The 56,601-nt window shown below is 60.5% G+C and carries 57 protein-coding genes and 1 pseudogene (1 of these 58 only partly in view); 14 read left to right on the top strand and 44 right to left on the bottom strand.

The features are described 5' to 3' along the window. From flhA to HFO99_RS18745, 18 genes are all read right to left on the bottom strand, one after another. A protein-coding gene (flhA, locus tag HFO99_RS18830) for a flagellar biosynthesis protein FlhA (RefSeq protein ID WP_064249897.1) crosses the window boundary here: on the bottom strand, positions 1-2,022 show its 5' portion. The gene continues 66 nt to the left of window position 1, outside the view; only the first 2,022 of its 2,088 coding nucleotides appear in the window; its start codon is at positions 2,020-2,022; the stop codon falls past the left edge of the window. A 234-nt stretch (positions 2,023-2,256) separates the two neighbouring features. Then, positions 2,257-2,523 carry a flagellar biosynthesis protein FliQ gene (gene fliQ / locus HFO99_RS18825; RefSeq protein ID WP_017967052.1) on the bottom strand — a complete coding sequence of 89 codons (267 nt, stop codon included), beginning with the start codon at positions 2,521-2,523 and terminating at the stop codon, positions 2,257-2,259. 99 nt (positions 2,524-2,622) lie between these two features. Further along, positions 2,623-3,051, bottom strand: coding sequence for a flagellar hook assembly protein FlgD (gene flgD, locus HFO99_RS18820; protein ID WP_222251197.1), 429 nt, complete (start codon positions 3,049-3,051; stop codon positions 2,623-2,625). Then, positions 3,042-3,491, bottom strand: coding sequence for a flagellar biosynthesis repressor FlbT (gene flbT / locus HFO99_RS18815; protein ID WP_003556571.1), 450 nt, complete (start codon positions 3,489-3,491; stop codon positions 3,042-3,044). Before flbT ends, flgD begins: the two co-directional genes overlap by 10 nt. Then, the gene (gene flaF / locus HFO99_RS18810; protein WP_027666404.1) at positions 3,488-3,835 is read right to left on the bottom strand and encodes a flagellar biosynthesis regulator FlaF; all 348 of its coding nucleotides are present in this window, start codon (positions 3,833-3,835) and stop codon (positions 3,488-3,490) included. The genes flbT and flaF overlap by 4 nt, the downstream gene beginning before the upstream one ends. Positions 3,836-3,869: 34 nt before the next feature. Beyond that, positions 3,870-4,916, bottom strand: a complete 1,047-nt coding sequence (locus tag HFO99_RS18805; RefSeq protein ID WP_222362799.1) for a flagellar hook-associated family protein — start codon at positions 4,914-4,916, stop codon at positions 3,870-3,872. Between the two features lie 3 nt (positions 4,917-4,919). Next, on the bottom strand, positions 4,920-6,404 hold the full coding sequence (gene flgK, locus HFO99_RS18800) for a flagellar hook-associated protein FlgK (protein WP_222362798.1): 1,485 nt from the start codon (positions 6,402-6,404) through the stop codon (positions 4,920-4,922). A gap of 19 nt (positions 6,405-6,423) precedes the next feature. Beyond that, on the bottom strand, positions 6,424-7,731 hold the full coding sequence (locus HFO99_RS18795) for a flagellar hook protein FlgE (RefSeq protein ID WP_170262895.1): 1,308 nt from the start codon (positions 7,729-7,731) through the stop codon (positions 6,424-6,426). A 126-nt stretch (positions 7,732-7,857) separates the two neighbouring features. Then, on the bottom strand, positions 7,858-8,529 hold the full coding sequence (gene rem, locus HFO99_RS18790; RefSeq protein WP_017967046.1) for a transcriptional activator Rem: 672 nt from the start codon (positions 8,527-8,529) through the stop codon (positions 7,858-7,860). Positions 8,530-8,809: 280 nt separating this feature from the next. After that, complete coding sequence (locus tag HFO99_RS18785; protein ID WP_164576357.1) at positions 8,810-9,367, bottom strand: transglycosylase SLT domain-containing protein; 558 nt, start codon at positions 9,365-9,367, stop codon at positions 8,810-8,812. Further along, on the bottom strand, positions 9,315-10,742 hold the full coding sequence (locus tag HFO99_RS18780) for a flagellar hook-length control protein FliK (protein ID WP_222362796.1): 1,428 nt from the start codon (positions 10,740-10,742) through the stop codon (positions 9,315-9,317). Before HFO99_RS18780 ends, HFO99_RS18785 begins: the two co-directional genes overlap by 53 nt. Beyond that, entirely contained in the window at positions 10,739-12,034 is a 1,296-nt protein-coding gene (motC, locus tag HFO99_RS18775) for a chemotaxis protein MotC (protein ID WP_064249905.1), read from the bottom strand. The genes HFO99_RS18780 and motC overlap by 4 nt, the downstream gene beginning before the upstream one ends. Before the next feature lie 4 nt (positions 12,035-12,038). After that, positions 12,039-13,385 (bottom strand): MotB family protein, encoded by a 1,347-nt coding sequence (locus HFO99_RS18770; RefSeq protein ID WP_222362794.1) that lies wholly within the window; start codon positions 13,383-13,385, stop codon positions 12,039-12,041. Beyond that, the gene (locus tag HFO99_RS18765) at positions 13,382-14,011 is read right to left on the bottom strand and encodes a hypothetical protein (protein WP_222362792.1); all 630 of its coding nucleotides are present in this window, start codon (positions 14,009-14,011) and stop codon (positions 13,382-13,384) included. Before HFO99_RS18765 ends, HFO99_RS18770 begins: the two co-directional genes overlap by 4 nt. A gap of 201 nt (positions 14,012-14,212) precedes the next feature. Beyond that, entirely contained in the window at positions 14,213-15,175 is a 963-nt protein-coding gene (locus tag HFO99_RS18760; RefSeq protein WP_222362791.1) for a flagellin, read from the bottom strand. A 299-nt stretch (positions 15,176-15,474) separates the two neighbouring features. Then, on the bottom strand, positions 15,475-16,386 hold the full coding sequence (locus HFO99_RS18755) for a flagellin (protein ID WP_222251178.1): 912 nt from the start codon (positions 16,384-16,386) through the stop codon (positions 15,475-15,477). A gap of 247 nt (positions 16,387-16,633) precedes the next feature. Next, the gene (locus HFO99_RS18750; RefSeq protein WP_222299321.1) at positions 16,634-17,542 is read right to left on the bottom strand and encodes a flagellin; all 909 of its coding nucleotides are present in this window, start codon (positions 17,540-17,542) and stop codon (positions 16,634-16,636) included. Between the two features lie 281 nt (positions 17,543-17,823). Beyond that, on the bottom strand, positions 17,824-18,729 hold the full coding sequence (locus HFO99_RS18745; protein ID WP_003556544.1) for a flagellin: 906 nt from the start codon (positions 18,727-18,729) through the stop codon (positions 17,824-17,826). Between the two features lie 444 nt (positions 18,730-19,173). On the opposite strand from HFO99_RS18745, the gene HFO99_RS18740 reads away from it, so the two are divergent. Then, entirely contained in the window at positions 19,174-21,090 is a 1,917-nt protein-coding gene (locus tag HFO99_RS18740) for a glycosyl transferase (protein WP_222333530.1), read from the top strand. A 143-nt stretch (positions 21,091-21,233) separates the two neighbouring features. Here HFO99_RS18740 and fliP read toward each other — a convergent pair whose 3' ends face one another. The 13 genes from fliP to flgF all read right to left on the bottom strand — a co-directional run bounded on the left by fliP (position 21,234) and on the right by flgF (position 30,287). Further along, the gene (gene fliP / locus HFO99_RS18735) at positions 21,234-21,971 is read right to left on the bottom strand and encodes a flagellar type III secretion system pore protein FliP (protein WP_222333532.1); all 738 of its coding nucleotides are present in this window, start codon (positions 21,969-21,971) and stop codon (positions 21,234-21,236) included. Further along, positions 21,968-22,474, bottom strand: coding sequence for a flagellar basal body-associated FliL family protein (locus HFO99_RS18730; RefSeq protein ID WP_222333534.1), 507 nt, complete (start codon positions 22,472-22,474; stop codon positions 21,968-21,970). The genes fliP and HFO99_RS18730 overlap by 4 nt, the downstream gene beginning before the upstream one ends. A 12-nt stretch (positions 22,475-22,486) precedes the next feature. Further along, entirely contained in the window at positions 22,487-23,203 is a 717-nt protein-coding gene (flgH, locus tag HFO99_RS18725; RefSeq protein ID WP_003556536.1) for a flagellar basal body L-ring protein FlgH, read from the bottom strand. Next, on the bottom strand, positions 23,200-23,742 hold the full coding sequence (locus HFO99_RS18720; protein ID WP_064249915.1) for a MotE family protein: 543 nt from the start codon (positions 23,740-23,742) through the stop codon (positions 23,200-23,202). Before HFO99_RS18720 ends, flgH begins: the two co-directional genes overlap by 4 nt. Continuing rightward, complete coding sequence (locus tag HFO99_RS18715; RefSeq protein ID WP_017967032.1) at positions 23,739-24,860, bottom strand: flagellar basal body P-ring protein FlgI; 1,122 nt, start codon at positions 24,858-24,860, stop codon at positions 23,739-23,741. Before HFO99_RS18715 ends, HFO99_RS18720 begins: the two co-directional genes overlap by 4 nt. Then, positions 24,857-25,339, bottom strand: coding sequence for a flagellar basal body P-ring formation chaperone FlgA (gene flgA, locus HFO99_RS18710; protein ID WP_222362790.1), 483 nt, complete (start codon positions 25,337-25,339; stop codon positions 24,857-24,859). Before flgA ends, HFO99_RS18715 begins: the two co-directional genes overlap by 4 nt. Positions 25,340-25,354: 15 nt before the next feature. Then, complete coding sequence (flgG, locus tag HFO99_RS18705) at positions 25,355-26,143, bottom strand: flagellar basal-body rod protein FlgG (RefSeq protein WP_018072568.1); 789 nt, start codon at positions 26,141-26,143, stop codon at positions 25,355-25,357. Between the two features lie 19 nt (positions 26,144-26,162). Next, positions 26,163-26,504 carry a flagellar hook-basal body complex protein FliE gene (locus tag HFO99_RS18700; protein ID WP_222251167.1) on the bottom strand — a complete coding sequence of 114 codons (342 nt, stop codon included), beginning with the start codon at positions 26,502-26,504 and terminating at the stop codon, positions 26,163-26,165. 3 nt (positions 26,505-26,507) lie between these two features. Further along, positions 26,508-26,924 (bottom strand): flagellar basal body rod protein FlgC, encoded by a 417-nt coding sequence (gene flgC, locus HFO99_RS18695; RefSeq protein WP_222362789.1) that lies wholly within the window; start codon positions 26,922-26,924, stop codon positions 26,508-26,510. Between the two features lie 5 nt (positions 26,925-26,929). Further along, entirely contained in the window at positions 26,930-27,322 is a 393-nt protein-coding gene (gene flgB, locus HFO99_RS18690; RefSeq protein WP_222251163.1) for a flagellar basal body rod protein FlgB, read from the bottom strand. Positions 27,323-27,487: 165 nt separating this feature from the next. Beyond that, positions 27,488-28,030 (bottom strand): flagellar protein, encoded by a 543-nt coding sequence (locus tag HFO99_RS18685; RefSeq protein WP_222362788.1) that lies wholly within the window; start codon positions 28,028-28,030, stop codon positions 27,488-27,490. Between the two features lie 2 nt (positions 28,031-28,032). Next, on the bottom strand, positions 28,033-29,433 hold the full coding sequence (gene fliI / locus HFO99_RS18680) for a flagellar protein export ATPase FliI (RefSeq protein WP_222362787.1): 1,401 nt from the start codon (positions 29,431-29,433) through the stop codon (positions 28,033-28,035). Positions 29,434-29,552: 119 nt separating this feature from the next. After that, positions 29,553-30,287, bottom strand: coding sequence for a flagellar basal-body rod protein FlgF (gene flgF, locus HFO99_RS18675; protein WP_017967023.1), 735 nt, complete (start codon positions 30,285-30,287; stop codon positions 29,553-29,555). Positions 30,288-30,541: 254 nt separating this feature from the next. Between flgF and motA the strand changes: the two genes are divergently transcribed. The 6 genes from motA to HFO99_RS18645 all read left to right on the top strand — a co-directional run bounded on the left by motA (position 30,542) and on the right by HFO99_RS18645 (position 35,951). Then, the gene (gene motA / locus HFO99_RS18670; RefSeq protein WP_017967022.1) at positions 30,542-31,414 is read left to right on the top strand and encodes a flagellar motor stator protein MotA; all 873 of its coding nucleotides are present in this window, start codon (positions 30,542-30,544) and stop codon (positions 31,412-31,414) included. Continuing rightward, a complete protein-coding gene (locus HFO99_RS18665; protein WP_222362786.1) occupies positions 31,415-32,365 on the top strand; it encodes a FliM/FliN family flagellar motor switch protein in 951 nt (316 codons plus the stop codon). 65 nt (positions 32,366-32,430) lie between these two features. Further along, complete coding sequence (gene fliN / locus HFO99_RS18660; protein ID WP_018244803.1) at positions 32,431-33,018, top strand: flagellar motor switch protein FliN; 588 nt, start codon at positions 32,431-32,433, stop codon at positions 33,016-33,018. A gap of 28 nt (positions 33,019-33,046) precedes the next feature. After that, positions 33,047-34,087 (top strand): flagellar motor switch protein FliG, encoded by a 1,041-nt coding sequence (gene fliG / locus HFO99_RS18655; RefSeq protein WP_003556501.1) that lies wholly within the window; start codon positions 33,047-33,049, stop codon positions 34,085-34,087. A gap of 335 nt (positions 34,088-34,422) precedes the next feature. Then, positions 34,423-35,502, top strand: coding sequence for a flagellar biosynthesis protein FlhB (flhB, locus tag HFO99_RS18650; protein ID WP_222362785.1), 1,080 nt, complete (start codon positions 34,423-34,425; stop codon positions 35,500-35,502). A 5-nt stretch (positions 35,503-35,507) separates the two neighbouring features. Then, positions 35,508-35,951 carry a hypothetical protein gene (locus HFO99_RS18645; RefSeq protein ID WP_222362784.1) on the top strand — a complete coding sequence of 148 codons (444 nt, stop codon included), beginning with the start codon at positions 35,508-35,510 and terminating at the stop codon, positions 35,949-35,951. 112 nt (positions 35,952-36,063) lie between these two features. Here HFO99_RS18645 and visR read toward each other — a convergent pair whose 3' ends face one another. From visR to HFO99_RS18580, 13 genes are all read right to left on the bottom strand, one after another. Next, the gene (visR, locus tag HFO99_RS18640; protein ID WP_222362783.1) at positions 36,064-36,810 is read right to left on the bottom strand and encodes a transcriptional regulator VisR; all 747 of its coding nucleotides are present in this window, start codon (positions 36,808-36,810) and stop codon (positions 36,064-36,066) included. A gap of 8 nt (positions 36,811-36,818) precedes the next feature. Then, positions 36,819-37,565: a transcriptional regulator VisN gene (gene visN, locus HFO99_RS18635; protein WP_222362782.1), complete on the bottom strand. Its 747-nt coding sequence runs from the start codon at positions 37,563-37,565 to the stop codon at positions 36,819-36,821. A gap of 1,004 nt (positions 37,566-38,569) precedes the next feature. After that, entirely contained in the window at positions 38,570-40,261 is a 1,692-nt protein-coding gene (gene fliF / locus HFO99_RS18630; protein WP_222362781.1) for a flagellar basal-body MS-ring/collar protein FliF, read from the bottom strand. A gap of 111 nt (positions 40,262-40,372) precedes the next feature. Then, a complete protein-coding gene (locus HFO99_RS18625; protein WP_164576294.1) occupies positions 40,373-40,762 on the bottom strand; it encodes a hypothetical protein in 390 nt (129 codons plus the stop codon). 16 nt (positions 40,763-40,778) lie between these two features. Continuing rightward, on the bottom strand, positions 40,779-41,333 hold the full coding sequence (gene cheD, locus HFO99_RS18620; RefSeq protein ID WP_017967014.1) for a chemoreceptor glutamine deamidase CheD: 555 nt from the start codon (positions 41,331-41,333) through the stop codon (positions 40,779-40,781). Continuing rightward, the gene (locus HFO99_RS18615) at positions 41,330-41,719 is read right to left on the bottom strand and encodes a response regulator (RefSeq protein WP_003556488.1); all 390 of its coding nucleotides are present in this window, start codon (positions 41,717-41,719) and stop codon (positions 41,330-41,332) included. The genes cheD and HFO99_RS18615 overlap by 4 nt, the downstream gene beginning before the upstream one ends. Continuing rightward, entirely contained in the window at positions 41,720-42,760 is a 1,041-nt protein-coding gene (cheB, locus tag HFO99_RS18610) for a protein-glutamate O-methylesterase CheB (protein ID WP_017967013.1), read from the bottom strand. It lies immediately after the preceding gene. Next, complete coding sequence (cheR, locus tag HFO99_RS18605) at positions 42,757-43,665, bottom strand: protein-glutamate O-methyltransferase CheR (RefSeq protein WP_162117830.1); 909 nt, start codon at positions 43,663-43,665, stop codon at positions 42,757-42,759. The genes cheB and cheR overlap by 4 nt, the downstream gene beginning before the upstream one ends. Next, positions 43,662-44,129, bottom strand: coding sequence for a chemotaxis protein CheW (locus HFO99_RS18600; protein ID WP_222362780.1), 468 nt, complete (start codon positions 44,127-44,129; stop codon positions 43,662-43,664). Before HFO99_RS18600 ends, cheR begins: the two co-directional genes overlap by 4 nt. A gap of 4 nt (positions 44,130-44,133) precedes the next feature. Continuing rightward, entirely contained in the window at positions 44,134-46,410 is a 2,277-nt protein-coding gene (locus HFO99_RS18595; protein WP_222362779.1) for a chemotaxis protein CheA, read from the bottom strand. Positions 46,411-46,427: 17 nt separating this feature from the next. Beyond that, complete coding sequence (gene cheY1, locus HFO99_RS18590) at positions 46,428-46,793, bottom strand: chemotaxis response regulator CheY1 (protein ID WP_017958972.1); 366 nt, start codon at positions 46,791-46,793, stop codon at positions 46,428-46,430. Continuing rightward, complete coding sequence (locus HFO99_RS18585) at positions 46,790-47,086, bottom strand: STAS domain-containing protein (protein WP_003545491.1); 297 nt, start codon at positions 47,084-47,086, stop codon at positions 46,790-46,792. Before HFO99_RS18585 ends, cheY1 begins: the two co-directional genes overlap by 4 nt. 63 nt (positions 47,087-47,149) lie before the next feature. Beyond that, complete coding sequence (locus HFO99_RS18580; protein ID WP_222362778.1) at positions 47,150-48,784, bottom strand: globin-coupled sensor protein; 1,635 nt, start codon at positions 48,782-48,784, stop codon at positions 47,150-47,152. Between the two features lie 624 nt (positions 48,785-49,408). Here HFO99_RS18580 and HFO99_RS18575 point away from each other — a divergent pair. The 7 genes and pseudogenes from HFO99_RS18575 to HFO99_RS18545 all read left to right on the top strand — a co-directional run. Beyond that, complete coding sequence (locus HFO99_RS18575) at positions 49,409-50,851, top strand: ArnT family glycosyltransferase (RefSeq protein WP_222362777.1); 1,443 nt, start codon at positions 49,409-49,411, stop codon at positions 50,849-50,851. Positions 50,852-50,970: 119 nt separating this feature from the next. Continuing rightward, positions 50,971-51,154, top strand: a pseudogene (locus tag HFO99_RS18570) (sodium:proton antiporter); the annotation flags it as partial. 54 nt (positions 51,155-51,208) lie between these two features. Beyond that, positions 51,209-51,586, top strand: a complete 378-nt coding sequence (locus tag HFO99_RS18565; protein WP_222251131.1) for a hypothetical protein — start codon at positions 51,209-51,211, stop codon at positions 51,584-51,586. Between the two features lie 83 nt (positions 51,587-51,669). Continuing rightward, on the top strand, positions 51,670-54,216 hold the full coding sequence (gene secD / locus HFO99_RS18560; protein WP_222251129.1) for a protein translocase subunit SecD: 2,547 nt from the start codon (positions 51,670-51,672) through the stop codon (positions 54,214-54,216). 262 nt (positions 54,217-54,478) lie between these two features. After that, a complete protein-coding gene (locus HFO99_RS18555; RefSeq protein ID WP_222251127.1) occupies positions 54,479-55,195 on the top strand; it encodes a sensor histidine kinase in 717 nt (238 codons plus the stop codon). Between the two features lie 158 nt (positions 55,196-55,353). Then, positions 55,354-56,202 carry a hypothetical protein gene (locus HFO99_RS18550; protein ID WP_222362776.1) on the top strand — a complete coding sequence of 283 codons (849 nt, stop codon included), beginning with the start codon at positions 55,354-55,356 and terminating at the stop codon, positions 56,200-56,202. 219 nt (positions 56,203-56,421) lie between these two features. Beyond that, positions 56,422-56,601: helix-turn-helix domain-containing protein (locus tag HFO99_RS18545; RefSeq protein ID WP_222362775.1), on the top strand; the 180-nt coding region annotated here is incomplete at its 3' end.

Raw genomic sequence — 56,601 nt, 5'->3', positions numbered from 1 at the left:
GAGCGTGGCGAACAGCCGTTCGATGATCATGCGCACATAGGAGCGTGTTTCCGGCGATGTGACAAGGGCGAATGGCAGGCCGCGATCCATGAACTCACGGATAACTTTGGTGGCCTGCTCGCTGAACTCTTCGAGGCTGCGCGGATCGATGTCGAATTCGATCACTTCGCCCTTGGCGTCGCGCTTCAGCGCCTGGTGGAAAGCCAGATCCCACTTGCTGCCCAGCCGCAGCACACGCAGCACGCCGTTGTCGGCGAGGTCGCCGCAGAGCTGCTGCGCCATGCGGATGCGGACGTGCTCGACAATCTGCTCGGTCTTCCTGACATGCGGGGCGAGTTCGGCCACCGCTTCGAGAATGAGGTGCAGGTTGCGGATCGAGACGCGTTCGGCAAGCAGCAGCTTGAGCACCGCCTGCAGGCCCGAATAAGACATGTGCGACGAGCAGATCTCGTCGGCCAGCTTCTTGTATTCGGGATCGAGCCGATCGATCAGCACCTTCACGTCCTTGTAGGACAGAAGCTGCGGCAGGTTGTTGCGGATGACCTCGCTCATATGGGTCAGCACGACGGAGACGTTGTCGATCGGCTGGAAGCCCTCGCGTTTCAGATCGTCGGCGAAGTTTTCGAGGATCGAGACGGCGGGCATACCGAAAGCGGGTTCACGGATTTCGTCGCCGGGAATGCTCGGCCGGCGGCCGGCGCCGGTCACGACGAGAACTTCACCGACGCGCAGCAGGTTGGAGGCGACCGTCGTGCCGTGGATGCGGATCTGATAGGACTTCTCGGCAATGGCGATATCGTCGGTCACCTTGATTTCGGGCACGACGAAACCGTATTGCGTGGCGAACTTCTTGCGCATCTTCCCGACACGGAAGGCGAGCTCCTGGTGGGCGCCAAGCAGGCGCGTCGAGACCATCTTGCCGAGTGCGAGCTCAATCTCCGAGGTGCGCAGCACCGACTTGACGGAATCCTTTTCCAGCTCCTTGCTCTGGACGACCTTCTTTTCTTCCTGCTCGCGGCGAAGTTTGTTTTCGGCTTCGACCTGACGCGGGATGAACCAGGCGCCGAAAGCGAGCAGACCGCCGAGGACCACGAAGGGGACAAACGGCAGGCCGGGCATCAGGGCCAGCACGAACATCAGCACGGCCGAGACGGAAAGCGCGCGGGGATACCCGCTCAACTGGTTGACGACCGCCTGGTCGGTGGAGCCGACGGTGCCGCCGCGAGAGACGAGAAGGCCGGCGGCGAGCGAAACGATGAGGGCCGGCATCTGCGAGACGAGGCCGTCGCCGACGGAGAGCTTGACGAAGACGTCGGCCGCTTCGCCGATCGGCATGCCGTGGCGGAAGTAGCCGATGATGATGCCGCCGAAGACGTTGATGCAGGTGATGATGAGGCCGGCGACGGCATCGCCGCGCACGAACTTCGACGCACCGTCCATCGCACCGAAGAAGGAGCTTTCCTCCTCGAGTTCCTTGCGCCGGCGCTGGGCTTCCTTTTCGTCGATGATGCCGGCCGAGAGATCGGCGTCGATCGACATCTGCTTGCCGGGGATGGCATCCAGGGTGAAACGCGCACCGACTTCGGCGATACGCGTGGCGCCCTTGGTGATGACGATGAAGTTGATGGTGATGAGGATCAGGAAGACGATCAGACCGATGACGAAGTCGCCGGACATCACCAGGCTTGCGAATCCGGCGATGACGCCGCCCGCTGCTTCGTGGCCTTCATTGCCGTGGGACAGGATGACGCGTGTCGTGGCGATGTTCAGCGCCAGCCGGGTCATCGTCGCGATCAGCAGAATGGTCGGGAAAGACGAGAAATCGAGTGGTTTCTGGATCCAAAGCGAGACCATCAGGATCAGCACCGAAAAGGCGATCGAGAAGGCCAGTCCCATATCGATCAGGAACGGCGGAATCGGCAGGAAGAGAATGCAGATGATGCCGATGATGCCAAGGGCAAAACCGACATCGCGCAGGCTAGGGGCGACTTTCGGAAGGGGGAGTGCAGGTGGTTGCGCCATGACGATTCCGTCTCTTCATGAGAGGAGGCGGCCATGCGGCCAGCCCAATTCGGATCGAGAGTTAAATGGCGAAGCTTGCGCGAAGGTGGCCCGATCGCTGCGCACTTTTGGTGGAATTGCTCTAGAGCATGATGCCGAAAAGTGTGAGCGGTTTTCGGGCGACATCATGCTCTGACTATATAATGTAGAACAGGATTCAGATTTTAGGCCGACCCGGCCTAAAATCATCCTGTTCTAGAAGCCGGACTGGATGCGCGAGAAGACCAGATTGGTGAAAATGGAGATCTGCGAGCCGGCGAAAGGTGCGGTGACGCCGACCGTGATCAGCACCGCGACGATCTTCGGCACGAAGGTCAGCGTCGCTTCCTGCACCTGGGTCAGCGCCTGGATCAAGGCAATGATGAGACCAACTGCCATCGCGACGATGACGGCGGGACCCGCGGCAATCAGGACGGTCCAGATCGCCGCCTGGAACAGATCCAATGCATCAGCTTCATTCATCTGAAGGCAACCTCATATCGCCTTGAAGTGGCCCCGCCGTGGCCGGAGCGCCATTGATTGGTATCAACCGAGCCATACGGCGCACCGGCGCCGTGGGTATCAGGTATCGCTGGTCGGTGCCTTGTCGGCAACAGTGATTCCCGCCTGCACGAGTATATTACCGCCAGCCGTGGTTGTCGCAATGATTCCGTCGGAATAAACCTTGACGGATTCGATGGTGCCTTTGACGGTGCCGTCGGCGCTTTCCATGTATTTGCCGACGTAGCTGCTGGCCTGGGTGAGGCTCGAGCTGGCGAGCAGCGTGTCCAGTTTGGTATTGGTCTGGATCGTCTGTTCGACCTGCGAGAAGCTCGCCAGCTGCGACATCTGCTCGCTGGCGTCGACCGGATCGGTCGGATCCTGGTTCTTCATCTGCGCGATGAGCAGCTGAAGGAAATTGTCGTAGTTCAGCGTCGCCTTCTGCTGGGCCGTGTTCGTCGTAGTCGTCGAACTCGTTTTGGCCACGCTTGATGTTGCATCTACCGCCATGGTGCAATCTCCCTGCGAATCTGCTCGACCATCGTCGGCGGCATTTCGTGGTTGTTGAGGATATTGTCTTCGATCGCGTAGAGGCCGCGGATCGCCTTCAACGCATCGAAGGCGCGGCCCGTCGAGACGAGTGCATCGATGCGCTTCAGTTCGGCGAGGATCTCCTCGTTCTTGAAGCAGGAGAGCAGCATGGTGATCGACTTGCGGAACAACGCCGTCGAGTGGTCCTTGCCCTCAGGGTTGATGAGGATCATCTGCGCAATGAAATAGAGCTGACGCAGCGGCGTCGTGGCGCCCTCCGGCTGAAGGACGTGGTTTTCGAGAAGGAACGTCACATCATTCAGGAATTCCAGCGCGACCTTGCGGTCGACGCGCAGGACCGCGCCGTTGATGAAGATTCTTTCTCCGGCTTTCAGAGAAATGCGAAGTGTACTTTTCATTTAAGTCCATCCCTGATGATGGTGGTAACGTCGATGATGCCCTGGTAGTTATTAGACTGACGTTTTCTGATCCTGTCGCATTCCTTCAATATCCAGATTGCGATCGAGATGAGGTTGGCCCTGAGCCCGATCTCCAGCTGGTTGTCGGGATGTTTGAGATCCTCGATGAAACTGATCCACACCCGGCGGGTATAAAACAGGGCTTCAATGGCTTCCCGGCCGTATTTTTCCTTTTCGCGCGCCAACGACAGCAGGTCTATGGACCGGTCGAGAACCTGCCATTCCCGCTCTTTCGCGTCGGCCACCGAGTCCTGCATGACTTCGGCATATGAGAACTGATACATTCATGCATCCTTCTTTATTGCGCGCCTTTGCTCATCAAAGGTAGTTTACTAGACTCAACTGCTGGATCTTCGAGACGATCGTGTAAGCGGTTTCAAGCTGCGTTTCCAAAGTCTTGACGAGGGTCGAGGCTTCGTAAGGATCGACGCCCTGGAGATCGACGAGCTTGTTCTTGATGATATTCGACTGGGCGTCGAGGGCGTCGTTGGACTTCTTGACGCGCTCCTGCGAAAGGCCGAGCTGGCTTGCCTGCGTCACGAGGCCGCTGGTTGCCTTCGTCGTATAGCTGATCGCCTGCTTGGACACCGTGCTCATCGCATCGCTGCTGAGGCCCTGGCCCAACAGCGCCGAGGTCATCACCGAGGCAAGCGCGAAGTAACGCATGCCCTCGGAATTGGCATTCGTCGACGATTCGATTACTTCCGAGTTGCTGATGCGGCTCGTCATATTTTGGCTTGATGCCTGCGACCACCCGGTCGTCGGGTCGGTCCAAGCAGTCTCGGTGAACATCGGTTCTACCGTCGTAGTGATGAAGGTGCTCATTTCAGCGCCAGTCAGATCTTTGACCGCCTTCGGGAGTCCTGCCGCATAAGCGTTCAGGGCCGTAACGATGGCGGCACTCGTCGCGGTCGTCTTGTCGGTCAGCGGCTGCACATCGGTGTTGATGCCGGAGAACAGATATTCGCCGTTCACCATGGTATTGGCTGTATCCATCATCGTGGACAAGGCGCTGGTCGCCGACTGGATGGCGACGGTGATGCTGCCGGGATCGTGACTGCCCTGGAGCGCCGTCAGCTTCGACACCAGGCCGTCGCCGACGTCCTTCATCTTGGAAAGGCCGAGTTGCGAGGATTCCATGCGCGCGGTGACGAGCGAGTTGCTTGCTTTGATCGAGGCTATCCTGTCGACCTCGCGGCTGAAGTCGACGCTCCTGGCAGCGTTGCCGCCGAGCGAGATACCGATATCCGCATAGACTCCCGTCGTCGCTTCCATCGTCGCCTTGGTCATCTGGTTCTGCGCCTGACGGATCGTCAACCGCATCGCGTTCTGAATGGCCGAACTTGAAATAAATGAGCTCTTCATGGCTTAACTCGCAATATCCAGCAATGACTTCAACATTTCGTCAACGGCGTTCAGGATCTTGGTCGCCGCCTTGTAGGACTGCTCGATATCGAGGAGCAGCGTCAGCTCCTCGTCGAGGTTGACGCCGGTCTCGTTGGAATAGGCTTCGTCGGAGCGTGACAGCGCCGCTGAGGTGTTTTCCGCCGCCGTCGTGGCGTTGCTGCGGTACTGCTCGAGCCAGCCGAGCGAATTTGTGGCGAATTCCATGATGCTGACGTTCGAATCGATGCCCGTCGTGGCGTCGAAACCGACCGTCGGCGCTGCCGGGTCGAAATCGATGTCGGCGCCCAATGCGGTATAGAGACGATCGAGTTCAGTCGTATAACCGCTGACGCCGGTAGGGTTCTTGATGAGGCCGGTCAGGTTGATGCCGCCATCGCGCAGGCGCATCGGATCGCCGCCTTGCGAGGTGATGACGCGGCTGCTGACCGTGATGGTCGCCGCCATGCCGGCAACCGCGGTGGCGCCGGTCTCGACCGTGCCGCCGCTCCAGGTGAAGAGGCCGGGTACATAGGCCGGGCCGGCTGCCGTGTTTTGCTCCTTGAAGAGCGAGACCAGGCCGCGGGCGATTTCGTCGAGCTGCTTCTGGAAGTTCGGGGCGATTTCGTCGCGGATCTGGAGGAGAGACTGAAGGCTCCCCTGCCCAGTCGTCGTCGATCCGCTGCCGCGCGGAAGTGCCACACCGTCGACATAAACCGAATTGCCGACAGTGGTGGCGGTATAGATATCCTGCGACTTGAACGTCACGGTGCGCGGAACCGTCTCGAAGAGGATCGTCCCGTCAGACGTGCTCAGCACCATGTCGTTATTGTCGCGTGTCGTGGTGTTGACGCCGACGATCTGCGAAATCTGCTTGAGAGCCTTCTCACGTTCGTCGAGGGCTCCGGATACATCCGCACCCGAGGCCGTGGCGGTCTTCACCGCATTGTTGGCCTTCTCGAAGTCGCTGAGGAGCGTATTCAGCTTATCGACGTCGGTGGCGATCTGCTTGTCGGCGGTGGCGCGAACGTCCTGAACGGATTGCGAGGCATTGTTCAGCGAGTTGGCGACGTCCTGGGCGGCGGTGATGGCGCCCTGGGCGGCGACGGTGCTGCCCGGCGTCGTGCGGAAGGCCTGAAGCTTCTGCTGAAAAACACCGAGATAGGTGGATGGCGACGTTTCGTAGTCGTTGCCACCCACGATCGACTTCAGGTCCTCGAGACCGCCGAGCAACGCCTGCTGGGCGCTGTCCTGAGAGGATGTCTTCAGGTATTGACGCAGCAGCGCATCTTCCTGCGCCCGGTCAATCTTGACGACCTGCGCGCCATTCAAGGACGTGGTGAGCATCGCCTGCCGGCGCACATAATCTTTGTTGCCCGCATTGGAGATATTGTTCGATACCACGCTGCTCTGAGTGCCGGTATTGTTGAATATGTTCTGCGCGGTATTAAGTGCGGATGTGAGCGACATGGCTTACCCGGTACCTTGCTTATCTCTTGAGGTTGACGAGGACGTCCATAATGTCGGACCCCGTCTGGAAGACCTTGGAATTGGCGGTATAGCTGCGCTGCGATTCGATCATCTCGGTCAGTTCACCGGCGAGGTCGACGTTCGAACCTTCGAGAGCGCCTGATTTGATAGTGCCGAGACCGTTGGTCTGCGGGAAACCGGTGACGGTGACGCCGGACTGACCGTTAGCGCTGTAGACGTTGCCGCTCTGGAGCGTCAGCTTGTCGGGGCTGGCGACGTTGGCGAGCGGGATACGGTAGAGCGGCTTGTTGGTGCCATCCTCGTACTTGGCGTAGACGATGCCGTCGCCATCGATTGTGACGTCCTTGACCGGGCTTGCCGCCTGGCCGTTCGGCGTACCCGTGCCGGCAAAAGCGGCGCCGAGCTGCGTGAAGCCGGAGAGATCCATTTTGATGGTCTGACCGGTCACAGTATCGGCGATGTTAACAGAGCCCGTCGAGTTGGTTATTATACCGTTGCGATCGAAATCGAGCGTGGTTGTGCCAACGGCGCCGCCAGCGCTGTAGGGAAAGGAGGTCGTGCCGCCCGTTGCCGCATTGGCGTTGCGGAAGATCGCAACCTGCCAGCTGCTGTTAACGGCGGGAGGTGCCGGCGGCGGCGTCGCCGCGACCGAGGTCTTGGTGAAGTAGAAGTCGTACATCACCTTGTTGCCGAGCGTGTCGTAGGCGACCATCGAGAACTTCTTGGTGTCGGCCGTTGTGGTGGCGGCGTTGGCGCTCGGCAGCGTCGCAGGAGCGACCGGGGCGATGTTGGCGCCGGAATCGAGATTGCCCTTGAAGACCCCGGATGTCGAGGCGATGGCGGTCAGCCCTTCCTGGTTGACGTTGACAGGAACAAGGCCATCGAAGCCGTTGACGACGACGGCGGGAGAGCCAGCGTCGTAGGAATAGCCCATCAGCATGAAGCCGGCGGCGTTGACGAGATTGCCTTCGTCGTCCTTGGTGAAGTCACCTGCGCGGGTCAGAACCGGCGTGCCGTCCGCACCCTGAACGATGAAGAAGCCATCGCCCGAGATCGCAAGGTCGGTGCCCGAGGTGGTGTAGGAAATATCGCCCTGGTCGGAGACAGACTGGCGGACCGAAGACTGAACACCGCCGGAATTGTAATTGCCGCCCGAGGAAGGCAGAACAAGCGACGAGAAGCTCGTCGACACGGACTTGTAACCGGTGGTGTTAACGTTGGCGATGTTATCGGCGACGGTGCTGAGGCGGTTGGCCTGAGCGTTCATCCCCGATACTGCCGTCTTCATGCTGCCGAAAATGCTCATCTGAAAACCTCGTTTTACCTGTTATGCACGAGAGTATTTGTCGGGCCTTGCGTGAAGCTGTCTGTCATGTGAGCTGCGAGGCCGGATAATGCGGTTCAGCCGGGCGCCGCCGCCCGACCGAGAAAATCAGGCCCAATCGATGCAGTAGCCAAGGAAGCGCTTGGAATCGACCGGATCGACGCCGAGCTTCTTGCGCAGCTTCTTGCGCAGCTTCGAGATGTGGCTTTCGACGACGTTCTCCTCGACCTCTTCATCGAAGATGCCGTAGATAGCGTTGAAGATCTGGGTCTTGGTGACCCGGCGACCGCGGTTGGCGATCAAATATTCGAGGATGCGGCGCTCGCGCCGGGGAAGTGCAAAGACTTCGCCGTTGATCTCGGGGTCACGACCATCCGAGTAGACGCGGATCCCGCCGATCTCGGTGTAATTGGTGATCGCCTTCAGCCGGCGCCGGATCGCAGCTGCCCTTGCGAGGATCTCGCGGGGGTGCACCGGTTTGCGCACCACGTCGTCGACGCCGCAATCAAAAAGCGCAAGGGTGTTTTCGAGCGAGTGCTGGTCGCTGACCGCAATCACCGGCGCCATCGACCGATCCCGGATCGCCCGGGGCAGTTCGAAGTTGCGCTGGCCCTGGCCGATCAGAAAGGCCTCGACTGCAGCTATATCGGAATCAGCGGCGGTCTGTACCCACTCGCCGAATTCCGCCGGATCAAAGCCGGTGGAGGGAATGCCCTCACGCCCGAACAGAGATGTGTATCCATCTTTCACGAGCTCACGCTCATCAACCACTACGATCATTCGTCCGCCTCCGAATCAGTGTGGCACTTCGATGATCTATGGGTACGAATCGCACGAATCGGCGACAACTCGTTAAAGTTAATGGCAGAAACTAATAATTGATTAAGATCTGTGTAGCGATTTGATCTATATCTAGTGGGTGCGCCTGATTATGCACACCAAAATTTCGTGGAAAAGTTAACGGTCGGTTAAATTTGACTTGCACACAGGATTCATGCCGGATTCCTGCCATATTGTGACACAGTTTCGTCACAATACGCCTCTTCCATCTTTGGTTGAATCAATTTTGACAAAAGTTACTCGCATTGGGAGTCCACTTGCCGTAGCCCGTGGCGACCAGATTGGCGATGACGCGGCAGACATATTGCTTCTGTGCCGGATTGTTGTTGGGCCCGGCATGGTATCTGGCTACCGCCATCGTCCATGTCTCATGACGGTCATGCAGGTTGCGGAGGAATTTTGCAGCGTACTCCACGTTGCGATGCGGGTCGAACATCTCCTCGGCGGAGCGGAAATTTTCGCCGTGAAAGTAATGGTTGATCTGCATGCAGCCGATGTCGATGAGCTTCGCACCGCTGTTGCGGGCGACATCGAACTGCTTCATCGCGTCCTGCTCCGAGGGAGGAAAGATCGCTTTGCCTTCGACGTTCATGGCATAGGGATAGAGCGAGCCCTTGCGGCCGGTTTCCGTCAGACCGACCGAATAGAGGATGCCTTCCGGGATACCGTATTTGGCCGCTGCCGACTGGATCTCGCGCTCGCAGGCGCCGGTGGAGGCGGCCGCCTCAGAGGTAAACGCCGCCAGTGCCGCGGCTGCCGCCAGTACGAGCGTCCTCAATACCCGTCTCGCCTGCACCATTGAAGCCTCCGTCCGTCCGCCGTGCCGTCTGATTGTAGCGCTCGCGCGCCTCGCCGCCCTGCCCCTGCTGGGGAGGCGATTGCTGCTGGGAGGCCTGGCCCTGGTTGCCGGCGTCGGGACGCTCGACCGGCGCCATGCTGATGGTGACGTTTTCGACCGCATAGCCCTGGCTGCGCAGAGCTTCGAGAATCTTGCCGTGATCTTCCTTCATTTGACGGTAAGCCGCTCCGGTTTCGACCTTGAGGTCGACGTTCAGGGCGTCGCCGGACAGGCGCATGGTCGCCGTCACCAGACCGAGGTCGAGCGGGTTCATCTGGATCTTCAGCGTATTGACCACCTTGCCGGTGCTCGTCCATTCCGCTGCGTTGGAGAGCGCCGAGCTCGGCTCCATGGCGCGCGCCCATTCGGAATCGCCCGAGAGAGCAGCGGTCACGGCGGCGGAATTCGAGTTCTGCATCAGGCCGATATAGCGGCGCGATTCGAGCACCGTAACGTTTTCGACATCGGCTTTCTTCGAGCCATCCTTCGGTCCGGCCTGATCGGTGCCGATGTGGACATCCATCGACACGCCGCGGCCATCGGCGCGCCTGATCCTGAATGTCTTGCCATCGGTAGCTTCGGCAGCCTCCGATCCGGGAACCTTGATGTCATCCGCCGTGCCGCTCTCGATGTTGCTGCTGACCGCCGCCAGGGCGTCGGACGCATGGCCGCCCGCCTTGGCGTCAAGTTTCTTGTCGGCCGTTCCAGCCTCATCGACCTTGGCGGAGACGTGATGCGCGGCTGCCGCTGTCGGCAAGGTCACGGTCCCGTCGGCAGGTTCCTGCTTCAGCAAGCCGAGAACATCCGAAATGCCGCCGTCATCATCGTCGCTGGCCTTGTCCGTATCGGTTTCCAGCGCGTCGGCCTTGGTGTGTTTGCCACCCTTGGCTGCCGGAGCGACCTCGTCTGCGGGACTGTCCTTCGGATCGAGCTTGCCGAAGGCGAGATCGTCCGGCATTTTGATGTCAGCCTTCGCGGGTTTTGCCGCGACCTTTTCAACATTGAGGATCGTTTCCGGCTGAACATCAGCCTGCGTCCTCAGAGCGGCGTCGCCAAGATCGATCAACGGCTTTGCGCCGTTGCGGCCGCGGATCGTCTGCGCCGCTTTCTCGGCGCTGCCATCGGCAACCACGCCCTGATCCGGCTGCGCATCGTCGGCATCGTCATTGGCAGCACTGCCGCTTGCCTTGGCCAGCGCGTCGGAGAAGCCGTTCTTTTGGCCGGCGGCATCGTCTTTTCCGGCCAGTCGCGCAGATTTCGCAGTCGCGGCGGACTCCGCACCGGGGGCTCCGCCCGAGACGCTCATATCCATCATTGTTGGTTGCCTTCCTGCGCCAGAAGACCGTCGATCTTGTCGAGCTTGGATCGATTGGTCGTCACAAATGCGTTGAATGAGGGGTCGGTATCCTGGCTTTGGCCAGTCGATGCCACACCTCCCGGAACAGGCTCGGGAAGCGCGCCTGGCGCTCCCGGTTGCGTCGCTATAGCCGCAGCCTTTTCAGAAGTGATTTCTTGATGGTCAGTGTTAGGATCCGAGGCTTGCGTCAGGCTTGCCGGGTCGGGAGCGCGCAGGATCTGCTCGGCAACGGAGCGCGCCGCCTCCTGCAGCGCCTGATCCCGCGGCGAAAGCGCGTTGCCGTCGATGCCGCTGACATTCTTCGCCGCCCGGTCGATATCCTCTGTCGGAAGGCCGGCCATGCCGCCATAGAAGTCCGCGAGCGGACCGAAGGCATTGTCGGTGCCGGCGCCCAGCGACTGCACACGTCCGACCGCCATGCGCGCCAGCTCCGGCTTGCCCGATATTGCGGCCGCGCGGGCGATGCGCAGATAGACTTCGCGCTGGCGCGGAGCGTCCATGAAGGACAGGATATCGATGACGTCCTGCGGCTTCACGTCGTGATCGTGACCGACGACGAGCGTGACGAAAAGATCGGCGAACTGGCTGGCATAGGGCGAATGCAGGAAGCGTCTGACATAACGCTGCGAATAGGCCATTCCTTTATCAAGCATTCCCTTGTCGACGCAGATGGCAACGGAGCGGCGCAACGCCGCCTCCTCGACGATCGTACCGGGGGCTGCAAGACGCGCCTGGTCGTAGAGATCCAGCGCATCTGTCGGTTTCGTCGCGATCAGCACGTTGCCGCCGATCAGCGCAAGATAGGGGCCGATCTTCTTGTCGCGATATTCCCTGGCCGTCTCCTGCAGCGTCTTGGCGACGAGGAGCCCCTTGCCGCTGAGATATTTGCGCAGCACGTCGGTGACGCGATTGTCGAAATAACCGTTGACGTCATGGGCGATCAGATATTCGAGCGTCTGGGGATTGCCGCCGCTCATCGCGTAAATCAGCGCGGCATCGACATTGCGGTCGTCGTCGAAGATCGAAGGATCGACAGTGCGCAGCCGCTCGTCGATCGTGCCCAGCATGAAGCGCTGCATCTCGCCGGCCGAATGATCGCCACTGACGACGGAATCCTGCACGAATTGCAGCGACCGCAGCATCTTGTACGGCGCGAGATCATCCGGATCCTGTGCATTGCCTGCGGCCGGCGAAAGCATCGCCAGGCCAAGAGCCACAAATCCGACGTAGCGATGCTGCCGACGCGCCATTCGACTATCCTTGATCCGCCTGCACCAGAATCTCGATCCGGCGGTTGGTGGCGTTGAACGGGTCAGACGGCAGCTTGAGCCGACGGTCGGCAAAGCCGGAGACCTGGGAGATACGTTTCTCGTCGAGCCCGCCGCGCACAAGCATGTAGTAGGCGCTCTGGGCGCGATCCATCGAAAGCCGCCAGTTCTCGTTCTGCGTGCCCTTATACTGGCGCCCGTCCGTGTGGCCGCGGATGGCAACCGCACCACCCCTCGCCTTCAGGATCGCGCCGATCTTTTCCATGGCGAGCACCATCTCCTGGCGCGGAACTGCAGAACCGATATTAAACATCGAATCGTCGGTCTGGTCGGAGATGCTGACCAGCAATCCACCCTCGGACGCCGTCACGCTCAGGCCTTCGGCGAGCTTGCCTGCAACGCCGCCAATCTGCTGGGCGATCTGTGCCTGCAGTTGCTCGGCTTCCTTCTGCTGCTGCTCGGTCTCGCCGGCGCTCTTGTCCGCATCCTTCTGGTGATCGGCGTCTTTCTGAGCTTCGGCCTTCTTGTCCTCGGGCGACTTGCCGGCCGGCGCCTTGCCGTCCTTGGCGTCGACCGCGCCCTTAGTTTCCTTAGTTTCCTTAGTTTCCTTAGTTTCTTTGCTTTCCTTGGCGGCCTTCTGATCGGTGGTCAGCGGTATAGGCTTCATATCCTCGATCTTGGCGATCTCGGTTGTCTCGCTCTCGACCGCCTGCTGGTCGCTCTTGCTGGGCGGCAACGTCTTGCCGGCGGTGGTGACCTCGACCTGTTTCGTCCAGAAATCCGGATCGAAGGGATCACGATAGGCCTCGCCGCCATCGGCGCCGGTGGCCGGGCCTGAATCGGCGGCACCGCCGTCGCCCTTGGCGCTGACATTGGCCTGCTGACCAACCTCCTGCGCGATCTCGGCCAGAACCGAATAAGGATTTTCGAAGAAATCGGCCTCGGAATAATTGGTTTGGTCGCCTGATGTCGATGTCTGGTCGTCACCATCGGCCGCAGCCTTGCCGTCGTTCGGATCTTCTTCCTTCTGTTTCGACTTCTCCTGCTTCTCCTCGCCCTCGGCGTTGTCGACGGGCTTCTTCAGGCCCTTCTCGGTCGGCTTTTCGTCGGAGAGTTTGATCGGATTGAAATAGGTCGCGACCGAGGCCTTGGTCTCCTCGTTGGCGGCATTGACCAGCCACATGACCAGGAAGAACGCCATCATCGCCGTCATGAAGTCGGCATAGGCAATTTTCCACGCACCGCCATGGGCGCCATCGTGATCACCGCCGCCATGTCTCTTGACGATGATGATCTCGTTCTTGCCGTGGTGGTGGTTTTCGCCTTCGCTCATTCGAGAACTTTCTTCAAGCTGGCTGCCCAGGCGGACATACGGGTGACTATGACGGAATCACCGATTTCGACGGCAAGGTCGATATCGTCGGTCTCAATGTGGCGAACCGCCCCGGCATGTTCACCGAGCTCGGCCTTCAATATGTCGAAAAGCCGGGTCGGCCCCCTGACGACGACCGCTCCAGCCGCGCCTTCGAGGATCGCGTCACGCAGCAGAGAGGCGAGGCTTTCGGCAGCCTTGGCGGCAAGGGCTTCGGTCATCACAGGCGCGATGGCAACGGCGGCGCCGGCGCTGACCAGCTGCGCGACCTCTTCGGCGATATCGCGGATGCGGGATGCAATGACCGCCGCCGCCTCGACTTCGTAACGCAGCTTCAGCTCTTCGAGTTCACGCGCATGGACCTCCGCCAGCATCCGCGCCTCGCCTTCGTATTTCTCAGTCAACTCCACGGTCGCTGCGGCATGACCTTCCGCATAGGCTTCCCGGCGCTCCGCCTCGACGTCGATCGCCGGTTCGCTCGGCATTTCGGGGAAAGCGTCGCCGCCGAAATCGTCCATGTCGAGGATCGGCGGTGACGATTCCGGTTCACCGAAATCCTTCAAATACCGGGAAAGCGTAATGCTCATAAAAAACCATCCAGCATTCGGGAGGCATGCAGCATGCCCGCCCCCGCTCAAAGTGACCTTGCGCGCCGGCATCCCCTTCCAAACGGGCAAGGGCCTGACCCTGCGCCGGCACGGATTCGAACGATGCCTTCATGCCGGAAACTAGGAAGTCAAACTTGCGCGAGGATGAATGGCGCGGCCACCCCTGATCGCGCCCACCCCCTACTCCAGCAGGATCAGGATCTTGCTGGCGGCGGTGTTGAGGATCGAGATCGCTTCGACGGCCATCTGCTTCTGTGTTTCGATCGCCTTCTGCCGGATCGAAGCCTCGTCCATGTCGGTATCGACGAGCGCACCGACGCTCTTGTCGATCGAGTCGGACAGATCGGCGGTATAGTCGATCTGATCGTCGATGCGCGTCTTCATCACGCCGATGGACGCCGCCGTCGTCGTCAGCGAGGAGAGCAGCGCGTCGGTCACGTCAAGCATGTCGGTAAGTTGCGCATCGGTCGTGCTCTTGCCAATCGCAATTTCCGTACCTGTCGCCGGCGTGGTGGAATTGGCGTTCAGCAGATAATAATTCCGCGACGTCGTGCCACTGTTATTGATCGCATTGGCATCGACCGCCTTGGTGAACAGGCCGCCGCTCGCATTGTTCTTGTCGACGAGAATGGTCTGCGAGGATGGGAAGTCGATGGTCTGGGCCTGATATTCGCCGGTCGGAGCGCGCACGAAACCAGAGATGACCTGCCATGTCGGCGGCGCGGCGGTGTCGCCGTTCAACAGCCAGTTTTCACCCGCAAACGACGTCGATTCAACGACGGTCTGCAGCTGTTCCTTGTACTCGCCGATCTCGGCGTTGATCTTGTCCTTGTCGGCGCCCGGCTCTCTTGCCGAAACCAACTTGGCGCGAATATCGCCTATGAGATCGATCGCCGAGTTCATCGCCGTGTAGGTGGCATCCACCTTGGCAGCGCCGAGACCGAGCGCATCTCCGATCGTTCCGAGATTGGTGCTGTCCGAACGCATGACGGTCGCGACCGACCAGTAGGAGGCATCGTCGGCGGCCGTCTCGATACGATATCCCGAGGACACCTGCTGTTGGGTCTGGTTGGCTTCTTTGTTGATGCTGCGCAGCACCGCAAGCGCATTCACCGCGGCCGCGCTGGTAATCTTAACGGTCATCGACAGGTCTCGGAATCGGGGTGAAAGGGCAGGCCGGATTGCCGGCGGCGACTGAAGTGGCGTCATGCCTCCGGCAGAGTTTCTACCGGCGTGTCGCAAAGCAAATCAACTCGAGGCGAAGTTAACTCGATAACAACCTGTTGGGCAAGAGCGCAGCACTGAGCCTGGCGCAGCGATCGCAGCGCCAAACAAAGCTTTGATATAAAAGAATAAACCGCGCCGTTTCGGGCGCGGTCCGGGAGGTTTTTCGATTGCTGCCAGACGATGGCGCAAGATTCGGTCCAGCTTCAGCGGCTGATTTAGCTGCGGAACAGCGTGAGGATGTTCTGAGCGCTGGAGTTGGCGATCGACAGCGACTGGATGGCCAGCTGCTGCTGCGTTTGCAGCGCCGTCAGCTTGCTCGATTCCTCTTCCATGTCGGCATCGACGAGGCGGCCGACGCCCGAATCGATCGAGTCGCTGAGCGCGCCGACGAAGTTTTCCTGCAGCTCGATGCGAGTGGAGATCGAGCCGAGCTGCGACGCAGCCTTGGTCATCGCTTCGAGGCCGGCCTCGATTGACGTCAGGGCCATGGCGATCTCAGGTGAGCCGAACGTGCTGATATCCATCGAGTAGATCGAGCCGATTGTACCGGATGATGTGCCGAGAATGCCGGAGCTCGTCTCGATCGTGCCAGTCGTGGTCATGCCGAAGAGGACGTTGCCCGCGGAGCCCGAGTTCAGAATGTAGTCCGTTGTCTTGACCGAGACATTGCCGTTGCCATCGCGCACGAATGTGGAAACGACGCTCTTGGTGCCGTCAGCGCCGGCAACCCAGTTTTCACCGGAGAAGGAAGCCGATTGCGCGATGCTCAGGAGCTGCTGCTGCAGCTGGCTGATTTCTTCCTGGACCTTGGTCTTGTCGACGCCCTTTTCGGTCGCGGCAACGATCTTCGCCTTGATTTCGCTGATGATGTCGATGGCGCTGTCCATGGCAGAGTAAGCGGTGTCGACCTTGGCGGCGCCGAGGCCGAGAGCGTCGGAAACGGCGGAAAGTGCCTTGTTGTCCGAACGCATGGTGGTTGCGATCGACCAATAGGCGGCGTTATCGGCGGCCTTTTCGACCCGGTAACCCGACGATACGTGGTTCTGCGTCGTCTCAAGGCTGTCGTTGATGCCGCGGAGTGTCTGAAGAGCGGCCATCGCCGCGACGTTCGTCAAAATGCTGGTCATAAAATGATTGCCCCTTGTTGGCAGATGGAAAAAAGGGACATTCCGGAAAGCTACCGGGAACGGGGACCAGCCTCATGCCTGTTAACCGGTTCTTAAATTTGGTTAACCCGCCGTCTCGTTGACCGCAGAAGACAGCATTATAGTTAATCAACAGTTAACGGAAATTAAAAAAGCCGCGCTCCATGGAAGCGCGGCTCGATTCCTGGATGCCCGCCGGAGACCGGCGGGCCGATATTTCCAAGGGTCATTAGCCGCGGAACAGCGTGAGGATGGTCTGCGAAGAGGAGTTCGCGATCGACAGCGACTGGACCGCCAGCTGCTGCTGGGTCTGCAGGGCGCTGAGCTTGGAGGACTCTTCTTCCATGTTGGCATCGACGAGACGGCCGACACCGGAGTCGATCGAGTCGCTGAGGGCGGATACGAAGTTTTCCTGCAGTTCGATGCGCTTGGAGATCGAGCCGAGCTGAGCGCCGGCGCTGGTCATGGCCTTCAGAGCCGATTCAACGTTGGTCAGAGCCGACTGGATCTGGCCGAGGGTGAAGGTCGTGATGTCCATTGCGTAGACAGAACCGGTCGCACCATTCGAAGTACCGAGGATACCCGTGGAGGTTTCGACCGCGCCGCCGCTCATGCCGAACAGAACGTTGCCCGTGGAGCTGTCGTCGAGAATATAGTCGGTCATCACGACCGAAACGGCGTTGGAGCCGTCGCGGACGAACGAGGAAACAACGTTCTTGGTGCCGTCAGCGCCAGCAACCCAGTTTTCACCGGAGAAGGAAGCCGACTGAGCAACGCTCAGGAGCTGCTGCTGCAGCTGGCTGATTTCTTCCTGGACCTTGGCCTTGTCGACGCCGTTTTCAGTGGCGGCAACCAGCTTCGCCTTGATGTCGCCGACGACGTCGATGGCGCTGTCCATGGCGGAGTAAGCGGTGTCGACCTTTGCAGCGCCGAGGCCGAGAGCGTCGGAAACGGCGGAAAGTGCCTTGTTGTCAGAACGCATGGTCGTTGCGATCGACCAGTAAGCGGCGTTGTCGGAAGCCTTGCCGACGCGATAGCCGGACGAAACGTGGGCCTGGGTTTCCTGGAGACCCTGGTTGATGCCACGGAGAGTCTGGAGGGCTGCCATTGCAGCGTTATTGGTGTTGATGCTCGTCATAGTTTGCTTGCCCCTTGTTGGCAGATTTTAAGAAGGGACATTCCGGATTTTCGGCCGGCCCACAGCGATCAGCATCATGCCTGTTAACCATCTCTGTTAGGGTTAACTCGCCGTTTCGATGGGCCTAGAAAACAGTAAGATGGTTAAGGAAAGCTAAATCGGGATCGGAAATTACTCAAAAATATCTGAGACTTAGAAGGTTTTTCATTAACCTTATATTAAAACATTTCGCGGCCGGGGATGACCCGGCCGCGAAACTTGAAACCTTGTGCCGACCGGTCTTAGCGGAAGAGCGACAGGATGTTCTGCGAAGAGGAATTCGCGATCGACAGCGACTGGATCGCAAGCTGCTGCTGGGTCTGCAGGGCGCTGAGCTTGGAGGACTCTTCTTCCATGTTGGCATCGACGAGACGGCCGACACCGGAGTCGATCGAGTCGCTGAGGGCGGATACGAAGTCGTCCTGGGCGTCGATGCGGCTGGAGAGCGAACCGAGAGCAGCGCCGGCGCTGGTCATGGCCTTCAGAGCCGCTTCAACGTTGGTCAGAGCCGACGCGATCTGGCCGGAGGTGAAGTTGGTGATGTCCATTGCATAGACAGAACCGGTCGCACCATTCGAAGTACCGAGGATACCCGTGGAGGTTTCGACCGAGCCGCCGCTCATGCCGAACAAAACGTTGCCCGCAGAGCCGCTGTTGAGAACGTAGTCGGTCGTCTTGATCGAAACGGCGTTGGAGCCGTCGCGGACGAACGAGGAGACGACGCTCTTGGTGCCGCTAGCGCCGGCAACCCAGTTTTCGCCGTTGAAGGAAGCCGACTGAGAGATGCTCAGGAGCTGCTGCTGCAGCTGGCCGATTTCTTCCTGGACCTTGGCCTTGTCGACGCCGTTTTCAGTGGCGGCAACCAGCTTGGCCTTGATGTCGCCGACGACGTCGATGGCGCTATCCATTGCGGTGTAAGCGGTATCAACCTTGGCAGCGCCAACGCCGAGAGCGTCGGAAACGGCGGAAAGTGCCTTGTTGTCAGAACGCATGGTCGTTGCGATCGACCAGTAAGCGGCGTTGTCGGAAGCCTTTTCGACGCGATAGCCCGACGAAACGTGGTTCTGCGTCTGGTTGAGGCCCTGGTTGACGCTACGCAGCGTCTGGAGAGCGGCCTGTGCGGAGGTATTCGTGTTGATGCTTGTCATAAGTCTGTCCCCTGGAAAACTAGATACAAAAAGGAGGACATACCGGACTATAGTACCGGCGATGACGGACCAGCTTCATGCTACTCGGCGCCTTTTTTGTTTGGCCCAAACCCGTCATGTCCAGGGCAATCTCGCAGCCAATGCTTGCCAACTCCTTAAAAATACAGGGCCCAGACAGGCTCCTCGCGGGGCATAGTTAATGCTTGCTGAAAATATTCCTTGGCATCCTATCTTCCTTGAAAACCAAGCGTTTTCCCTAGGCTAGAGTGGGCATTTCCCCGCAAAATAGAGGTTCACCAAGCGCACCGGTTTCAAGCAAGCTTCGAATGCCAATGTGGCAGGCGCCGGGATAGCACCATCGGACCGATCCGCCCTTTTTGCGGAGGACGGCCTGTCCGTGCCTCGGCGGTCGACGCCAGAACATTTCCTTCACGGAGTTGGGTTTTGAACAGCAAAGTTTCGTTCTCTGCGGCATCCAAGGACTACCAGATGGGCCGCTACACACAGTCCTTGGCGACGCTCAATCAGCTGATGGATATTCAGCAGGACGCCAAGACCTATGCGCTGCTGGCCAAGAACCTCGTGCAGCTCGGTTTCAAGGCCGATGCCGCAAAAGCCTATGGCCTAGCCGGCAGCTGTGAAGGACCAAATTCCTACGAATACCAGAAGCAGGCGGCCAAGCTGCACTACGAGACCGGAAGCGAGGACGATGCTCTGCTGATCGCCATGCGAAACCTTAGCAAGGCGCAGGAAGACCCGGAACTCGCCTTCATCATCACCGCGATCTATCTGAAGCGGCAGCAGCGCGATATTATCCGCCCGTTCAAGACGGTGCTGTCGCAGAGTGCCAATCCCGATCATATGCGCCTGGCAGCCCTGCTTCTGAGCGATGATCTGAACGACGCAACCAACCAGAGCCTGTCGCGCAACCTCTTCAAGCGGTTTCCAGGCAATCTCGCATTCCGCTTCCTGCATCTGGTTTTCGCCCGCGAATTCAACGAGTTCGAAGAGGCAAGCAAACATCAGGCGGTGATCGATGCCTCACTCGCAAAGGGCGATGTCGAGATCCTGCGCAAGGATAACCCGTTCTATCATCTGCACTGGTGCGGCAACGAGGATTTCAACCGATATGCGACGATCGGCACCACCCCCCTCAACCCGGAACGAGTGGCCTTCCGCCGCAACCAGCCGCACAGCTGGTCGGACAAGATCCGGATCGGCTACATGTCATCGGACTTCTGGGATCGCCACGCGACGATGAAGCTCTTGCAGCGCATCCTCGAACTGCACGACAAGGACCGGTTCGAGGTGACGCTCTTCTGCCATACAGGCCCTGAGTACCTCAAGCATAACAATACCGACCGCAGCCGCTGGGGCCGGGTCGTCACCGTTCACGGCTTCTCCGACCAGGGGATGCTCGCAGCGGTACGCGAGCATAATATCGACATCATGGTCGACCTGAAGGGCCATACCTCGGGCAGCCGCGCGTCGGCCTTCAATTTGCCGCTCGCGCCGGTGCATGTCGGCTGGCTCGGTTTCCCCGGCAGCACGGTCAATATCGATCTCGACTACGTCATCGGCGACCATTCGGTATTGCCCGAGGTGGCCAAGCCCTTCTACCATGAGAAATTCTGCCGGCTGCCGGAGAGCTATCAGCCGAACGACCCGATGCATCGCCCGAAGCCGCGCCCTGTCACCCGCGAGCAGCTCGGCCTGCCGGAAGACGCCTTCATCTTCGCGTCCTTCAACGGCAACCGCAAAATCACACCGGAGACGATCGACAGCTGGTGCCGCATTCTCAAGCGCGCGCCGAACAGCGTGCTCTGGCTGATGGCGAACACGCCGCGCAACCAGGCGAACCTCTTGAAGCAATTCCAGGCGGCAGGGATCTCCGGCAAGCGGATCATCTTCTGCCCGCGCGCGCCCTATGAAGAGCACATCGATCGTCAGCAGGCGGCCGACATCGGCATCGACACCTTCCCCGTCAACGGCCATACGACCACCTCGGAGCAACTCTGGGGCGGCCTGCCGGTCCTGACCGTCAAGGGCACCAACTTCGCCTCACGCGTCAGCGAGAGCCTGCTCAGGGCCATCGACCTGCCCGAACTCGTTGCAGCCGACCTGCAGGGCTATGAGGATCTTGCCGTCGAACTGGCGCAGAACCCCGCGCGGATCGCGCAATACAAGGCGCATCTCAAGGAGAAGCGCTATATCGCGCCGCTCTTCGATGCCGAACGGTTCTGCGACCATCTGGAGCAGGCCTATGAAGTCATGGCCGACCGTGCCAAGCAGGGTCTTGCACCCGATCACATGGACATTCCGGCGCTGCCGCCGCGCACGGCGCCGTTCGCGGCCGAGTGAGGCTTTTCGACCACTACACAGCGCCGCGCGTCTTTCAGACGCTTAAAGAACGTTTTAGCATCTCGAATTGCGGCATAATTAAAGAACCCGCCGGAGCGATCCTGCGGGTTTCTCATTGGCGAATATCAAGCGGCGGCAGCCGGTCAGTTGAACGAGCGCACCAGGCTGCCGACCAGCAGGTTCCAGCCGTCGATCAGCACGAAGAAGAGGATCTTGAAAGGCAGCGAGATCGAGGTCGGCGGCAGCATCATCATGCCCATCGCCATGGTGATGGTCGCGACGATGAGGTCGATGACGAGGAACGGCAGCACGACGAGGAAGCCGATCTCGAAGCCGCGGCGAATTTCGGAAATCATGAAGGCCGGGATCAGCACCCGATAGTCGATCGGATTGGTCGTCTGGATATTCTGTCCGCGTTCGCGTGCCAGATCGACGAAGAGCGCCAGATCCTTGTCGCGGGTATTGGCCGCCATGAAGGTGCGGAAGGGTTCGGCGATACGCTGGACCGCCTCGGTCTCGTTGATCTGATTGGCAAGCAGCGGCTGCACGCCGTTCTGCCAGGCCTGATCGAAGGTCGGCGACATGACGTAGAAGGTCATGAACAGCGACAGCGACAAAAGGATCATGTTGGAAGGCGTCGAGGAGAGGCCCATCCCTGAGCGCAGGATCGAGAACGCGATGATGAAGCGCGGGAAGCTCGTCACCATGATCAGGATGCCCGGCGCGACCGAAAGAATGGTCAGCAGGCCGAATGTGCGGATGATCCAGGCGGCGACGGAGCCATCGACCGGGATCTTCAACAAGTCAGTCGGCAGCTGCTGTGCCACCGCCAGTTCCGGTACCGCCATCATGGCGGCAAGGAAAACTATGAGACGAATCATTCGATGACAAATGTCCTGAACATGACCTTCGATACCCGCCCTTGCGAGCGAAGGTCAACACGTTCCTGTATGTCATCCTTGAGATATTGAAAGCCGCGCGGCCCCTCGATCTGCTGAAGGGAAACGGTTCTGATATAGGCGAGGATATCCTGATGAATGTCCTCTGAAACCTTGACATCCGGCGGCCCGTTGAACAGCAGCGCGACTTCGAGTCGGACCCAGTTTTCCGAGGGGTAGGCGAGGTTCGAGGTGATCGGTTCGAGTTGGACGACGTTGTTGGCCTCGGTCGAGATCCGCGCCAGACCTTCCTCGGCCTTTTTCTTGGCCTCGGCATCCTTGGCCTGCTCGACCTCCTTGGCACCGTTGATGTCGGGTGCGACGATCGTGCCGACCGCCCAGCCGCCGCCGGCGCCGAGCAGGGTCAGGACGGCGATGCCGATGATCGTCATCAACGAGCCGGATTTCTTGTTCGGTTGACCTGCGCTTACGTCTGGCTCTGCCATCGTCGTTCAGCCTCAAAGCGGCGAGAAAAGATCGACGGCCTGCTGGCCGCGCGGAGGCTGCTGCACTTCCATCAGGCGGCCGCGGCCACCGTAGGAGATGCGGGCTTCGGCGATCTTGTCATAGGAAATCTGATTTTCGGCATTGACGTCCTGCGGACGAACGATACCGGCGACGTTCAGGATGCGCAGCTCCTGGTTCAGGCGGACTTCCTGCGAGCCCGATATGACGAGGTTGCCGTTTTCGAGAATGCCGGTAACGACGGCGGCGACCAGAAGGGTGAGCTTGTCGGTGCGCTCGATCTTGCCTTTGCCGTCGGTGCTGGTGTCGGACCCATAGGTCAGGTCGGTCTTGGACTCGGGTGTCCAGCCGAAGATCTGGGCGTTGACGTCCCAGTTCATGCCGCTCGAATTCTTGCGGCTGCGGTTGGTCTCGTTGTCGAAGGAGCCTTTGTCGTTGATCTGGATATCGACTGTCAGGATGTCGCCGACGTTGAGCGCGCGCGCGTCCTTGAAGAGGGCGGCCTGCGAATCGCTCCACAGCGAATAGCCCTGCGCCACGGCGCGCGGCTGCTTCGGATAAAGCGCCATCTGCGGCGTCTGGCCATAGGCGAGGCCGCTGCCGATCGGGCTCATGGCAGGCGCGCGGCCGATCTCGCTGACTGCCGTCGGAGACTGGCAACCTGCAAGGAGTGCGAGGGCGGCGATTGCGGCCGGGAAACGCATATTCATGAAGGATCCTTCGACGTATTGGGATCGGACGCACTGGCAATGACGCTGGCGATGACCGCGGCCTTCTGCGGGTCCATCTCGTTGAGGATGAGGCTCGACTGCCGCGGGCCGAGCCGCATGATCACGGCAGAGGCCACCTCGATCTTCATGTCCTGCAACTGGAGTGCGGCCGCATCCGGTTTCATCTTCCTGTAGATCTCGGTGAGGCCGGCTTCCGCCTGCTTCAGGAAATCGTCGCGCCGCTTCAGCCAGTCCTGGTATTCGGCCTTGCGCTTGTCCATTTCCGCCATGCGGGCGTCGATGTCGGCGCGAAGCTTTTCCAGTTCCTGCTTCTGCAAGAGGTAACGCTGGTCGCGGGCGGGATCGGCAATGTTGGTGCAGAACTGCTTGACCTCGTCCTGGGAGGTGATGTCGCCAGCCGGCGCATGTTCCTGCGCGAAGGCGCCGGGGATCGACAGAAGGACGAGGCCCGCGGCCGGCAGCGCCAACCGGCGCAGCAGTTGCAGAACCGTCATGTCACGGTTGATGATATCAATCATTGCAGCACAAGCTCCGCCTGCAGGGCGCCCGCCGACTTGATGCCCTGGAGAATGGCGATGATGCCATCCGGTTTCACGCCGATATTGTTGAGGCCGGCGACGAGAGTCCTGAGGTCGGGGCCGTCGATGATGGCGACGCGCCCACCGGTCTGCTCGGCGGCAATATCGGTCTGCGGCTGGACGGCAGTCCGGCCTTGCGAGAAGGGTTCGGGCTGGATGATCTGCGGCGTCTCGGTGACCTGAACCGTAAGCGTGCCGTAGCTGACGGCGACCGGCGAGACGCGGACGTCCGAGCCGATGACGATCGTTCCAGTGCGTTCGTTGATGACCACCTTGGCCGGCGTGTCGGTCTCGACGATGAGATTTTCGATATCGGCCATCAGCCGGGTGAGATCGGCCGTGCGCGGCTTCTGGATCACGACTTCCTGCGAATCCTTGGCTTCGGCAACCGGGCCGCCGAAGCGCGCCGAGGCATAACCGTTGACGATGTCGGCGATACGAATCGCCGTCGAGAAGTCGGGGTTGCGCAGCTGCAGGACGAGATTGACAGAGTCCTCGAAGCGGGACGGCAGTTCGCGCTCGATAATCGCACCGCCCGGCACGCGGCCGGCAGTGGTGACGCCTTCGGTCACGGTCGCCGCCTGGCCCTGCGCCTGAAAACCGGAAACGATGGCGGCACCCTGCGCAACGGCATAGATTTGTCCGTCGGCGCCGGAAAGCGAGGTCATGACGAGCGTGCCGCCGCGCAGCGACGTCGCATCACCGAGCGAGCTCACCGTCACGTCAATACGGCTGCCGGGGCTTGCGAAAGGGGGCAGGTTGGCGGTGACCATCACGGCAGCAGTGTTCTTGGCGTTGGACTGGCCGCCCTGCGTCGAGATGCCGAGATTCTGCAGCATTGCGCGCATCGATTGTTCAGTGAAGGGCGAGGACCGGAAGCCGTCGCCGGTCCCCTGGAGGCCCACAATGAGTCCATAGCCGATCAGCTGGTTATCGCGGCCGGCCTGAAGGGAGGCGATGTCCTTGATGCGGGAGGTCAGCGCCCAGGCGGGCGCGACATCAGCCAAACTCATGGCGAGAACCGCGACAAGAGTGACGAAACGGAAGAACAATTTCATTTTGCCCTCACATGGACCGTGCCGTCCGCAAGCACCGTGCCGCTGACGATGACGCCGGAATCCATATTGCGGGCGCGGACGACCTGCCCGGTCGCGCCGTCTTCAAGCGGCGTGCCGGCGGCGGAAATCGTCATCGCACCGAGCGAGAAGACCAGGCGGATCGAAGAGCCGCGGGTCACCGTATAGGCCTCGCGCAGGGCCGAGACCGAGATCGTGCGGCCCGGTAACAGCGTGCGCTTGGAAACCATGCCTTCGACCTGTGAAACGGATTTGGCATAATCGCCGGCGAGGTTGGGGTTGGTGACCTCGACCTCCTGGAGCTGGCTGGCCGACAATGTGTCGCCGGGGTAGATGATCGTCGTCGGGACGACGGCATAACCCATGTCGGCATGCGCCGACGCGGGCAAGACAATGCCCGCGACTGCGATCGTGGCTGCTGCCACCCATACTGAGATGTGTCCTGCCCGGCAAAACATCATGTTTCGGCCCTTCCCTTACTTCAGGTTCTTGCTGACGATGGAGGCCATTTCATCAGCGGTGGTGATCACCTTGGAATTCATTTCGTAAGCGCGCTGGGCCGAAATCAGCTCGGTGATTTCCTTCACCGGGTCGACGTTCGAGGATTCCAGATAGCCCTGTTTCATATAGGCGAAACCTTCCTCATCGGGATTGCCGATGACCGCTTCGCCGGAGGCCGGCGTTTCCTGGAAGAGATTGTCGCCGAGCGGCTGGAGACCCGCCTCGTTGACGAAGTCGGCAAGCGTCAACTGACCGAGTACGGTCGCGTCCGTCGCACCCGGCAGCTTGGCCGAAACCTGGCCGGAGCGGCTGATCGTCAGCTCGGTCGAGCCCGTCGGAATAGTGATGCCGGGAAGGACCTCGTAGCCATCGATGGTGACGAGCTGGCCTTGGTCGTTCTTGTTGAAGGCGCCGGCGCGGCTGTAAAGCGTCGTACCGTCGGTCGACTGGATCTGGAAGAAGCCCTTGCCGATCAGCGCCACGTCGAGATCGTTGCCGGTCTGGGTCAGTTCGCCCTGGAGATGCAGGTTGCGGACCGCCGAGGTCTGGACGCCGAGGCCGATATTGGCACCCTCCGGAACGACGGCCTGGTTGGCTCGGTTGGCGACACCCTTGGCACGTTCGGTCTGGTAGAGAAGATCCGAGAATTCGGCGCGGGCGCGCTTGAAACCCGTCGTATTGATGTTCGCGATATTGTTCGCGATGACTTCCAGATTGGTCTGCTGGGCATCCATGCCCGTTGCTGCGATGGCGAGCGCTCTCATGTGTTCGTCCTCAAATCAGTTACATCTGCATCTTGGTGACTTCGAGAAAGGCCGAGACGACCTTGTCGCGGATGGCGATCGCGGTCTGCAGCGTCTGCTCGGCCTGGAGCATGGAATCGACGACTTCACGTGTCGTCGCCGTTCCCTTGATACCGGCAAAGGACATGCTTTCCGCACCCTTCAGGCTGTTGACCGCATCGCTTGCCATGTTGCCCATGATAGAGGCAAAGCTCATGCCGTTGGCTGCACCCGCGGTGCCCGGCATGGTGTTGGCAGACGACGAGGCGGAATTTTCGGTGTCGACGGCGCCGAGCGCACGGGTCATCGAAAGGTTGCTGACATTCTGGACGCTGCTGATCATTGATTATTGGCTCTTCAGGAGGTCGATCGTGGAGGAGATGAGATCGCGGGTCTGTTTGATAGTCTGCAGATTGGCGTCATACGAGCGATTGGCTTCGCGCATGTCGGCCATCTCGACCAGGATGTTGACGTTCGGCAGCTTGACGATGCCCTTCTTGTCCGCAGCCGGATTGCTGGGATCGAACTCGGTGCTGAAGTCGCCTTCGTCGACGCCGACCTTCTTGACGCCGACCGTCTCGACGCCGCTGGTGCGATCCATCTGCTGGCCGAAGGTGATCGTCTTGCGCCGATAGGGCTCGGCGCCGGGTGTGTCGCCGGTCGAGCGGGCGTTGGCGATGTTTTCCGAGACGATGCGTAACCGCGTCGACTGCGCCTCGAGCCCGGAACCGGCGATTTTCATTGCTGCTGAAAGCGGATCCATGACTTTTACTTCCTGACGGTCATCAACATCATGCGATTGAAGGAACTGACCAGTGAGGTGTTCAGATCGTACTGGCGCTTGATATCGCCCGACTTGGAAAGCTCCTCGGCCAAACCGACTGTATTGCCGGATTCCTGGACGCCGATTTCCTGGTCGAGTGCGGCTTCCTTGACGTCGATATCGCCGCTGTTGCTGAAATCGCTACCGCTGAGATGCGCCGGATTGGTGCGCGCCATGGCGATGTCGGACTTGTCGAGCACCGCGTCAAAGGGCGTGACGTCTTTGGCGTGGAACTTCGGGGTATTGGCATTCGCGATGTTGCCGGCAACAACCTGCTGACGGATCGTCAGCCATTCCGCCTGTCGCGAAGCCAAGTCGAAAAGTTGGATTGGTTGCATGAAACTCTCCGTTTTTACTGTCCCGAACCTAGTGCGGTAATCTTGCGTGGGACTTACGGGAATTCAGGCTTCAAGAGGCTTTTCTGCGACGCCGCCGCTATCAAAAGAACAGGGGCTCCGGCCGGTTGGCGGCGGAGCCCCTGTTGTCTGGATTTGCGGTCAGGCTCAGTTGTTCTGGTAGGTCTCGCCCTTGGAGGTGACGATTACCCATTTGCCGTCGTGCTGCTCGAGTGTCGCAAGGCGGCTCTCGTCGGGGAGGATCGAGCCGACGCGCACCACATACATGCCGGAGGGATCCTCGATCAGCGCCCGGCCGTTGGAGACGTGCAGCAGGCGAAAAGAAGACTTCCCGGGGAAGGGCTGATCCTCCAATATGGGGCCGCCATCGCGCTCCTTGCCGAGATCAGACACCGTTGCGGTTGTCAGCGGATCGATCGGCGGGGCCTTCTTGTCCCCCTCGTTCTTGTTGACCATGGCAAGCGGCGAGACGCTGAAGACATTGCGGGCCGGCCAATCCGGCAGTTCGCGCGAATTGCTGCTGGTGGCAACATTGATGCCGAACTTGTCCGCGTTGAAGAACACGTACCAGGGGAAAAAAGCGGAGGCGCCGGCAAGCGCCAGGCCGCTGAAGGTCAGCAGCCGATCCAGGATGACGGTTTTCCTGCGCTGCTTCAGGGAAGCGATGCGTTCGTCGTCGAATTCAGCCACGTCTAGCCTCTCCTCTGAATGGGTGCGCCTTGATTGCCCATGCCGGCTGCAGCCTTGAGTGCGCCGGCGAGATCGGCGAAAGCATCAGGCGAGTCGCGATCGCCCGGAGACTGTTTCAGAACGTCGTAAATGATCGGCACCTGCTTGATCGCCATGTCGAGATCGGGGTCGGCCCCCTGGCGGTAACCGCCGATCATGCGCAGGTCGCGCGTCTCTTCGAAACGATGGATCAGTACCTTCAGCCGCGACACCAGCTTTTCCTGATCCGGCGTCCAGGCCTTGCGAGCAAGACGCGAGATCGAGGCGAGCGGATCGATCGGAGGATAACGCCCTTCTTCGGCGAGACTTCGCTGCAGGACGATATGACCGTCGAGGATGCCGCGCGTCGAATCGGCAATCGGGTCGTTGTGATTGTCGCCGTCGACAAGGATCGAGATGATCGCCGTGATGGTGCCGGCGCCCTCGGGGCCGGGGCCGGCGCGTTCCAACAGGCGTGGCAGTTCGGTGAAGACGGAAGCGGGATAGCCGCGCGCGATCGGCGGCTCGCCGGAGGCGGTCGCCACCTCGCGGATCGCATGGGCGAAACGCGTGACACTGTCGACGATGAAGAGAACGTTCTCGCCCTTGTCGCGGAAATGTTCGGCGATGGTGACGGCCGTCAGCGGCGCCATCTTGCGCAGCATCGGGCTCTCATCGCTGGTTGCGACGACAGCGATCGCCTTCCTCATATTGCTCCCGAGGGTATCCTCGATGAATTCACGCACCTCGCGGCCGCGCTCGCCGACGAGCGCAATGACAACCTTGTCGAAAGCATCGGCGCGGGCGAGCATGGACAGGAGCGTCGACTTGCCAACACCGGAGCCGGCAAAGATGCCGAGGCGCTGCCCGAGGCAGAGCGGCGAGAAGATGTCGATTGCGCGCACGCCGGTCTTGAAGCCGGTCTCGACACGCTTGCGGGTCATCGAGGGCGGCGCGGTATTGGAGATCGAGCGGCGATCGAGCCCCTCGGTGATCGGACCCAGCCCATCGATCGGCTCGGCGAGCGAGTTGACAGTGCGCCCACACCAGCTGTCCGACGGCGAAATGCGGAAGGCGCCCTTGCGGATCACGGTATCGTGGATGCCGATCGGCTCGCCGGGCTCGATCGGGCAGACATAGATCAGCTCCGGTTCGACGCGCACGACTTCGCCAAGATGGATGCCGGTCGCGGATTTATGGGCCACGAACTCGCCGAGACGAACATGGCGGGAGAGACCGTGAACCGTGTAGTGGCCGGCGGCGATGGTCTGCACCCGACCGCCATGGGCAACCGCAAATTCCGGCGATGCGTATCGGTCGACGAGGTCCGCCAGATGCGCCAGCTTCGGGGAAAGGCCGTCCTCAGACAGTAGCGTGGTGCTCATGCTTTAACTCTCGCCCTAAAATACGCCGCGTGCAGCTTGCTGCATGCGACGTATTTTTGGTCTTTGTTCTTGTGCATGTCGTCCTTCCAAAACCGCCGAACACTTTTGGGCGACATGCATTAGCGGCTGCCCCCAAGTGTCTGGACGGCTTCCTTGAAGGAATCTTCGCTGTCGCGCATCAGCGACGAGACGCTTTCGAAGGCGCGGTTGACTTCGATCAGTTGGGTGATCTCACGCATGGCGTTGACGTTGGAGTTTTCGAGATAACCCTGCTCGACACCGACATTGAAGCGGTCGACGACGGCGCGCGGCTGGTCGGTGGTCATGATGCCGCTGTTTTCGTAGCGCAGGTAACCCTTGCTGATATCGGCCTCGAACAGACCGAGGGAGCCGACCTGGCGGCCACCCTGATAGATGATGCCGTCGGTGCCGACAGCGGGCTCGCCCCCTTTGGTGTTAAGCTGGATCGGGGCACCGCCGGCGTCGAGAACCGGGTATCCCCGGATCGAAACAAGTTCGCCGGTTTCCTTGATCGTGAAGCGGCCATCCCTCGTCAGCACGCGGCCGGCCGGCGTATCGAGCGAAAACCAGGCATCACCCTTGATGGCGAAATCGAGCATGTTGCCGGTGTGCTGCAGTTCGCCGTTTCCCTCGTTCAGGTAGTCATTGCCCTGGGAAACGAAGGCGACCTTGGTGTTCAGCTTGTTCTTGGTATTCGCCACCATTTCGTCGAACTTCACCTCAGTGGCGCGAAAACCGGTCGTATTCACGTTCGCCATGTTGTCTGCGATGGTGTTCAGACGCTTTTCGAGGGCCATCTGCGACGACAGAGAAACATAAAGACCGGATTGCATGTCGGTAAGCTCCAAGCATTGGCGATGAACGGGACGAAAAGCCGGGCGTCGTCTCATGTGGTTCGGCCGGGATTTCGCTGAGGCGGCATCTCAGAAACGGGTGCGGGCACCCATTCGTCTCCTTTAGACTGACGGCAGATGCTTGCGCGAAGCTGGCACGCGGAAATGCTTGGCGATCGGGCCTTTCATCAGCCTCACGCAAGGCAGAAACCCTATCCGTCTCAAAGGAATGCAACGTTCAGATTGGGCTGACGATGAATATCATTATCGGATTTATAGTGACTTGCGGCTGTATCGTCGGCAGCTTCATGGCGATGGGCGGCGAAGTGGATGCGCTGCTCCAGCCCTTCGAATTCCTCATCATCGGTGGCGCCGGCCTCGGCAGCTTCATCATGGCGAACCCGATGAAGGTGGTGAAGGATTCCGGCAAGGCGCTCAGCGAAGCCTTCAGGCACGCCGTGCCGAAGGAACGCAACTATCTCGATACGCTCGGCGTGCTCTATTCGCTGATGCGCGACCTGCGCACCAAGTCGCGAAACGAGATCGAAGCCCATATCGACAATCCGGCGGAATCGACGATTTTTCAGTCGGCTCCGACGGTTCTGAAGAACAAGGAGCTGACGGCGTTCATCTGCGACTACGTCCGCCTGATCATCATCGGCAACGCCCGCAGCCACGAGATCGAGGCGCTGATGGACGAAGAGCTCAACACCATCATGCACGACAAGATGAAGCCCTACCACTCGATCCAGATCATGAGCGATTCCTTCCCGGCGATCGGCATCGTTGCGGCCGTTCTCGGCGTCATCAAGGCGATGGCCCACATCAACGATTCGCCTGAGGTGCTCGGCCACCTGATCGGCTCGGCGCTCGTCGGCACGTTCCTCGGCATTCTCTTGTCCTACTGCGTCTGCTCGCCGCTGGTCTCCCAGATCAAGGTCGTGCGCAACAAGCAGCACCGTCTCTACGTCATCGTCAAGCAGACGCTGCTTGCCTATATGAACGGCTCGGTGCCGCAGGTCGCGCTCGAATACGGCCGCAAGACGATCTCGGCTTACGAGCGTCCGTCCATCGATGCGGTCGAGCAGGAAATGATGAACCCAGGTGGCGAGAACAAGGCGGCTTAAATGACTATGAGCAATGCTTCGCACGACAAACCGGCAATGGATCCTGCCCTCCTTGCCAAGCTGACAGGCGGGCTTGGCGACAGAGGCAGGGTCGCCAAGATCTGCAGTTCCTTCGGGGAAATCTACAGCGAATTCTTTCCCGACGTCATCAAAAGCGAGACCGGCCTCGACGTGACGGTCAATTATCTCGGCTGCGAGATTGGCTACAAGAACCACCTCATCGAAGACCTGAGCGCGAACGTCACCCTCGTCGACGCGACGCAGCGCAACTGGTCGCAGAACATTACGCTTGCCTGCGGCAACGGCTTCGTCATCACGCTGATGGAGCATCTGCTCGGCGCCACAGCCGATACGATCGAGGAACCGGCCGATCGGGTGCTTTCGATCATCGAGCTCGATCTGGCGGTCATGGTCTTCGACAAGATCGCCAAGGTGCTGCGCTCGGCCGTCAGTGCGCCGGGTGGTTTCGAACCGAGCCTTTCGGCCCCGCACGCCCATGACATGCGCGCCCGGCCGCAGGAGGATCGTCCGGATGAATTCGCAGCCGCCATCAACATGTCGATCACGCTTGCCGGCATCGTTTCGGAATTTTCGTTGATTGTTCCGCAGACGGCACTGCTCAAGACCAAGGTGACGCCGCCGAAGCCGAAACGCCAGGCCAGCAGCAACTCAGTGGAATGGACCGAACAGCTCGGCGATCAGGTCCGCCGCTCACATGTCACGCTCGAGGCCAAGATCAGGCTGCAGGACTTAACGCTGCGGACAATATCGAAGCTGATGGTCGGCGACGTCATTCCGTTCCGCGATCACGGCGATGTGCGCGTCGAGGTGAGCGCCAACACCAAGGAATTGTATGTATGCGAGTTCGGGCGTTCAGGCGAAAATTACATGGTCCGCGTCAAGGATACGATGAACTCGGATGATGAACTCATCCGTCATTTAATGAATTAATCGGTTCTCTGGCTTTTAGGCTGCAAAGGCAGTTTGAGGCAAGTTTCAACTGGAATAGTGATTTCATGGCTACGAAGAAAACACAGCAGAACAGCGACCTCTCCCTGGATCTTCCGGGCAGCGAAGCAGATCTCGACCAGGCGATCGACGATCTGCGCGGCGTGCTGAAGCAGGATGCCGATGGCGACCTGTCGCAGTTTGGCGACGACCTGCAGAGCGACCCCTTCGCAGCAGGAACGGACCTGGCGGCCTTTGGCGGCGAGACTTCGGAAACCCCTTTTGGAAGCGACGATTTCGGCGGCGACTTCGGCGGCGGCGATGCCAGCCCGGCTGCCGGCATGGATTTCGGCAGCAGCTCCTCCTTCGAGGCGTCGCCGGCCCCGCTCGGCAGCGCTTTGAACTCCAACTTCGACCTGATCATGGACATCCCGATCGACGTCCAGATCATGCTCGGCACCAGCCGGATGCAGGTCTCCGGCCTGATGAACCTCAATGAAGGGGCGACGATCGCCCTTGACAAGAAGATCGGCGAACCGGTCGAGATCATGGTGAATGGCCGCAGGATTGCCCGCGGCGAGATTACGGTGCTTGATAACGACGACACGCGATTCGGTGTGAAACTGATAGAAGTTTTGAGTACGAAAAAAGCCTGATCCCTGTGTGGGACGGAGAGGTTAGACCATGATGGACTTTGACGATTTCGGCGGCGCGCTAGCCGGGAAACCGTTGACCCAGGCTGAAAAGGCAGCGGCTGTTCTTCTCGCTATGGGAAAAGGAGTCGCCGGCCGGCTGTTGAAATATTTCACCCAGGCCGAACTGCAGACCATAATCTCTTCCGCCCAGTCGCTGCGCGCCATTCCGCCGGACGAACTGCTGTTGCTCGTCTCCGAGTTCGAAGACCTCTTCACCGAGGGCGCCGGACTGATGGACAACGCCAAGGCGATCGAGGCCATTCTAGAAGAAGGCCTGACACCCGACGAGGTCGACAGCCTGCTCGGCCGCCGCACCGCATTCCAGGCCTACGAAACCTCAATCTGGGATCGCCTCAGCGAGGCGGAGCCGACATTCGTCGCGCAGTTCCTGCTGCGCGAACATCCGCAGACCGTCGCCTATATTCTTTCGATGATGCCCTCCTCCTTCGGCGCCAAGGTGCTGCTGCAGCTTCCCGACAACCGCCGCGCCGACATCATGAACAGAACGGTCAACATGAAGGCGGTCAGCCCGAAGGCTGCGCAGATCATCGAAAACCAGGTCATGACGCTGCTTGCCGAGGTCGAGGCAGAGCGTAATGCAGCCGGCTCGACGAAGGTCGCCGATCTGATGAACGAACTCGACAAGCCGCAGGTCGACACGCTGCTCACCTCGCTCGAATCGATCAGCCGCGAGTCGGTCAACAAGGTTCGCCCGAAGATTTTCCTGTTCGAAGACCTCATGTACATGCCGCAGCGCAGCCGCGTCATGCTGCTCAACGACATCTCGACGGATGTGCTCACCGTCGCGCTGCGCGGGTCGCCGCCCGAAATCCGCGAATCGGTTCTCTCCGCCATCAGCCCACGCCAGCGCCGCATGATCGAATCGGATCTGCAGAGCGGCATGGGCGGCGTCAATCCGCGCGAGATCGCGATTGCCCGTCGCGCCGTGGCACAGGAAGCGATTCGCCTGGCCAATTCCGGCCAGATCGAACTCAAGGAAAAGGAAGGCGACGCTTCGGCAGCCGCCTAAAGCGCGTCGCGATCTTTCAGATTCGCGCCTCGCGCTTTATGTCTCTATTTTACCCATGTCGTTGTCGCAAAACCGCTGCACACAATTGCGCGATATGCTTTGGCTCTTCGAGACTGTTGACAAATCCGGCATGCCGAAAGGCCGCGGTTGATCGCCGCGCGACAGGCGACTACCCTTCCCGCAACAGGCTGCGCTCTAAAGCGCGTCGCATGGAACTCGGTTCGTGCGACGCGATTTAGGTCTTTGTTTTGATGCATGTCGTCATCCCAAAACCCTGCACGTTTTTGGGCGACATGCATTTGCTGCGGCCTATTTCTTTGACGGAGGGCCGCGACTTGGCAGACGATGACAAGGACAGCAAAACAGAAGCCCCAACCGCGAAAAAGCAAAGCGATGCCGCGGAAAAGGGCAACGTGCCGTCTTCGCGCGAACTTTCGATCTTTGCGACGATCCTCGCTACCTTCATTTACCTCGTATTCTTCCTTCCCGACAGCGTCGGACGCATGAGTGAAACGCTGCGCGACATCTTCGAACAGCCCGACCAATGGAAGATCGAGACGGGACCGGATGTGCTGGCGCTGTTCGGGCGGCTCGGCTGGGCAAGTGCGGCACTGGTGGCGCCCGCCTTCATCCTGTTTATGGTGTTCGGCATCGCCTCCTCCGTCTTCCAAAACCTGCCGACACTGGTGCTTGAACGCATCCGACCGCAGGCCTCGCGAATCTCGCCGATCAAAGGCTGGTCACGGCTGTTCAGCGTACCCGGCCTGGTCGAATTCGGAAAATCGCTGTTCAAAGTCGTCGTCGTCGGGGTGATCCTGTTCTTCGTGCTCAGGAGCGAATATTTCGGCTCGATCGACGCGATGTTCTCCGATCCGCAGACGATTCTCGTGCGAATTATGGCAGCGATGCGCAAGATCATTATCGTCATGCTGATCGCCACCGCGATCGTGGCAATCGCCGATCTTTTCTGGACGCGCCATCACTGGTTCACCGAGCTGAAGATGACGCGGCACGAGGTGAAGGAAGAAAACAAACAGGCGCAGGGCGACCCCTTCGTCAAGAGCCGGCAGCGCTCGCTGATGCGCGACCGCGCGCGCCGGCGCATGATCGCCAACGTGCACCGCGCGACGCTGGTGATTGCAAACCCGACGCACTATGCGGTGGCGCTGCGTTACGCGCGTGAAGAGAACGATGCGCCGGTGGTGCTGGCCAAGGGTCAGGACCTCATCGCGCTCAAAATCAGGGAGATTGCCGAGCAGAACGGCATACCGGTGTTCGAGGATCCGCCGCTTGCGCGCTCCATGTTTGCGCAAGTCTCGATCGATAGTGTCATCCCGTCAGTCTTCTACAAGGCGGTTGCGGAGCTCATTCACCGGGTCTACGCTGCAGACGCCAAGAACAAACGGGTCAGATAAGCCGAATGAAAAAATGCCCCCACTCTACCCAGCGTGAAAAGATCCTCGCAGACGCGATCAGCCCGGTCGCCACTGAGCTGCGCCTTCTGGATGCTTCTGACCTTATTTCACTGCTGCGCTTCGAGTATTACGGCAATCTTTCCGATCTCGTCGCTTCGGCGGCGGAGCTTTTCTTTCATCCGGGCACGGTGAATTTCGGCCTGGGCGGCAATTATACGCTGGAGTGGGGCGGCAAGCCCGAAGTCGTTCTCGACCTGGAAATCAAGCCGCGCGGCGTCACCGTCTACGCGCAGCTCACCCTTGCCGAAGATCACGCCGGCATCGAGATCAATCATATCGCTTTCCAGGATCCCTCGGCCGATCCCGACAAGAACACCATCTTCCTCAAAAAGAGCCTTCGGGAAGCGCGTTACAGCGTCAACCAGCCGCCTCAGGCGCTGGCCGGCTGACTTCTTTCAAGACAACCGAGCTTTCACGTTCGCCTTGGACAGCAATTCAAAGCGTTACAGTGTCGCTTGCGCGTCTGAAAAGACGCGCGACGCTGAAAGGGACGGCACGCGTTCAGCTGATATAGCCGAGCCGGATCGCCTTGGCGATCGCCTGGATGCGATTGACGGAATCGAGCTTGATGGTCGCCGAGCCGAGATAGGCGTTCACGGTGTGCACGGACAGCCCAAGCTTGTCGGCAATCTCTTCGCTGATGCGGCCGTCGCCGGCAAGCTGCAGACAGGCGATCTCGCGTTCGCTGAGCGCCTCGGCGGCAGCCGTGCGACGTTCGTCGAGCGAGAGAAGATCCATCATGATATGGCAGCAGCGACCGTGCAGCTCGACGATGGTATCGCTCGAGGGATCGAGCTCATCGCCGGTGAAAAGGATGAAACCATTGCCGACGGCGCCGAGCCGCACCGGAAAGGCAAGGCCGGAGAAAGGCAGAATACCGTCCTGCAGCCGCGCCATGAACGGCGAGAAGTCCGCCGGACCGGGTGCCGCACGGTCGTAAGCGCCGGCCCATGAGAGCGGCAGCAGCGACTTGTCGATATGATCGAGAAGAATATCGCCGTAAGCATCCGTGAAGGCCTTGCCGAAACCGGCATTGGAAGGCCCCCAGTTCTCGAGTTCGCAGACAAGGCGCTGCTTTGCCGGAAGACCCGAGCCGCTGACGCGGAAGATTGCGAACCCTTGCGCATCGGCGAGCTTCTGCATCGCGATCAGCCGCGGAAAAAGATCGGACCGGCTGGAAATCCTGTTCACACGCACCATGCGCAGTTGCTCAGCACTGCTCATGGTCCTGCCTGCTGGATACGCCATAGATCCCCCTATACGAGATTATTGCGGACGGCGAAGGCAATGGCCTCGGACCGGGTCTTGGTCGCCGTCTTGCGCATCACGCTGGTGATGTAGTTGTTGATGGTATTGCGAGAGATTCCGAGGATCATCGCGATCTCGTCGCTGGTCTTGCCCTCGGCGATCCAGAACAGGCATTCCAGCTCGCGGTCGGTCAATTCGAAATCGCGATCGACCTTCGTACCACCGCAGCGAAGGAAGCTCGCGACATAACCTGCAAGCAGGCCTACATCCCGCAGGCGCTCCGGCGAAAGGATGAACCCTTCGCCGAACAGGAAGATGAGAGCCAGCCGCGACCGGCCGACATTGAAGGTCACCGAACAATATTGGCGGCTAGCGCCGTCCGGAACTTCGGCACTGTCAGGCAGAAGGGCAAAATTCGGCTGGAAAACCTGCATGCATTTTTCCAACTCGGTCGAGCGGGCATAACCGCGGACCAGATCATTGGCGATGTCCCTGACCAGGTCGAAGGGCCAGTCCGACGAGACGATGAAATCGAGGCCACTTTCCTGGAGGAGATCGCAGCGCGCCAGAAGGTAGTGCGAAGCACCCACGTAGTCCGTCAGTGCGCGCAAACCAGACTGCAACCTGCCGGTGCTAGCGACACCGTGGAGGCGCTGGAGCAGCTCATCGCGTGGCAACAGATCCGGCACCACAGCACTCGCGAAATTCGCCATATGCCTCTCGCCTTTGCTCGCCTGAATTACATTCATATCCATTGGCAATGTCCTGCGGCTGAGAAACGATCGAACTCGGTGCAACAGCAATTTTTCTGTAAGGGATTCAATTCAAGTCCCGCTCGAATCCCATTTCGAATCACCCAAGGGTAAGCCCGGCGATGCAAATCACCATCTCCGACTTCTAGGGATTTACATTCGCTGTCGCCCATGCACTGATTCGATCACTCATTCCAGCCTTCAAGATAGATGGAGGCTAAGGTGATTCTGGCGGAACCGCAACTTGCTTCGCGTTTTACGCGAGTCGATCTCATCATATCGCTCTGCAGTCGCATTTCGCGGGTCGGGTCTTTCGTCTTATTCGAATCCCCGACCCTGATTGTCCTGCATAGTCTCTCGCAGCTCCCGTCACGGCTTTTCAGCAATGCGCGGTTAGGGAAGCAAGCTTCGGTACCGATCGGGTAGGAGGGAGCCTTGCGGCGTCCCTCCTCCCACACCACCGTGCGTACGGTTCCGTACACGGCGGTTCATGAGGCGTGATTTAGGCGTCGAAGCTCCTGCTGAAGCGTGATCAGCCCGAGCTGGTCGAAGAAGAGCTTACGGGAAGGCATCGTTCATATGGCTGGCCCCGGCGTTCCACCAGGGACCGCGGCTGTTGCTGGCCGAGTCATGTGCACGCTGCGCCGTTACAGGCCGGCAGGCCTCCCAGGGTAAGACGCGTGACCTTCGTGCCATATACCTGGCGCATCTACGGCCGCACCCTCCGGGTGATATCGGGCTTCGGGTCTATGTGCCCCCTTGCCCGGATGCGGACGCCTCATATGCGCTTCCTGTTCGTCAGGCCGGCACTTTGCTTACAGCTGCCTTCAAACCCCGCCTCGCGACGACGCCCTTGCTGTTCGGCTAACGGTTCCCATCACCGGGGCCCGCAGAGGACTTCCACCTCCAAGTCATCGGCCGGATACCAGCCCGGCCAATCGGTGCTCACGCACCACGCGCCATGCCTGGCGCACACATTAAGAAAGGCCGGTTGCCCGGCCTTTGATTTACGCTGCCTCGTCGATCGCCCATTTCCTGAGGATTTTCGCGGCGCGTTCCTCGTTGATCTCGACCATTCGGGAAAGCTTGCGTTCCGGGCCTTCCTTGACGCGCCGATTGAAGTTTCCATCGTCGTCGCCGAGACTGAGCAGGTCCTCGGTACTGTCGAAGCCGAAATCGGATCCGAAGCCGTCCATGAGAGCGCCCCCGGCCGCTCCCGATGCAGGCGCGAAGTCCGGAAGCTCGAGGCCGGCCGCTTCCGGCGTGGCGTCGCCGAAAGCCGCAGAGCTGCCGTTGCCGCTGACGCTGCGCACCAGAGGCCGCAGGCCCATCCAGACGACCACGAAGGCGACCGCGACAAAGGCGAGCGAGTTGATGATGCCGGCAAGATTGCGGCTCAGCATGTCCATGACGCGGACACCACCGGTGGCGTCTTCGAGCAGCTGGTTCTCGAGGAAGTCCATGGCCGTGACGGTGACGACGTCGCCGCGCTTGGCGTCGATGCCGGCCGCCGAAGCGACGATCTTCTGCATTTCGGCAAGATAGGCGTCAACCTTGGTCTGGTCGGCGGGTTCTCCGACCATCTTGGCGATGCGGCCCTTGTTGACCACCACGGCGATCGAAAGCTTCTCGACCTTATAGCTGTTGCGGGTCGTCGCTGTCGTCCTGCTGTTGATTTCGTAGTTGGTCTGCTCTTCGCGCTTGTCGGATTTGTCCTGCGATTCGGGCCCGGCGGAACCGCCGGCCGCAGGGGCCGCTTGCGGAATGTTCTGCTCGACCGTCGTCGCGCTATCGGACTGCTTCTGCTGCGACTGCTGGGCTTCCTTCGTCGAGCGAACCGAGCGTTCTACCTTGGATTCGGGATCGTAGGTCGTTTCCTGGATCTGCTGGGCGTCGGTGTTGAGATCGGCGGTGACGCTGGAGCGGAAGTTGTCCATGCCAAGGAAGGGTGCCAGCGCCTTGTCGATGTTGGATTCGACTTCCTGCTGAACGTTCTGGACGATGTTGAGCGAACGATTCAGCGAGCTGTTGCTCGCCTCGTCGCCGGAAGCGAGCAGCTGGCCGGCGGAATCAAGGATGGTCACGTCATCGACGTCAAGTCCCGGCACGGCCGAGGCGACAAGATGACGGATCGAGGTCGCTGCGCTGCGTCCAGTTGTGGCGCTGGCGCGAATCATGACGGACGCAGTCGGTTTCTGCTCCGCCTTTCGGAAGTTTCCGACCTCCGGCATGACGATATGGACGCGTGCGGCTGTTATACCCGAGATCGACTGGATGGTGCGGGCGATTTCGCCTTCCAGAGCGCGAACCCGCGTCACCTCCTGCATGAAGGAGGTCAGGCCGAGGGAGCCGACATTATCGAAGAGCTCGTAACCGGCGTTGGCGCTGTTCGGCAGGCCGCGCTCGGCAAGCATCAGGCGGGCCTTGCCCGTCATCCCCGCGGGGACGCTGATGCTGGAGCCGTCCGTGCCGACCTGGAAATCGACGTTGCCTTCGGCAAGCGCCATGCTGATCTGGTTGAGATCCGGCGAGTCCAGACCGACATAGAGCGTTTCCTGTGCCGGCTTGTTGACGAAAAGGGCGGCTGCAAGGACGATTGCGATGGAGACGGCACCGACGCCTCCGAGAATCATCAGGCGTGTTCGGCCAAGGGAACCGAAGTTCTTAAAGATCTGAATTAATTGATTTAACAGATTCATTCTGTTCTCGCACAATCCGTCAAAGACAAAGCAGGCTTATTGCCTCATCTGACGAATAGTCGGCGAAACTTGTGCGAGCGTTTCGTGAAGCGGGTGCTGGCCCAAAAGACCCTAGAAGAAATCGAAGTCGCCGGCTGCCTTGCTCAATGGCTGGGAGTGGCCGTGGCGCGTAGCGCCGCCCAATGCCTTCTGCATCTCGGCCAGCTTGACGAGGCTGAGCGCGGTCGCGACGTCGACTGACCAGCCGTGTGGGATTTCGCCGGTGATGGTGTCGATGAATTCGGCAAGGCCGCGCGACTTCTGCACGGCCAGATCGATGCCCTGCATGACCTTCATGGCATCCGGCGAGTTCAGGATTTCGGCGCCGCCGAGTTCAAGAAGCTGCGGCTCGATGCGCTCGATGAGGTAGGCGACGTCGTGCAGTTCGGACACGATGCGCATCAGAATGTCGCTCAGCGCTTCGACTGGCGCAGGTGGCTCCATCATCGGGTTAAATGTCATATGAAAATCCTCGCCATCAAAAAAATTCGATACTGGTTTCGACGGGCTTCTGCGGAGCGGCGGGGCGCTGCTCGAGAGCGACGGTTCTCTGCGTTTCGGCGCCGGTCAGGGGGTATTGCCGGGCACGACCGGAGACCGGCCAATATTCAAGCTTGCGTCCATGCTCTCCGCCTGTGGAGGAACCGACCACCGGAATGCCTTCATCCCTCAGGAACTGCACGGCGAAGGCCGCGTTCTGCTCGCCGACATTGGAGAATGTCGAGATCGTCTTCGCGCCGCCGAAGATCTTTGCCTCCAGTCGGTCACGCCGGGCGCCCTGCTTCAGGAGACCGTTGATCAGCAGTTCCATCAGATGCACGCCGTACCGCGTGGCATCGCCACCTGTTGTCGGCGACGTCGCCGAACCGGGCAGCAAAAAGTGGTTCATGCCGCCGACACCGGCGACAGGATCTCTGAGGCACGCAGCCACGCACGAACCGAGAATAGTCGAGAGGACCGCATTCGGATCGTTCAGAACCTTGTACTCGCCCTGAATGATATGCACGCGGCGGGCTGCCCCCTCAGTGATCATTTCAGGGCTCCAAACACGGCTTCGATGGCCGCTTTCATCTTCTCGATCGTGAACGGCTTGGCGAGCACGTTGTTGGCGCCGAGCTGGGCCGCCTTCTGCACCAGTGCGCGGTCGCCCTGGGCGGTGAGGATGATGAAGGCCGCCTTCTTGGTGTTCGGGTTGGTGCGCACGGCCTGAAGGAAGCCGATGCCATCCATCTTCGGCATGTTGAAGTCCGAGATCACCAGGTGGTGCGGCTGCTCGGCCATGATCTTCATGCCCTGCTCGCCGTCGCCCGCCGACGTGATCTGCTTGAAACCGAGCTGGGTCAGCGCATCGCTGAGCAGCAACCGGCTCGTTACCTGATCATCGACGATCAGAACTTTGATTTTCTCCGCGATCGACATTTATTCGGTCCCTTCCTTTCGGGCGGCTGTCATTTTCAATATTTCTTCACCGATGGCAGACAGCGGAAGCTGCTGCTCAACGGCGCCAAGTTCGTGAGCAACCCTTGGCATTCCGTAAACGACACAGGTTTTTTCGTTCTGGCCGAGCGTTCTGGCGCCGGCGTGGCGCATTTTCAACAATCCGGCGGCGCCATCGCGGCCCATGCCGGTCAAAATCACGCCGACAGCGTTGCGGCCGGCCAGTTCCGCGACCGAATCGAAAAGTACGTCCACCGAGGGGCGGTGACCGTTGACCGGCGCCCGGTCGATGAGACGGCAGCACGGCGCCGAGGCACCGCTGACCTGCAGATGACGCTCTCCGCCGGGAGCCAGATAGATCTTGCCGATTTCGAGACGGGCACCATCGGTCGCTTCCTGCACCACCGGCGCACAGAGGCGGTTCAGCCGTTCGGCGAAGCTCTTGGTGAAGGTCGGCGGCATATGCTGGGTGATGACGGTCGGCGGGCAATTCGCCGGGAATTTCTGCAGCACGGCAATCAGCGCCTCGACGCCGCCGGTCGACGAGCCGATCGCGACGATCTTGCGGCCGACGCGGAAATCGGCGACCGAGGGCGGTGGCACAGCGGCAACAGGCTGGGAATACTGGCGTTGCGTGCGCGCGGCGGCCTTGACCTTTTCGGCGAGGTCGCCGAAGGGCCTGGTTTCGCCCGGAGCCGGCTTGCCGACGCAATCGAACGCGCCGATCTCCAGCGCCGCAAGCGTCGCCTCGGCGCCGCGATGGGTCATTGTGGATACCATGATCACCGGCATCGGACGCAGCGTCATGATCTTTTCGAGAAAATCGAGACCGTTCATGTTCGGCATCTCGATGTCGAGCGTCAGGACGTCGGGGTTCAGCCGCTTGATTGCCTCGCGCGCCTCCAACGCGTCGCCGGCCTGGCCGATGACGTTGACCTCAGGGTCCGAACTCAGCACAGCGGTGATCAGGCCCCGCATCGTCGGGGAGTCGTCAACAACGAGAACCCTTGCCGGAGCGCTCATGCCTTCCTCCCGAGACCTTTGGCCGTATAGCGATAGGTCGTGATGCCGATATTGTCGAAGACGTGTTTTGCCTCACCCGAAACTCGCTCCGAATGGCCGATATAGAGGTGGCCGCCTTCCGGCAGCAGGCCGGCGAAACGCTGCCAGATCTTCGTCTGCGTCGGCTCGTCGAAATAGATGACGACGTTGCGGCAGAAGATGACGTCGAACTTGCCCTTGAACGGCCATTGCGCCATCAGGTTCAGCTCGTTGTAGGTGATCAGCCGCTTTACGCGGTCGTCGACCTGAAACTTCCTGCGGCCCTGAACCTCGACTTCGCTGAACCATTGCTTGCGCATGGCCGGCGAAACGGTTTCGAGCGCGCTCTCGTCATAGGCGCCGGCCCGGGCGATCGCGAGGATCTTCGGGTCGATGTCGGTTGCCAGGATCTTGAAGTCGTAATCCGCGACATTCGGCATCAGCGACAGCACCGTCAGCGCGATCGAATAGGGCTCCTGCCCATCGGAGGAGGCGGCCGACCAGATGCGCACTCTGCCGCCCGATCTCGCCCGCTGCAGAAGTTCCGGCAGGACATGGTCGCGCAGGTGGTCGAAATGGTGGTTCTCGCGGAAGAAGCGGGTAAAGTTGGTGGTCAGGTGCGAAAGCATCTCGCGGCGCGGTGCGGCGCCGGCCGGCGAAGCGACGAGATCGCAATATTCCCGGAAGCCGGACAGACCGAGATTGCGGATATGCTTCGACAGGCGCGAATAGACGAGCGACGCCTTCGTCTCGTTGAGGAAGATGCCGGCATCCGAATAGATCATTGCGGCGATCTCAGTGAGGTCGCGGCGCGTCAGCGGATATTCTCCGCTCGCCAGGACCTCGTCGGATCCCTGTCTCTGATCTTTTGCGCCCATTACACTCATGCGGCTTCGCTTTCGGTCTCTGGAAAGAGGGATTCGAGTTCGATCAGGCAGATCATGCGCTTCTCGATCGCGAGAACGCCACGGGCAAATTGACGCTCGAGTTCGGAGGAGATTTCGGGCGTCGGCTGGATGGTTTCGTCGGTCACCGTCAGGATATCGGAAACGGCGTCGACCAGCAGGCCGACGACCTTACGCCGGACCTGGGCGACGATGATGACGTGACGGGCGGGCGGATCGGCCGGCTTCATGCCGAGTCGGGCCGCAAGATCGATGATCGGCAGCACCACGCCGCGTAGGTTGATGACACCCAGCATATACGTCGGCGAATGCGGCATCGCGGTCGCCGGGGTCCAGCCCCGGATTTCGCGAACCGACATGATGCTCACGCAAAATTCCTGATCCCCGATGCGGAACGCGATCAGCTCGCGATCCCCCTCGTTCAGATTTTTTACGGTGTACGACATTCGCTTATCCCACCGCTGCTAGCGACATTTCCGCTTTGAGCGACTGGCCGCGCGAGGCGCCGACAACCGCGTCGACATCGAGGATGAGAGCGACGCGGCCGTCACCGAGAATGGTGGCGGCGGCAATGCCCGGCACATGGGTGTAGTTCGCTTCCAGGCTCTTGATGACCACCTGGCGCTGACCCTGGATGGCATCGACCATCAGAGCGCGCTGGCCGCCGCCTTCGGATTCCACCAGAAGCGCCACGCCCTCGACCGGATTGGCCTGGGTCGCGCGGAAGTTCAGGATGCGGCCGACATCGACCAGCGGGCAGAAGCTGTTGCGGATCGAGATCAGCCGGTGGTTCGCGCCGAAGGAGTGGATCGCGGCAGCTTCCGGCTGCAGGGTTTCGACGATTGCCGTCAGAGGCACGACCAGCGTCTGGCCGGCGACGGTGACCACCATGCCGTCGAGGACGGCGAGCGTCAGCGGCAGGCTCATGGTGAAGACCGAGCCGTGGCCCGGCTTCGAGGTGATGTTGATGCGGCCGCCGAGCGCCTGGATCGAACGCTTGACGACGTCCATGCCGACGCCGCGGCCGGAGATGTCGGAGATCTTGTCGGCCGTCGAGAAGCCCGGCAGGAAGATCAGGTTGTCGATTTCCTCGTCCGAAAGGTTGGAGTCGGCCGGGATGAGGTCGTTGTCGATCGCCTTCTGGCGGACCTTCTCGCGGTTGATGCCGGCGCCGTCGTCGGCAAGCTCGATCAGGATGCGTCCGGAACGATGCTTGGCGGTCAGGCGGACCGTGCCTTCGGTGTTCTTGCCGGCGGCTGCACGCTTTTCGGGCGTTTCGATACCATGGTCGACGGCATTGCGGATCATGTGGGTCAGCGGCTCGGCCAGCTTGTCGATGACCGTCTTGTCGACTTCGGTGTTTTCACCTTCGGTGATCAGGCGGATGGACTTGCCGGTCATGTCGGCGATTTCGCGGACGATACGCGACATGCGCTGGAAGACCGGCTTTACCGGCTGCGCGCGGATCGCCATGACCGAGTCCTGGATCTCGCGGGTGAGCTGCTGCAGCTCCTCGAGGCCCATATTGATCGAGGAGGTGCCGGTCGTGTCGTTCTCGATGACGCTCTGCGACAGCATCGCCTGGTTGATGACCAATTCGCCGACGAGGTTGATCAGGCGGTCGACACGGTCGAGATCCACGCGGATCGTCTGGCCGGCACCGGCGGCATTGTTCTGGGCGGCAGCACTTGCAGCGGCCGCTGCGGCGGCTGCCGATTCCTTCTTCTCGACGCGGGCGGCGACCAACTGCGTGACGTTGGAGGCAGTCTCGGCGGCGGCAACGGCGGCGTTCGTCTCTTCGGCGCGCGCGTCTGAGAGGGAAATCTCTTCCGTTGCGCCGGTTTCATCCAGGATCGACAAATCGAAGGGAACCGGCACCATCGGCAGTTCGTCGTTGCTGGTCGCGTCGGCCCTTGCTTCTTCGACCGGCTTCACCGTCAGTTCGCAATCCCACTCGGCGAATTCGAAGACGGTGCGAATGGCGTCCTCGCCCTTGTCCGTCTTGATCGTGACGTTCCAGAAGAAATAAGCGCCTTCCGGATCAAGTTCCTCGAGACCCGGCAGGTCACCCGTATTGCAATAGATCGTCATTTCACCGAGGCGCGAGAGATCACGCAGCAGCAGGGTGGCGTCATTGCCCTTGGAATAGAGTTCGTAGCGCGGCTTGAAGATGACTTCATAGGACGGTATGCCGGCCGCATCGCCCTCGCCGCCAAAATCGTCGAAGGAAAAGGGGACTGGCTGGAAGCCGCTGTCGTCCGTCGGCTTGGGGGTCGGCGCCGGAGCGGCCTTTGCGGCGGCCTTCGGTGCAGGCGCCTCAGCTGATGCCGAGGGAGACGGCATTTCACCGTTGGCCAATGCCTCGAGCTCCCTGACGAGGCCGCGGCTGCGGCTTTCATCGACGCTGCCGCCGTCGCGCGCAACATTCGTCAGGTCGGCGAGCACGTCGGCCGACTTCAGCATCACCTTCAGGACGTCCTGGTTCGGCTCAAGCTTGTTGGATCGAACGCAATCGAGAGTGGTCTCGAAGACATGGGCGAAGGCGACCAGATCGTCAAGGCCGAAGGCGCCGGCGCCGCCCTTGATCGAATGCACGGCACGGAACACCGCATTGACGGTTTCCGGATCGCGATCGCCATCATTCATTTTCAGAAGACCGGATTCCAACTCGGCGAGCTGTTCCTCGCACTCCTGGAAGAAGATCTCTTTGATTTCGTTCATATCCATAGGAGCAAATCCTGGGTTTAAGCGGTTACACGCTCAATGGCATCGATCAGCTTGGCCGGGTCGAAAGGCTTGACGATCCAGCCCGTGGCACCGGCCTGGCGGGCGCGGTTCTTCTTTTCCGCGTCGCTTTCGGTGGTCAGGACCAGGATCGGGATCGCCCGATATTTCTCGTTGCGGCGGACACCTTCGATGAAGCCGAAACCATCGAGGCGCGGCATGTTGATGTCGGTCACGATGACGTCAGGATTGGACTCTTCGAGGATCTCGAGGCCCTCGATGCCGTCTTCCGCCTGGATGGTCTCGAAGCCGGCATTGTTCAGCGTCACGAGAAGCATGTTTCGGATGGTGCGGGAATCATCCACGGTCAGCACTTTTTTCTTCATTGCCGAATCTCCTTGGCAAGCAGGTGGTCAATATTGACGCCCACCAGCTGCATGGTTTTCTGAAATGCGTCGGACACCTTGGAGAAGGTGAACGGCTGCTTGTCCTGCTCCCAGGTCTTTTCGGCGGACATCAGAACCTGGGCGCAAAGAGCACCGATCCGTTCAACGCCGGAAGCGTCTATCGAAAGACCGCTACCCCTGAGAGAGAGGAGTTTATCGCGCAAGGCGGAAGCCTCGTTGAGGTCGAGCACCGCTGTCAAATCCAGCGTCTTGCCACTCTTCTTTGCTGCCATCAGCTTTTCCTTGTCCCCTTATCCCCGGCCCGAGAAGACGAGCTGAGGCGATCATCCGATAGGTTAGTAAACATTCCGCCCACCTCCGACGCTTGCGAAGGGCTGCGGAAGGCCCAAATCGTCATTTTCGTATCCGTCCTCGGCCAGTGCCGGACGAGCGGCGACCTCGATGGCGCGCGGCGGCGTCACGCGAACCGGCGCAGGGCGCCCGGCAGTGGCGTTTTCCCGGGCGATGCGGAATTCGCGAATCGTCTGGCCGAGTTCGAGAATGACGGCGTGGAGGTGGTCGGCGCCTTCAGCCGAGCGCTCCGCAAGGCCGGCACTATCGGCGACCTCGCCACCCAGGCCCTTGACGTCGGCTGTTACGCTGTCGAGGCTTGCGGCATGTTCGCCGGTTCGAGTGGCGATGCCTGATATGGCGGCGTTGATGTCGGTGACCTGACGTACGATGCTGCCGATCGAATCCTGTGTGCGGCCGACCATCTGCACGCCGGCATTGACCTGCGCCTTGGTCGTCGTCACCAGCGTCTTGATCTCGCGGGCGGCTTCGGCCGAGCGCTGGGCAAGGGCGCGGACTTCTTGGGCGACGACGGCAAAACCGCGGCCGGAATCGCCGGCGCGAGCAGCTTCGATGCCGGCATTCAGCGCCAGGAGATTGGTCTGGAAGGCGATCTCGTCGATCGCACCGATGATCTGGCCGATCTTTTCGGCCGACTGCTCGATATCGGCCATGGCGCTGATCGCGCGGCCGACGACCTCGCCGCTTTCCTCGACGGCAGCGCGCGTCGTGGCGGCCGCCTGTTCGGCAGCGCGGCTGTCGGCGGCGCCATCGCGGACGCTACCGGCGATGCCGGAAAGGGCCGCGGCGGAAAGCTGCAGCCGGTCGGCCTGACCAGAAGCCGTGCCGGCAAACTGCCGCGACAGACCGGCAAGCGAGCCAGTCGCCGCTTCGGCCCTGACCGTGCGCTCGGTAATGGCGGTGAACTCGGCCTGGAGGCCATCCAACGCGCCGTTCAGTGCGGCGGCGATCCCGCCATAGGCTCCATCGCCGTCGACAGGCGCGCGTCGCGTCAGGTCGCGCGCGGACAGGCCTTCGATGACATCGCCGAAGATCAGGGCGATCTCGGCCTCGTTGTCGGCGCGCTGATCGGCGAGCGCGCGCTGCTCCACGGCGCGCAGCGCATTGAAGCGAAGCGAGACGGCAATTTCCACATCGACCATGACGATGCGGATGATCGCTGTCATCAGATCGGAGATTTCGCGGGTCCGGCGCTTGGCCGACGGCAGCAGCGGACGGCCGGCGATCTCCTCGGCGAGGCCGGAAACGACATGTTCCAGCATGACGCCATGGCCGGCTACGTGCCAGCGCGGGTCGAGGCCCATCTTGCTTTCAGTATCGGAGAGAACCTTGACGCGCTCAGCATAGAGGCTGTCGAACCGCGCATCCGTCAGCACGTCCCAATGCGAGGACTGCAGATCGTGCAGGCGCTCGACCTGGCGCTCGCTCTCGAAATTGCGCGAGGCGTCGGGGAATGACTGGAACCTGTGGAAGAGATCCCTAAGGCCTGCCTTCAGATGTGCTTCGAGGGCCGGCCGGTTGCGGCGCACCAGCTCGCACTGGTCGGCATCGAGACCGGCAAAGCGCAGACGGTCGCGCAAGCTGCCTGCCTGCGCGCCACGAGCCTGATCTGATGGCATATCCTGCCTCAACGCCTGTCCCCAACCACTTTCCGGGCGAACGCCCGGCCAAAAACTTGCGCAGCATCCGTTGAACGCGAAGCGTGGAGACGGTCCTCACCACCGGTTACAACCGGCGGATCGAGCCCCCTTATCAGCTATGTTTCGGAGCTGTCTGAAGAGATGGATACCGGATCAACCCGGTACGGCGGGACGGCGTCATGCCTGGTGGGAACGAGTGCATCTTCCCATTCCGACGTGTAAACCAATGTTTATGGTTAATTCCTTGCTTGAAGGTTAATAAGCCTTTCGCGGTGCAGGCTTTTGAAGCAATTCAAGGCCGTTCACAACAAATACTGCTGCGGAGTTGCACGGCTGCTACAAGGCACACGCAAGCTCCGTGTTATATGCCGGTCGATAACCAAGACATGACGTCGACAAGGACAGAGCAATGATTGTTCTCGGATTGGGTTCCTGCATGATTGCAATGACGCTGCTTGCCGCCGTCGCCCGTCTCGATTTTCTCGCCGCAAACCGCGACATCCGCGCCCTTCGGGTGTTCTAAAACCCACCCTTCCCCGTTGGCAGTCCGGCACCTTTGGTGTATCGCACTCGCGCCTTTCATGTCAGCGGAACTATCGGTTCATGTCCCCCAGATCTGGTCTCCTCATCGTTCTTGGCTTCACGCTCTGGCGCGTCGTCACGCTCAATTTCGATGCGACGGACCTTTTCGTCGACGAGGCACAGTACTGGTTGTGGTCACAGAATCTCGATCTCGGCTACTATTCCAAGCCGCCGATGATTGCGTGGGTGATCCGGGCGATGACCGAGCTTTCCGGCTCCAACGCCATCTATTGGATCAGGCTGCTCGGACCGCTGATCCACATGGCGGCCGCACTCGTGCTGATGAAGACGGCAAAACGTTTCGTCGGGCCGGAGATCGAAGGCTGGACGGGCGCCACCTACATCACGCTCCCGGGCGTCGCGCTTTCTTCGGTGTTCTTCTCGACCGACGTGATCCTGCTGTTTTTCATCGCAATCGCCTTACTTGCCTATTTCGGCTTGACGCAGCGACGCTCGGTCGGGCTGGCGCTCGTCATGGGCATTAGCGTCGGCCTCGCCTTCCTGACGAAATATGCCGTGCTGTTCGTCGTTCCGGGCGGCGCGCTTGCCCTCCTCCTCATTCCGGCGGCGCGCATCGCCATTCGGGATTTCATCATCGCGGTCGCGGTCGCGGCGGTCGTCGCCTTGCCGAATCTCTGGTGGAATCTGCAGCACGACAATACGACGGTGCGGCATACGCAGGATATCGCCCATTGGAGCGAACTCGGCATCAATGTTCGTCACGGGCTTGAATTCTTCTCCGCCCAATTCGGCGTGGTCGGGCCGATCATCTTCTTTGCGATGCTCTGGGCGGTCTATCGCATGATCAAGGGTAGGAGCAACGATCGCGAAAAGATGCTGGTCTGGCTGTCGATGCCGGTGGTGGTTCTCATCACACTACAGGCAACGGTCGCCAAGGCCTATGCCAACTGGGCCGTGACTGCCTATGTCGCGGGCACCATTCTTGCCGTCTGGCTGCTTTACCGGATGTGGCCGAAGGGGCTCAGGCTGTCGCTGACCATCAACGGCATCGCAAGTCTGCTCTTTCCGTTGGCGATGATCTTTCCGCATCAGTTGCTGCTGCCGAACGGCGACACGCTGATGAAGCGCTATCTCGGCCGTGCCGACGTCAGCCGCGAGGCCGCCGCACTTGCAGCTCAGGCCGGTACCGACATCATCGTCACCGACAATCGCGACATGGTCGCCGATCTTTTTTATACGCTCCGCGATGCATCCTACCGGATCTATGCGCGGGCGCCCACGGGCCTTCCGGAGAGCTATTACGAGCAGGAATTCGCTCTGCCGGTTGACACCACCGGCAAGGTGCTGTTCCTGACGGACGGACCCTTCACCTGCGCCACCGAGACACCCGAGGTGCTGAAGAACTGGCAGCCGACGGAAGGCAACTACAAGGGCAAGGCGCTTTCTGCCTACAAGGTCTCTGCCGCCTGCCTGGCGCCCGAGCCGGTTCAGCCTGCCCGATGACAGAGCCGCCATGCCTTTTCGAGAGGCGCAGCGGGCACTGTAACCGTTTGAATTATGCATGCGCCGCGCGGCAGAGAGCAGGAGTGAGAATTGTTTCCCTTGCGCCTTGACCCGTGATTTCAAGCCTCCTCGTCGCCCGCGCTCATTCCGACGCCGAGGTCGGTCATCACGGGTGAGCGTGAAATCGCGCTGGGCATGGTTGACCGGCTCGCCCAAGTGCATCATGAGAGGGTGCCCTATGAAGACGGGCATGGGCCTGATACAATTATGCCGACGGATGACCCGCCGCCGGGAAGAGAATGAGAGATTGGCGCGCTTTTGAGCCGATACGGGAGTGACATCGCCGGGACGGAGAGGATGGAGCTGGACCAGCGCCGTCTGACGAGCCGTATCGCCGCTTCCCTCCTCGTCGCTGTCCTTGCCTATCTCGGCCTGCTTTTCGGCGGCAATCTGGTGATCTCGCCGGCCGCCGTGAATACGCTTTCCTCTTCCGATCGGGATTTGCAGCCGCCGCAGCTGACTGCGCGCGATGCCGTGCGCGGGCTGCTTGCGACTGAACGCAAGCTTGCACCGAAGCAGGCAGCGCATGACGCCGGACCGCTTGCCCTTGCCGCCACTCCGGTTGTCGATTTTTCCGGCTGGACCATTGCCGCGCCTTTTCCGGCATTTGAAGCTTCGCTTCATGCCGCAGTCTCCAGGACCCATCAGCCGCGCGCACCGCCGGTCGCTGCCTGACGCTCGCGCCGATCGGCGCTTCCGACCATTGACGACATGCCGCCAGCGCCCGAGCGCCGGCCCTCGATATCAAGGAATACAACATGCGTACTTCACGATGGCTGGTGGTCACCTATACGGTGATCATCCTACTCGGCCTATTGATCGCCCTGCCGAACGTCCTGCCGCAATCCGTCCTCCAGCGCGTGCCGGCCTGGCTGCCGCATGAGCAGGTGTCGCTCGGCCTCGACCTTCGCGGCGGTTCGCACCTCGTTCTGGAAGTCGACGAAGCCGACCTGACCAAGGAGCGGCTGCAGTCGCTGCTTCAGGACGCGCGCCGCGTGCTGCGCGAAAAGGGCATCCAGCCGAAAGCGGTGGTCCGCAGCCAGAACCAGATCGTCGTGACGCTTGCCGATGCCGCGCAGAGCGATGCTGCCGTCACCGAACTCAAGACGCTTGCCAACCCGATCAGCACCGGCCTCAGCGCCGGCCAGTCGGATCTGGCCGTCACTGCGAACGGCGCCACCATCACCGTCGGCTTCTCGCCGGCCGGCATTTCCGCCAATGTCGACAATGCCGTCCAGCAAAGCCTCGAAGTCATCCGCCAGCGCGTCGACCAGGTCGGCGTCTCCGAGCCGACCATCCAGCGCATCGGCGCCAATCGCGTGCTCGTCCAGCTTCCGGGTGCGCAGGATCCGTCACGCCTGCGCGAACTGCTCGGTTCCACCGCCAAGATGTCGTTCCACATGCTGTCGCCGAACAATGCGCCCGGACCCGGCGTAACCATGTTGAAGGACGATGAAGGCAGGGCCTATCCGGTCCTCGACCGCGTCGAAATCTCCGGCGACCGCCTTTCGGACGCCCGCGTCAGCTTCGACCCGAACACGCATGAGCCGATCGTCAGCTTCCGCTTCGACAGCGCCGGCGCCAGCCGCTTTGCCGAGATCACCCGCCAGAACGTCGGCAATCCCTTCGCCATCGTCCTCGACGACAAGGTGCTGAGCGCGCCTGTTATCCGCGAGCCGATCACCGGCGGTTCCGGCCAGATCTCCGGCAGTTTCTCGGCCGATAGCGCCACGACGCTGGCCGCCATGTTGCGCGCCGGCGCCCTGCCCGCCAAGCTGACGGTCATCGAAGAGCGCACCGTCGGCGCCGACCTCGGAGCCGATGCCATCAAGATGGGCATTTATTCCGGCATCGTCGGCTTTGTGCTCGTCGCAGCCTTCATCTTCGTTCTCTATGGCACCTGGGGCTTCCTGGCGAATATCGCGCTGTTGATCCACACGATCCTGACCTTCTCGGCGCTAACGCTGGTCGGTGCGACGCTAACGCTGCCGGGCATTGCCGGTGTCGTTCTCGGTATTGGCCTCGCGGTCGACGCCAACGTTCTCATCAACGAGCGCATCCGCGAAGAGACGCGCAAGGGCAAGAGCGCCTTCGCCGCCATCGACACCGGCTTCCGCCGTGCCTATTCGACCATTATCGACGGCAACATGACGGCCCTGATCGCTGCGGCCATCCTGTTCTTTTTCGGCTCCGGACCGGTTCGCGGCTTTGCCGTGACCATGGCGCTCGGCCTGATCATCTCGATGTTCACATCGGTCGCCTTCGTGCGTGTCGCGATGATCGAGATCACCCGCCGCCGCAAGCTCAAGGTGCTGAACATTCGGCCGTTGATCCCGTTCAGCCCCTATGACAAGCACATCGAGTTCATGAAGGCCCGCTTCTTCGGCGTCACCGTCTCGGCCCTGCTTTCGATTGCCTCCGTCGTGCTCTTCATTCATCCCGGTCTCAACTACGGCGTCGATTTCCGCGGCGGCATCCAGATGGCCGTCAAGACCCAGGGTGCGGCCGACCTTGCGAAGTTCCGCGAAGGTCTTGATAGTCTCGGCCTCGGCGAAATCACTCTGCAGTCCTTCGGCGACAAAAGCAGCATTCTTGTTCGTGCCCAACGGCAGGAAGGCGGCGAAGAGGCGCAGACGGCAGCGGTGACCAAGCTGAAGGCCGAAGTCGCCAAGATCGATCCGACCGCCACCGTCGAAGGCACCGACGTCATCGGCCCGAAGGTCAGCGGCGAGCTTGCCTGGGCCGGCATCCTGTCGGTGGTGATCGCAAGCTTCGCGATGCTCATCTATATCTGGGTGCGGTTCGAATGGCCGTTTGCCGTCGGCGCCATCGTCACGTTGGTGCTCGACGTCACCAAGGCGATCGGGTTCTTCGCGATCACTGGCCTCGACTTTAATCTGACGGCGATCGCCGCCATCCTGACGCTTGTCGGTTATTCGGTGAACGACAAGGTCGTCGTCTATGACCGCATGCGCGAAAACATGCGGCTCTACAAGTCGATGCCGCTGCGCGAGATCATCGACAAGTCGATCAACGAGACGCTGGCGCGAAGCCTTTACACCAATGCGACGGCCTTCCTCGCGCTGGTGCCGATGGCGATCTGGGGCGGTAGTGCTGTCTCGAGCTTCGCGATCCCGATGGTCTTCGGCATTCTCGTGGCCGGCGCCTCGTCGATCTTCATCGCGGCACCCATCCTGCTCTTCCTCGGCGACTGGCGCCGCCGCCATGCCAAGGCAGCTGCAACCGATACGGCAGTCGAGATCATCCCCCCGGAACAGGGTCGCCCGCGCAAGTCCGCGAGCTAGCGCATAACCCCGAAAATCGGGATCGACTTTCGGAAGGGATTATGCGCCCATTCAAAGTGATAGAGCGTCCTTTGCGCGTCTGAAAAGACGCGCGGCGCTCTATTTCGTTTTTAACGCATTCTTGAAGAGGGCGCCGGTTGCAGAGCCGGCGCCCTCTTTCTATTGTCGGCTGCTGCATTATGTTTCAATTCAAAGTGTTACAGCGCCTTTGCGCGTCTGAAAGGACGCGCGGCGCTGCAATTGAGATCGGGGAAACCGCCAGATGTCATCCAACCCGACAAGACCGCCGGAAACCACCGCCGCCGGAGACAGCGAGGAGCGCATCAAGCGTTTTCTCGCAACCGCCTCGCACGACCTGCAATCGCCGCTCCGCCACATCGCCATGTATGCCGAGCTGCTGCTCGACGATCTCGAGGAGACGCTCGACGGCGAACAGCTTCAGAGCCTGCGGATGATCCTGGAAAAGGCGCAGACGGCGCAGCGGCTCACCAAAGCGTTGATGAGCCTCGCCGGCGGCACACCTCAGGTGACGCCTGAAGAGGTCGATCTGCAAGCGCTGGCCGAGAGTGTCTGGGGTGAACTGACCGGCGAGACGGCGGTCCGCGAGGCGACGCTTGAAAGCGACGGCCTGCCCTCCATCCGTACCGACCCTGCCCTCTTTGGTCTGGTGCTGCGGCATCTTTTGACCAATGCCCTCACCTATCGCGGGGAAGCGCCGCCGCATGTCGCCATTGCCGCGGAGCGCGCGGGGACGGACTGGTTCATCCGGATTTCCGACAATGGAACGGGCATCGATCCGGCTTATCGGGAGCGAATATTCGAGCCGTTCTGGAAATTGCCGAAGGCGGGAGCGGTCCAGGGCGCCGGTCTCGGATTGACGACGGCACGGGAGTTTCTAACGGCGCTTGGCGGCGATATCAGCCTCGAACATTCGGATGCGAGCGGCAGCTGTTTCATCATCCGCCTTCCGATTGCCTGAGATCAGAGAAATTCCAGCAAAAGTGCGCGGCAGTTCTGCGTCCGGAACGACGGCAACGATGGCGAGAGATCTTGGAAGGCGAGCGATGGACGCATAGTAAGGTTCGCGACAGCTTGTCACTCTCTTTTAGCGACTGTCGCGTTGTCAAGGAGCCAGCAATGGCATTTGCATTTCCGCCACTATTTCAAGAACAGGTGTTGCTTCTGGTTGCAAAACGCACAATGCTTCGGGAGTTCACTTCCGACATAACGACTTTAGTCGTCGGTTCGTCGCATGGCGATTTTGGTTTCGATCCCTCGCTCGTGCCGGGTTCATTCAACCTCTGCTCTCGATCCCAAGACTTAAAACATTCCTACTACTTGTACAGCAAGCTATCAGAACAGAACTTGAACCTTTCAACGCTCGTCATATTTTACTCGATATTTTCTCCAGGCTGGCTTCTTGAGAGCTCCCCTTCCGAAGGCGAGATAGCTGTCGCAATCAACGAGCTGTTCAACCTCGGCCTCGAATATGAGAGCCATCGGCTTGCATCTCTCAATGCGGCGGTCGCCGTAAAACTAGGTGAGATGTCGGTCCATTTGCCGGGCGGTGCTGGCTTCTTGCCAGACCATGGAAAGGGCTTCATGCCCGCAACTGTGACGGCGGAAAAGCGTGCGGCCGATCACATGAGGTTCAACACACGACGGGACGCGGTTCCATACTTGGAAATGATGATCGATCTTGCGTTTCGCAACGGACACGAAGTCATCATTGTAATCCCCCCGGCGCGAAGAGATTTCCGATTACAGGTAGGTAACGGCCAGGAACTGTTTGACACACTACAACGCTACACCGAGCGCGACCGTGACGTTCAGATACTCGACTTTTATAACCGCAACGATTTTGACGATGCCTTTTTCGGTGATTTCGACCATCTTGTTCCCACTGGGGAGGGAACGGGATTGCTGTCTCGTTCGGTAGCGGATGCCTTGAAGCCGTCAAGAGTATTGGGACGGTTGGCTGTTTGACCGCAGTTGGTGCGATCCACGCGTATTAGTCTGTCGCGGACAGTCCTTCTTTGATCTTCCGAACGCTCGTTCACAACGATACCCAGATGCACGCAGAAAGCTGTAACTGCACCAAGCGCAGCCTTAGAGCGGGATTGTTTTAGTCGGAATCGGAACAGGGATTCCGTTTGTGGTGCAAATCAGATTCACCATTCTGGCCGGTGCAGGAGGCTGGTCTGGATGGCGAAACCTTTTTCGGATGATCTTCGGGAACGCGTTGTTGGCGCAGTAACGCGCGAGGGCCTGTCGTGTCGAGCGGCGGCAAAGCGCTTCGGCATTGGCATCAGCACCGCGATCGACTGGGTCCGGCGCTTGCGTGAGACGGGCAGCGCGGCCCCTGGCCAGATGGGCGGCCACAAG

It is taken from the genome of Rhizobium leguminosarum, assembly GCF_019798305.1.
Taxonomy (GTDB): Bacteria; Pseudomonadota; Alphaproteobacteria; order Rhizobiales; family Rhizobiaceae; genus Rhizobium; species Rhizobium leguminosarum_U.
This window is presented reverse-complemented; position numbering and strand designations above follow the sequence as displayed.

Coding starts and splice junctions, on each gene's coding strand:
- fliF (WP_222362781.1), bottom strand. CDS start 40,261: ATGAATCTGTTAAATCAATTAATTCAGATCTTTAAGAACTTCGGTTCC.
- flgK (WP_222362798.1), bottom strand. CDS start 6,404: ATGTCGCTCACATCCGCACTTAATACCGCGCAGAACATATTCAACAAT.
- HFO99_RS18730 (WP_222333534.1), bottom strand. CDS start 22,474: ATGGCAGAGCCAGACGTAAGCGCAGGTCAACCGAACAAGAAATCCGGC.
- HFO99_RS18760 (WP_222362791.1), bottom strand. CDS start 15,175: ATGACCGTTAAGATTACCAGCGCGGCCGCGGTGAATGCGCTTGCGGTG.
- HFO99_RS18595 (WP_222362779.1), bottom strand. CDS start 46,410: ATGGATATGAACGAAATCAAAGAGATCTTCTTCCAGGAGTGCGAGGAA.
- HFO99_RS18745 (WP_003556544.1), bottom strand. CDS start 18,729: ATGACAAGCATCAACACGAATACCTCCGCACAGGCCGCTCTCCAGACG.
- cheR (WP_162117830.1), bottom strand. CDS start 43,665: ATGAGTGTAATGGGCGCAAAAGATCAGAGACAGGGATCCGACGAGGTC.
- fliQ (WP_017967052.1), bottom strand. CDS start 2,523: ATGAATGAAGCTGATGCATTGGATCTGTTCCAGGCGGCGATCTGGACC.
- fliI (WP_222362787.1), bottom strand. CDS start 29,433: ATGAGCACCACGCTACTGTCTGAGGACGGCCTTTCCCCGAAGCTGGCG.
- HFO99_RS18615 (WP_003556488.1), bottom strand. CDS start 41,719: ATGTCGATCGCGGAGAAAATCAAAGTTCTGATCGTCGATGATCAGGTA.
- HFO99_RS18770 (WP_222362794.1), bottom strand. CDS start 13,385: ATGAGCGAAGGCGAAAACCACCACCACGGCAAGAACGAGATCATCATC.
- HFO99_RS18805 (WP_222362799.1), bottom strand. CDS start 4,916: ATGAAGAGCTCATTTATTTCAAGTTCGGCCATTCAGAACGCGATGCGG.
- HFO99_RS18720 (WP_064249915.1), bottom strand. CDS start 23,742: ATGATTGATATCATCAACCGTGACATGACGGTTCTGCAACTGCTGCGC.
- motA (WP_017967022.1), top strand. CDS start 30,542: ATGAATATCATTATCGGATTTATAGTGACTTGCGGCTGTATCGTCGGC.
- HFO99_RS18700 (WP_222251167.1), bottom strand. CDS start 26,504: ATGATCAGCAGCGTCCAGAATGTCAGCAACCTTTCGATGACCCGTGCG.
- flbT (WP_003556571.1), bottom strand. CDS start 3,491: ATGAAAAGTACACTTCGCATTTCTCTGAAAGCCGGAGAAAGAATCTTC.
- secD (WP_222251129.1), top strand. CDS start 51,670: ATGCGTACTTCACGATGGCTGGTGGTCACCTATACGGTGATCATCCTA.
- fliN (WP_018244803.1), top strand. CDS start 32,431: ATGGCTACGAAGAAAACACAGCAGAACAGCGACCTCTCCCTGGATCTT.
- HFO99_RS18780 (WP_222362796.1), bottom strand. CDS start 10,742: ATGATGGATATGAGCGTCTCGGGCGGAGCCCCCGGTGCGGAGTCCGCC.
- HFO99_RS18555 (WP_222251127.1), top strand. CDS start 54,479: ATGTCATCCAACCCGACAAGACCGCCGGAAACCACCGCCGCCGGAGAC.
- cheB (WP_017967013.1), bottom strand. CDS start 42,760: ATGAGCGCTCCGGCAAGGGTTCTCGTTGTTGACGACTCCCCGACGATG.
- fliG (WP_003556501.1), top strand. CDS start 33,047: ATGATGGACTTTGACGATTTCGGCGGCGCGCTAGCCGGGAAACCGTTG.
- flgA (WP_222362790.1), bottom strand. CDS start 25,339: ATGATGTTTTGCCGGGCAGGACACATCTCAGTATGGGTGGCAGCAGCC.
- visN (WP_222362782.1), bottom strand. CDS start 37,565: ATGGATATGAATGTAATTCAGGCGAGCAAAGGCGAGAGGCATATGGCG.
- visR (WP_222362783.1), bottom strand. CDS start 36,810: ATGGCGTATCCAGCAGGCAGGACCATGAGCAGTGCTGAGCAACTGCGC.
- HFO99_RS18580 (WP_222362778.1), bottom strand. CDS start 48,784: ATGCCATCAGATCAGGCTCGTGGCGCGCAGGCAGGCAGCTTGCGCGAC.
- cheD (WP_017967014.1), bottom strand. CDS start 41,333: ATGATCACTGAGGGGGCAGCCCGCCGCGTGCATATCATTCAGGGCGAG.
- fliP (WP_222333532.1), bottom strand. CDS start 21,971: ATGATTCGTCTCATAGTTTTCCTTGCCGCCATGATGGCGGTACCGGAA.
- HFO99_RS18625 (WP_164576294.1), bottom strand. CDS start 40,762: ATGACATTTAACCCGATGATGGAGCCACCTGCGCCAGTCGAAGCGCTG.
- flgG (WP_018072568.1), bottom strand. CDS start 26,143: ATGAGAGCGCTCGCCATCGCAGCAACGGGCATGGATGCCCAGCAGACC.
- HFO99_RS18765 (WP_222362792.1), bottom strand. CDS start 14,011: ATGAGCATTACGCTTTCCCGGTATTTGAAGGATTTCGGTGAACCGGAA.
- flgB (WP_222251163.1), bottom strand. CDS start 27,322: ATGCAACCAATCCAACTTTTCGACTTGGCTTCGCGACAGGCGGAATGG.
- flaF (WP_027666404.1), bottom strand. CDS start 3,835: ATGTATCAGTTCTCATATGCCGAAGTCATGCAGGACTCGGTGGCCGAC.
- HFO99_RS18600 (WP_222362780.1), bottom strand. CDS start 44,129: ATGTCGTACACCGTAAAAAATCTGAACGAGGGGGATCGCGAGCTGATC.
- HFO99_RS18715 (WP_017967032.1), bottom strand. CDS start 24,860: ATGAAATTGTTCTTCCGTTTCGTCACTCTTGTCGCGGTTCTCGCCATG.
- HFO99_RS18565 (WP_222251131.1), top strand. CDS start 51,209: ATGGAGCTGGACCAGCGCCGTCTGACGAGCCGTATCGCCGCTTCCCTC.
- HFO99_RS18645 (WP_222362784.1), top strand. CDS start 35,508: ATGAAAAAATGCCCCCACTCTACCCAGCGTGAAAAGATCCTCGCAGAC.
- HFO99_RS18550 (WP_222362776.1), top strand. CDS start 55,354: ATGGCATTTGCATTTCCGCCACTATTTCAAGAACAGGTGTTGCTTCTG.
- flgD (WP_222251197.1), bottom strand. CDS start 3,051: ATGGCGGTAGATGCAACATCAAGCGTGGCCAAAACGAGTTCGACGACT.
- cheY1 (WP_017958972.1), bottom strand. CDS start 46,793: ATGAAGAAAAAAGTGCTGACCGTGGATGATTCCCGCACCATCCGAAAC.
- HFO99_RS18755 (WP_222251178.1), bottom strand. CDS start 16,386: ATGACCAGCATTTTGACGAACGTCGCGGCGATGGCCGCTCTTCAGACA.
- flgF (WP_017967023.1), bottom strand. CDS start 30,287: ATGCAATCCGGTCTTTATGTTTCTCTGTCGTCGCAGATGGCCCTCGAA.
- HFO99_RS18750 (WP_222299321.1), bottom strand. CDS start 17,542: ATGACGAGCATCAACACCAATAACGCTGCAATGGCAGCCCTCCAGACT.
- rem (WP_017967046.1), bottom strand. CDS start 8,529: ATGATCGTAGTGGTTGATGAGCGTGAGCTCGTGAAAGATGGATACACA.
- HFO99_RS18575 (WP_222362777.1), top strand. CDS start 49,409: ATGTCCCCCAGATCTGGTCTCCTCATCGTTCTTGGCTTCACGCTCTGG.
- HFO99_RS18665 (WP_222362786.1), top strand. CDS start 31,415: ATGACTATGAGCAATGCTTCGCACGACAAACCGGCAATGGATCCTGCC.
- motC (WP_064249905.1), bottom strand. CDS start 12,034: ATGGCGCGTCGGCAGCATCGCTACGTCGGATTTGTGGCTCTTGGCCTG.
- flgH (WP_003556536.1), bottom strand. CDS start 23,203: ATGAATATGCGTTTCCCGGCCGCAATCGCCGCCCTCGCACTCCTTGCA.
- flgC (WP_222362789.1), bottom strand. CDS start 26,924: ATGGATCCGCTTTCAGCAGCAATGAAAATCGCCGGTTCCGGGCTCGAG.
- HFO99_RS18585 (WP_003545491.1), bottom strand. CDS start 47,086: ATGGCAGCAAAGAAGAGTGGCAAGACGCTGGATTTGACAGCGGTGCTC.
- HFO99_RS18795 (WP_170262895.1), bottom strand. CDS start 7,731: ATGAGCATTTTCGGCAGCATGAAGACGGCAGTATCGGGGATGAACGCT.